Source organism: Synechococcus sp. MIT2312, assembly GCF_059772315.1.
Genome location: NZ_CM186281.1, coordinates 57672 through 109824, shown reverse-complemented (window position 1 = coordinate 109824; position 52153 = coordinate 57672). Strand labels below are relative to the sequence as shown.

The following is a 52153-nucleotide window of genomic DNA, read 5'->3' as shown; positions in this document are numbered from 1 at the left end:
TATCGGCAACAGTGTCTGCCACCAAGTCATCCACTGGCGAAGTTATCGATCTTGGCAGCACCACTCTCAACCTTGATAACAACAGCTTCTACGTGAACCTCAAGGATCAACTGGAAGCATCTGACAACTTATTTGACCGACGCAGCACATGGAATATTGACGTCGATATTGACGCAACCTACACCAACGGTCTCAACCTCAATCTTGAAGACTTCAATGAAACCATCACCATGATTGATGCTCTCGATTTTGGGAGTAGATACCAAGGCGACGTCACCGCAGATACATTTACCTATCAAAACTACACCAGCAGATTCTTAGGAGATTCCTTCGACTCGGGCAGAATTTATCGCGGCCGTGGCGGTACGGATACTCTTGTTCTGGATGGCATCAACAAAAACGACATCCTTGAATTCAACGGCAGTTCTGTCAACCAATTGGGTGAATCAGCAGCAGGCGGAGCAGCACTGGGCGAACAAGCCTTCTATGGCGGCACTGTCTTTGACGTTCTCAATCTCAATAATGGAGACGAGCTGTATCTGCAGGGCATTGAAACAATCTCCTGCGAAGACGGCGACATCCGGGTTCGCGCCAATATGAGTGATTCCACGAAAGAACAGTGGAATCTTCAAGCCATGGATGTCTCTGGCGCCTGGCGCTTCAACCGAGGCTCCAGTGATGTTGTCTTGGTTTCTTTAGACAATGGAATTGGCGATATTGCCGGCAATGCATCAGACATTCACGATGAAATCAGCCACGTCAATAATAAAACCACTAAAAACAACAGAAACCTAAGACACCATGGACACCAGGCCATGAGTGTGATGTCAGCCAAGCACGACAGCCAGAACTTGGCTGGAATTGCCCCGGGCAGTGAACTGTGGGCCTACAACGTCTACGACTCTGGAACACAGCTTTATGACGCAATTGAAGGAGCAAAAGCTGACCGGGAAAGCGATCAACGTCTGGTTTTTCAAGGCGGGATCCAGGGCAATTGGTGGACAAACGGATCTACCCAAGCAGAAATGCAAACTGCTATTGACGAGACAGAAGACTATGGATTCTTCGCAATGGCCGCTGGCAATTTTGGCAACAAAACAAGCGTCTCAGGGATTGCTCAAGCCGAAACGACGAATGGCAACGTCGCAAGCATTGGCGCTTTAAAGCACAGCGGAGCCATTAATGATGTCGATGGAATCACGAACTACGACAATCATGAGCTTGCTGATTATTCCAATGCCGGAGCCAATTTAACCCTGGTTGCCCCAACAGATAGTCCTTCCATTAATGGTGATGGTGACATTACCGACTTTGGCGGCACGTCTTGTGCAAACCCAAATGTGGCTGGTGTTGCTGCTCTGGTTTGGTCTGAGAACACTTCCCTCTCTGGCAGCGAAGTGCGCGATCTTTTGACCCATAGTGCAATGGATCTTGGAGCTTTTGGTCGCGACAATACCTTTGGCCATGGCTTGGTGAATGCAGAAGCCGCTGTTCGCCGTTCCCATGCTCTTGATGAGAACTATGAATTGGCAAGCTTCTACACCAATGACCAGTTCCTGGCCTGATTGATCCACAAGCGATCACACACAGCAGCAAGGATCATCCCAATGGGATGATCCTTGCTTTGCATGCATCAGATTGGAATGCATCAGAACTCTGAGTCACATGGGTTCTTCATGACATTCTCGGGGCATGACAACAACCTCACCGCCGCACGATTGAACCGTGGACATCGAACACAGCCATCTACTGAATCTCGAAAAGCAGGCTCGACGCACCGGTTCAGGACTGACCGCCGGCGCCATCGAGGGGTGCTGGCAGCTCAAGACCGTGTGGCCCAAGGGACAAACAGAAGCCAACGCCTTCAATGGCTGGCTGCTGCGCAGCATCGGTGCCTGCCTCGACATCAGCAGCGGATCCACCGACGGGCTTCAATTGCGCAACGCCGTCAACCTGTCAGGCCTCACCCTCCAGTTCACAGGCCCAGGAGAACTGAATGGCCGCCAACCACTGCTGAAGTTCCGTTTTGAGCAGGTAGAAGTGCTGCTCGGCCGCTTCACGCTGTTGAAAAAGAAGTTGCCGGCACCGGAAGGAGGTCGGGAGCCGTTTTTTGCCCTGATCAGCCGCAGCCCAGAGGGGTGGATGGCCGCACGGGGCAGAGGCGGCGGACTGGCGTTTTGGACGCTCAGGGGTTGAGACGTTGCTCGCACCATCCATCTCGGAGCTCCCAGCTGCGGCGAAGATGGGGATGGGGCTTGAGGTCGAGCTGCTCGACCCGTTCCAGAGCAACACGCATGATCAGCAGATGTGAAGAAATCGGCTCGTCATCAGCCACCTGCTGGGGCCACGGCCCTTGCGCATCAAAGGGGTCACCAGGAGACGGCCAGGCCCAGACCATGCGACCGGACGGCGACAGGAGTTGCCAGTGATCGAGCAAGGCCTCCGGTTCCTGCTCAGCGGTGACGAGAAGCGCCCTGCCCCGAAGTCGAAACTGCTCTTTGGCCTTGCGAAACAACCAGCACAGCTCGACCATCGGCTGCCTGAGCAGCTGAGAGGACTTTTCACTGCGCGCATCGGTCAGCAGCTCCAAGTCCCCACGAGAGCTCCAACCCCTGAACACCAGGGTTCTCACACGTGGTGTGCCGTCTTCTGCAGTCGTCGCCAACTGCAGCCAGGTGGCACCGGAAGATCGCCCCTCCCGTTGACGAGCACCGCGTAGAAGAGATCGCCAAGGGGGAAGATTCATCGTCGCTTCGTGATCACTCGACATCATTCAGCCAGGGATCGAGAAACGCGAGCGGCCGCTGCATGGTTGCCGAAAATCCAAGAATGCCACGATCGCGGTAGACGTAGAGGAGGGAGTCGTCGCGATCCAGCAGAAATGTGCCGCCACGCTGGGTGATGAAGCGATCATCAGGAACATAAGTGCTCCAGTTGCGGAGCACCTCGTTCATGTTGCGCAACCGCACGGTGGCCAGTTCAAAGGGGCGCTGAAACCCATCACCTCCGGCACGTCGGAACAGAGCGGCAGGGATCGGAGGCAGCACGCCGGTGGACACCGTTTCATCAGCATCAAAGCGTTGGGCCGCTGAACGGTCACCGGTGTAACCACGCAACACCTCGGCAAGGGTTCCTGGAGAACCGATGCCGGCACACATCAGCAACAGCGAAGGCCAGGGACCTCCCGGTGCCTGCAGACCGGGGGACAAGTCAAGAGCCTGGTGCAACTTGGAATCAGGCTCGACCTCAAGCAACTCCCGAGGCAACCCCGTAAACGAGCAGAAGCGCTCTGCCCCGGCCTGATCGCCAATCGCAATGGCCAGCGGGCGGATCCCTGCTTGTTCGAGCCTGGGCAGCACAGGCACCAGCGCCTGGGCATATTCCATCGAATCAAAGTCACCAAGCTGGGTCAGCAGCAGAACCAGACGTTTCAAACCCTGATCATGGCCTCGGCTCTCGCCAATCCGTTCCAGCAGTGCTTGTGGTGCGTTCATGACTGGGTTAACGACAGTGCCGACTTGGGGTCTGACCTGAACGACAGCATGGACTGTTTCGGCCACAAACGGTGATCGATGACGCCAAGGCTCTGACGAATGAAGCTTGCCGACGCGCCGTGGTCAGTGCAGCGTGGGGTCAGCACAGACAAATCTGACCATGGGACGGGTCCAGAGGTTGGCAGCTCAAAGGCAGGTCACGCCTTACGAGCTGTCGCGCAACATTCTTCAGGAAGCCGGCTACGGGATCACCCGTCGCGAGGCGAAGACTCCAGCTGGGCATCGCGGCTATGACGTGACCTTCCCCTGCACGATTGATGGACAGCCACATCAGAAAATGATGCGAAGAACATGGCTGATCGAAATGGCTGAATTGGTGCTGGAAGGATTCAAGCCAGAGGAGATTGCCACCAACTATTTCAAACGGGAATTCGACTCCTAGCGTGATGTTGAGTGAGAACCCACTCAAGAAATATTCCTGCTGGGCCAGCAAAAGGAAGAGTCACTCAATCATTCATTGACAGGTGATATGAACGGTCACAATCTGATGCAAAACTCCTCTCCCTTCTGTTCCAAAGCGAGAAAAAAGCGGTGAGAGGCATCATCACTCATCGAGGAAAACCTCTCAAAGCGAAGTCCCATTGCAGAGCCTCACTCCCAGAGCGCGCTTTTCTGCGAACGACATTTTCTCCACCTTGCTTTCACGAATCACCTCATCAACACAGTGATTGAAATACCGGGCTTGATTGGCCAATGGAGAGATCTGAATGGCTCCATAGATCACGGAAAAGACCAAAAGGACTGGGTAAAGGTGTGCATTGATCAGTTCACGCGCCTGAGACATTGATGCAGCCATCACTGACTGCGCAGTAGCAACGAAAAGACCATCGCGTCAAGCGAGAACGCGATCTTCCAGAGCCTGAACACTGAAATCAAACAACAAGGGAAGCCGCCGCATCGGCCCAACAACAATGATCAGTTCTCCACAAAAAAGGCATCAACGCGCAGAACAGCACCATCAGGCCACATCACCAACACACCGACCGCCGATCCACGCCCAAGCGGATCATCAAAGCGGAAGGGCTTCTTCCAATGCAGCAATGTGAGCAAACAGGAAAGCCTGGCTCAGGTCTCTTGTCTCTGGACGCAAAACTGGGTTTGATGGCGATGTGTCACCCGGGAGCCCCCGCCGTGATCGGTCAAACGAGGATTTACTGCCGTCAGGGAAAGGACTTCCTCCTTGTTGAGGTTCCATCCCAGGAAGCCCCGCTGGAGATCCAAGAACTCACGGATCAAGGCTGGGAGATTGAGGCTGAAATCCCTGTATGAGCAGCTGAAATCGGAAGCAAAGGCTGGCTGCAGAGCCGCAGGGATCACCCAGGCCGGCCTGAATCGTCGTCGTCAAATTTCTGTACAGCCGAATCAATCAGTCCCTGGGTGTCCGTGTTCAGGGAAGCCACAACAAAAAACACCAATGACAACACCCCTGCAGCCGCGATCACCACAACACTGAGATTGCTCATTTCAAGATTGCCGTAGCGGAAAGCCAGATAAATCATCGGTGTCGCAGCAGCTCGAGCCTGATGGACCGCAGTCCACTCCCAGAACCATCAATGTACGCACAGGCCGAAACGCGACAACACCAACAGCGGCAGCGGGCGAGGGGCAACCAAGGCCTGCGTTGACACATCTGTACTACAGCACTAGAACAGATGTATCAGCAGAGGATCCATGGCTCCGAGCTCCCCCTATGCACCGTTCAAGGCTGAGGAGTGGATGCGTGCGTCCCTGATCACCCCGCGGAAACGATGCCAAACCATGGTTGGATCCAGGATCCCAGCACCCAGGACACGAAACGGTTCCATGCCGACGAAAAAAGCTGGAACCGCGACCCGAGGGTGTTCGTGGATTCAGGGCGACCTTTTCCAGACCAGGCACCACTGTTGACCACACGCGTGCACCTCAGCCAGGACACAGCTGAACGCCTCTGGGGGGAACTCCTGCGTGTCGGCTGGATTCCATGCAGGCCCCAGTGGGCCACTGATGCTGAATTCTGAGCGGTCAACACTCGCCAGACGCAGCATCTGTCGTCAGCCGAACTGGTAATGCTTGCGAACGGGTTGATGAACCTGCCAGGTGCACGAAAGACCTGCCGGAAATTCAACGAGATCGCCAGCACCGAATCGAACCGGTTCACCGTCTTCCGGCGTCACCGTGACATCGCCCTCAAGCAGCAGACAGGTTTCCCGCTGGTCGTAATGCCAGGGGAAAGAGCTGATTTCACAGGCCCAGACCGGCCAGTCGCGAACACCCAGGGCCAGGATCACACTCTCCGGGCATTTGGAGGTCACACAGATCATCGCGGGGTTGGTCGCGGCATCAGAAAACCATGATTACGCGGCGCCGGCCCCACGCATCGAGCCTTGGCCCTTACCCCCTTTGATTGGCCGGCGATGATCACGGTTGTGATCAAGTCTCTGCAAGAGCAGCCCATGATCGAATCCGGCGACTATGGCTATCCACCAAGCACACGCAGACAGGACTACCTGCTTGTTTTGCTGCAGCTGCTCTGGCGCATGCGCTTCGACTTGCTGCTGCTGCTGTTGATCACCGTTCTCGTGCAGAACGACTGGATCCCCCGCAGCTGGACCGCCAACGAAAGCGTGGTGCGGATCATGGGCATCGCGGCATCGATTTTTCTCGGCTTCCGCAACACCCAGGCGATCGGGCGCTGGTGGGAAGCGCGCAAACTCTGGGGAACCGTTGTGAACGTGAGCCGAAACTGGGCAGACACACTGCGGGCCCATCTCGACAGCAGCAGGCCGCCCGGACGTCAGGAACGCAAGTTGCTGCGTCTGCAGGTTGCCATTGTCTGGCAACTGAACTTTCAGCTGCGCAACTTCTGGCAGCGAGACCTACGGGAGCTGCAGGATCAATTGCTCCAGGATCTGAAGCTGCCCAGCACCACCAACCTTCGCCAGCTGGGACAGCTACGCGGCGTGTGGATTGGAGATCTCCATCGCCAAGGCCTAACCGATGGATTTGGACGTCTGCAGCTGATGCAGGTGGGCAACGCCTGCACCGATGCCATTGGCGGCTTGGAACGAATCCGAAACACACCTCTTCCGGCCTCTTACGAAGTTTTCGTCAGACTTCTGAACTGGTTGTTCGTGCTGTTGCTGCTGCTGTACTTCCACGACCTGGGTCCCGATTCACACAGTCGTTTTGGAGGCGTGGTGATCGTGGTGCTGTTCCTGATGGCCGAACGAATCGGTGCCTATGTGGAAGGTCCGTTTGATGCAGATTGCAGCAGCTTTTCCCTACCGCTGAACAGCATCTGCCTCACAATCAGTCACGACCTGCTCGATCACGCGACCGAGCACGTGCAACACCTGAAATCGGATGATCCCGTGCGCTGGACCTGATCAGAACAGGGCCATCATGAACAACACAGTTAGCTGTCTCCGAGGTATTGATTCCTGAATTCCCAGGCCACAGAACAGCGATACTGATAATTCAGGCCAGCGATGCCAATTCTTTTGCACGATGCATCAGTCATCGCTGCACCTTCAGGAACCTTTGAAAGCAGCTTGTTCAGCGTGACCTCTCGGTTTCGCCCGCTGCCGGAGATCGATAAATCATTGGCAAAAGCTGCAGGCCCAAACCCCAACAGCAAGAAGCCGAGAAGAATTGCACTGAGGATTCTCATAACCAACGAGATCGCTTTCCCAGCAATAGCCACAGAGGGAAACCGTGGCCCAATCCCTCACTTGTTCTGATCCTCAAGGCATTGCGCTGGAGCCCAGGAGACGATTGAAGGAAACTGCTGCTGTGGTCATCAGTTCAGATGACTGAGGGCAAGGAATGATCGTTGATCAATCCTCATAGGATGACTTGATGCCTGGACTGTTGATCAGCATGCCTTCCTTTCTGGTTCAGATCACCATCCCGTTTGTTCTGGCTCTGTTCCATATCGTTGGACCCATGCCAACCGACCTGGCGACCGATGGCGGTCACCTGAGTCCCTGCCCAGGTCCTGAGCACTGCGCAAGCAGCCAATGGGTCGTTGCAAATTCCTCTGCTGCCCTGGAACAGCTGTCTGAACAAATCGCAGCCACTCCTCGCGCAGAGATTGTCGAGCAGAGCGCTGACTATCTGCATGCCACCTACAGCAGCAGGATCTTCGGTTTCGTCGATGACGTCGAACTCTCTGCAACTGATGCCGTGACTCTCGAGGCGCGTTCCATCTCGCGCCTTGGAGAGTCCGACCTCGGTGTGAATGCACAACGCCTAGAGAGCCTCGGCACGACGATCGAAACTGCGGAAACCTGAATCGAGGCCAGACAAACCTTTTCAACCAACACTGTTGTTACAGCTGGATGCCTGACGAGTCGCACAGGTGTTGACTGAACCCAACACCTGAGCAGCTCCGAAAAGAGCTGCTCAACAGAGACACCGCTTTGCCTTGAATCCAGCCAGCATTCGCAGATTTATCTTCACTCTGATCACCGGATACCTCGCGATCTTTGGGGTTCAGCAACTCCCCTACGAGTTTGAGAATCAGTGGCTTGTTCTGATTCCGGTTCTGATCGTTGTTTACATCGTCACCGTCTGGCTGGATGGAATCTTTTTCAAAGATTCGGCTTTAGAGAAGACAACTGAACCAAGAGCAAAGAAATCTCAGAAGCAATCATCAAGTAAGGGTTTTGGCCAATAAACATCCACAACTCAGAACGGATCACTCGGCTGATCAACTCCACTGCGTCATGCACGGAGCTGCTGATTTGGTGTCCACGCACACGACCGAATTTGGGCGATGACAAGAAGGTTTGCGTGCCTCTCAGCCACGGGTTCCACAACGAGAAAACTCAGCAGCAGAGTGCCGGCTCTGCCTGTGTTTCATGCGCGGCAGGCATACACGCTCAGCACCCTGCCTTCATCGGTACTGCGGGTTCCAATCCGATGACAATGAGCCTCAGCCGGTGGGGTCCTTGAACCCACGTGAATCGTGAAATCAGCCTTTGCTCCACTGGCCAATACAACGACCAGGGCTGTCAGGGAAAGCAGAGCCGTGATCAACTGTCGCATCGCCTGGCATCAGGGCAGTTGATTCTGACGAATGGATGTTCGTCCGGTGACAGCTTGCAGCCATCGAAGCTGATCACGGCTGTCCTGAAAAAGCCTCCGGTCTCCCCTGCGAGGACTGATCCAGCACCCTGAACGCACTCACCATGAAGCATCAGAACGAGGCTCACATCCCCCGAACAGGAGATGCTGCCCGGAGCTGATCGGAAGCTTTGCTGAAAGCGCTTGACCCCGAAACGCTGAATGCAGTAGTACATCAGTACTGCATTCAGCGGGCTATGGACGAGTGGGAGTACGTCGACCCAAGGGAGCTTCAGAACTGGAAAGGGGCTCGGATTTGCCTCACCTGCCAGCACTTCACCTACGGGGTGGATGCTTCCTGCCGAACGATGGTGGCCTGCAATCTCCGCCAGCAACAGCTCCAGCAGGGCGATCACCTGACCAAGCGCTGCCGACACTGGAGCCCCACCTGGCAGGACCAAGCCGGATGGTGCCCGGAGTACGGGTGACGCTGCTGCAGGCCATGGCTAAATCTTCTGTACAGGCCAACAACCCATGTCAGAAGAGCAACTCAAAGCCTTCCTCGAAAAGCTCAAAGCTGATACGAACCTTCAGGAGAAGCTCAAAACAGCTGCTGATGCCAATGCTGTCGTTGCGATTGCAAAAGAATCAGGATTCAGCATCTCTGCCGACGATCTGAAGAAGGCTGAAGCAGAGCTTTCTGAAGAGGAGCTGGAAGGAGTGGCTGGAGGTGAAAGCAAGATAAGTTGCTCAGTTACTTTTTGTGTTTTACCTCCTACTATTTGCTGTTAATTTAAACATACAGAAGCCCACAAGTCAGTCTCAAATTTCTGACACATTGAGAGCAGTGAGCATTAGCCAAAGCCGCTGTAGTTTTTCATTGCTATAACTGCTGAAGAAACCTCATAGCCATGACCGAAGATCAACTCAAAGCATTTATTGAGAAGGTCCAGGGAGACGACAGTCTGCAGAAAAAACTGAAAGCAGCAGCTAATCCTGATGCTGTTATTGCGGTTGCAAAAGACGCTGGCTTTAGCATCTCTGCTGATAACTTGAAGAACGCTCAATCAGAGATTTCCGAAGAAGAATTGGAAGGGGTGGCTGGAGGAGCTGGTCCAAAGGGTGCACTTTATGAGACTATTTTTTGCTCCCTCATATGCTAGGCTCGATAAAATTTTAACACCCTTGAGTATTAGCCTACTTATCAAAATTCTGCCAATGCAATGGCTTTGATTTCTTCAATAGCCCGACTAATCCCATCAATCAGCCTTTAATACCTGGCACGATTGAGCGCAGTTGACGGGTGATAGACAGGGTTTGACGAGCAATCAATCCTGCTATCAACCAGCAACTCCGACTCTCTTGATTCATGAGTACGAATGGACGCCCAGCGAATCAACTCAACAGGAAAAGTTTGATGATGCACAATCCTGCAAAGACCCCAGTCAAAGGCCCAACAACTGGAACCCATGAATAACTCCAATCGGATCCACCTTTGCCTGCGATGGGTAAAACTGCATGAGCAAACCTCGGACCCAGATCTCTTGCCGGATTGATCGCATAACCAGTTGGACCTCCCAGAGATAAGCCAATTCCCCAAACAACAAATCCGAAAATATATGGCAGAGAACCGTCTGAAAAATTGTAGGTGTTGCCGTATTCAGCCAGCGCGCCAGCGATAATCACTAGCGCAGTTGTCGCCAAAGCTTCTGAGAGATAATTTGCAAACTTATTTCTAATCGCAGGAGCTGTTGCAAAAACCGATAACTTGCCTGCTCTGCTTTCCGTTTGCTTCCAATGCGGCAAATAAGCAAGCCAAACAAATACTGCTCCCAGGAATGCTCCAATCAGCTGTGCAACAATTATTGCTGTCACCAACCAGCCAGATGAATACTTGCCAAGTCCATATTTCATCAAGGTAATGACCGGGTTGATATCACCACCCCTGGATCCAGATGCCATCGACGTAAAAATTCCAATCATGACGGCGAAACCCCAGCCTGCCGTAACAACTATCCACCCTGAATCATGCGCTTTCGAAGCCTTTAATGAAACACCAGCACAGACACCACACCCAAACAACACCAGAAAAAGTGTTCCCAGCAATTCACCAATAAAATAATTCTGGTACATAAATTTACTCCTTATGAAATAATTCTATTTCGGCTTTTTCCTGCATGCAACTAAAAAGCAAAGGTGGCTTTGATCAACGAGATCAGGGGCTTTGCGTGAACGATTCAATCATGATCTTTGCAAGCTTTTCTATGTGAATGTTTTCAGCATTGTTCCGACAAACAGATTCAATCAATGCTCTTGTGTCAGTCAGGGCCGCAGCGACATCAGCAGCGATGAACGTGCCGCTCAGGAAAAAACAATTCCTGGCCACCACGATGCGGCCCTTGGCTGAACGGATCCTGCGTACAGATCTTGCGTACGGAGCTTGCGCGCAGCATTCGTGGCGCCAAGCGCCTCCGTCGCTGCCAAAAGTTGCCGAAATCAGGCGAAACCACAAGACAGGCGTTCTGTTCAGCAGCTGGCTTCCCGCCTCACCGGCAGGCGTAGATGGGGCGATGCGGCCCAGGCAACGGCTTGGTCTGAGTGACCATCCCTGCTGCAGTCACAAAAATGGATCTGAGCGGCAGAGCGAAATCAGTTGCCGAATTGTTGCCGAGTTTCACCATCCCTAGTGCCGTTTCGGCTTTGGGGGTTGCGGTACGCGAAACGCTCAATAAAGTCCCATCCAGCGGACGGCGGCGGAACTGCCTGGTGAAACTCGGCGTGACCTCAAGGCCGGATCGAAACAAGGGCTAATGCCTGAAAACACTGAAGCGTTGCTGATCGCCAAGGTTGAGCAACTTTCTGCTGATGTGAAAACGCTGCTCGAGCGGATTCCTTCTCATCAGCGCAAATGGATCACGCCCACTGAGCTGGCAGGGCTCTACGCGACCGAACGATGCGAGGCGTTCTGGGCCACCGCTCCCCTGGCCCAGCACGACACCGCCAAGCAAGACGATCTGGTGCTCAACGCCGACCACTGCCTAGACGCTTGCCGTTATCTGCTGATGGCCACCGCAGACCAGCGCTTCTCCGGCAGCGCCGGCCAAACCAACTTCAAAGTCTGGTGATCACAAACAAGTGAACTATTGTTGCTTCCGGCCCATCTATTAATTGCCAAATTCATGCATCACCATTTCCTTCAGATTAATTACTGGAAAATCCTTCCACTCATGAGTGCATTGCTCATTTCAGCGGTTCCAACAAAAGCTCAGGAGCTGGATCTCGGCGAAGTTTGCGCCTCTAGTGTTGAGGCCGCGACAGTATGCGCAGCAAGTTATTATCATGGAAGCCTAGTTCTTGCGTGCAGCTTAGAGAATAATGGCAGTGTAAATGGTGAATTAAAAAAAGATATCATTCAGGCGGCTAGAAGATCAAATGAAGCATTCAAAAGAACAGCAATAGAAGCAGCCATTAACTTTGCTAGGTCTCAAGATCCTAGTTGTAATTTTTGATTTGGCATCAGCACTAAGAGGGAATGATTCAGACACCTCTAGACGATGGCTCTGGCGGCATACAAAACCTAAGCCCTTAATTGCGCTACAAGTTCACTAATTAGACTGGAGTTGATAACACCCAGGGCTGGTGCATTGGCTCAATTCAACGCTGAAATCGGCCTCAAGGTCAACAGCACACCAGCTGAGCGACAGATTCGCAAAGTTGAGAAAGCGGTCGAGAAAGTAGAGAGCACAAGCCGCAAGATCCTTAGCTTTGATAAGCGAATCGTTCAGGAGCGCCGCAAGGCTCATGATCCGCGACGCCAACGGCCATCGCCGCCTGAAAGTGGACCCCCGCTGCAAACGAGTGATCCGCTCACTGAGCAATCTCGAATATCGGGCAGGAGCGTCAGTGCCCGATCCCAAGTCCGATCACAGTCACATGGCTGATGCCCTCGGATACGCCTGCATCGCGCTCCAGAAAGGCCTACTTCCCTGGAGCCTCGGCGTCACCGGCTTCCGCGTGAGCTAATTCCCAATTGGGGGAGCCTGAAGCCGGCATGTTCACCCTTCCGGGTGATGTGAATCCGATTGATTCCAGAGATGGTGAAGAGGTCCAGGAGGGATGACCTCCACTCTCTAAATCAATCAAATGAAACTCTTCACTTCCATCGCTGCCGCTGCTGTTATCGGCGCTTCAATGATTGTTGCTCCACCTGCTGCTGAGGCTGGCAGAAACTGCCCTGCAGGCACTCGCTATCACAAAATCAAGTCCGGTGGTCTTCTCTTCAAGCGTACTGTTGCTGAAGGATGCTTCACCGACTACGAAGCAAGTAATTTGAGAATGAATGCCAATAATGCTCACAGGGCTCGCGTTCAACAAAACATTCAGAACGCCAATAGGCAGATGTGGGACAACATCAATCGCAACAACAACAGGACACGCAATTGCACAACAAACTTCGTTGGCAATACTGCATACAGCAACTGCTACTGATTTATTAGCTCTTTGTCGGGAAGCCTGAAGCCATGAAAGCGAGGCTGAGAGCTATACAAGACCCGAAAGGGAAAAGCAGGGGGCGTTGAGTAGTCGCTATCGATCTCCCGACAAAACTATTTTCTATTTTATTCTTGAGTTAGCAGCAGACTTCGATGAAACCAAAACATGTCATTGGCTATTCACTACTTGTCATGGCAATGGTGTTTAGTGGAGTAATGCCCAAGATATATGCAGGAAATAAAGACGCCTTGATTTCGCTGGCGAATGCGTCAGCACCCAATGGAACACAGGAAGATAGCTTTGGTGACTTAGCAGATGATCCAGTCTTCAAAGCAGTCATAAGGAATGGCGGCCAAATTGCCTTGGTCACTGAAATAGATCCTATTGCTGACCTACCAGACGCCTCAGGATTGTGGAACCCAAACAATGGCACGATAGAAATAAAGACTGGAGAATACCCCTATGAATATTTCACATCAGTCCTCAAGCATGAAGCTATTCATATGGCCCAGTCATGCAGTAACTTTGCTTATTCGCTTAGCACGCCCTCAGTACCTCTGGGATTGGACGTGACTGCTGAAGGGATGCAAGACTTAGCTACATATAAACACTCTCACCCTGCTTATTATCGGAATCCAGTAGAACGCGAAGCCTACTCTAATGATTCTAAAAGTTCAGAATATGTGGCGAATTTAGTAGATAAGCATTGTGGTTCAAAACCATGGATTGGCTGGCTTGGAAAGATTCGTGGCAGGCTTCAGCTGCTAAGCACTCACTGATTTACACAATCACGCCCCGCCAAGTGCGGGGCTTTTTTATTGCCCTGGAGCCCTTGGCAGGATGTGAGTCACCAGATCGGCGTTGACCCAGCGGATCACACCTGAATCCACATCAGCGATCTGGAACAGGTTGTGGATCTTCGGATCACGGGCAGCGCCGCCGCAATGGATCACCTGCCCCATCCACCAATCCTTCTCGGCCTTCTCTCCAGTCTGAAGGTCGTGCTTGACGATGACCGTCATCCCTGGAGCGACATCCAGAAACACCGGCCCCTCTGACTCGGGCGAGTTGTAGACCCCGCGATCAACCGACATGCCCACAAAACTAGGACACCAGTACTAGCCACGATTGTCCAGGGCTGCAGCGCGGTGGCACTGGAGCCCCACCTGGCAGGACCAAGCCGGATGGTGCCCTGAGTACGGGTGACGCTGCTGCTGGCAATCGCTATGACTTTTGTACTGGCCAATCACCCATGTCAGAAGAACAACTCGAAGCCTTTCTAGAAAAAGTCAAAGCAGACACCAGTCTTCAGAAAAAGCTAAAAGTAGAAGGAGCTGATGTTGTAGCTATTGCAAAGGCTGCTGGGTTCACGATTACCACAGAAGACCTAAAGACTCATCCCCAAAATCTGTCTGATAAGGAGCTGGAAGGTGTGGCTGGTGGTGGCAAGTGGGACACTTGGGCGTGGGCGGAAACCTGTTTTATGGATCCTGGTTGAAATTTGAGATTACAGTCTCAACGCTCAAAGTCCTCGCAACTGCAGAGGCTTTTATTTCTTCAATCACCCCAATAAGTCCATAAATGAGCCTTCAATGCCTGGTACGATTGAGCGCAGTAATTATTAGCCAAAAACGCTTCAAGATATCGTTGCTATAACCGCTATAAACTCCCAGTAGCCATGTCAGAAGAACAGCTCAAAGCGTTCCTAGAGAAAGTCAAAGGCGACAGCAGCCTTCAGGAGAAGCTCAAAGCTGCAGGTGATAATGATGCTGTTGTTGCGATTGCAAAAGAAGCTGGGTTTGCAATTACCGCAGAAGATATTCAATCATTGCAATCGGCAACGGTAGAATTGTCAGACGAGGAGGTGGAAGGTGCAGCTGGCGGCGGAAAAGTGTATTGTCACGATAGTGTATACATTTGGTACTGTAACTACCGACGCCCGACTGTCTCGTAGCCGCTGAGTGTCTATGGGCCTGGCTGGAGCAACAACCTTTTTCACTCAAGTGTGACAAGGCTGCTTGCAGGAGAGACAATGAAATGAACAAAGCCCTTACTCTCAGATGTCAGAAGAGCAGCTCAAAGCCTTCCTGGTGAAGCTCAAAGCAGACACCAACCTTCAGGAGAAGCTGAACGCAGCCGCTGATGCTGATGCTGTGGTTTCTATTGCCAAAGAGGAGGGATTTAGTATTTCTGCGAATGACTTGAAGAACGCTCAATCAGAACTTTCAGATGAGGAACTGGAAGGCGTGGCTGGTGGTTTCTGCACTGCTGATAATATCAGGAGCTGTGTGACGAATCCACGAATTTGCTGATAAAATATTTTTAGTATGGCATCATCAGGCAATTCACTGCTGACTGTGTGGCATCATCCTTCAATTTTTGGTGGATTCTGAGCCTACTCATCAAAGCCCCTGCAACGGCAGAGTTTTTTTATTTCTTCAATCACCCCATACCCACCATCAATCAGACCCAAATAGCATCCGATACCTGGCACGATTGAGCGTAGTTGAGCAGAGATAGTCAGGGCTTAATTAGCAATCAAGTCTGCAATCAACTAGCAACTCCGGCCAACACTCGTTCAGCGGCAGTAATCAACTCCGAATCCCTGGCGTCATCCAGCCAGGGCTGCAGCGACGGCGGCAATGTCGGCCTGATCCAACCAACGGTGATAGGTGTTGTGATGCACCGAGACGGTGTGGCCCATGCACTTTGCTGCCAATGAGGTGGACGGCACTTTGGCGATGGAGCGGATCGCCCAGGCATGGCGGATGTCGTAGAGCGTCATGGTTGCGTGTCTATTCCGCAGCCAGGCCTGCCAATACTCGGCCTCTTTCTTCGCTTTCAAAGAGTCGTACTCAGCCGGACTGCTGACATCACATGAAACGGATCGCTCAGCAGTGAGTCCCGAAACTGGCAGCGCCAGGGCGGTGCGCCATTCCGGCAGCTTGCCCGCTTTCTTCACGCTCAACACTCGCGCAGTTCCATCACCATTCGGCCTGAGGCTGAATGCCTCTGCAGGCCTGCATCCATAAGTGACCAGCGCCCAGGTGAGCCACCACCATTTCTGCCCCTCGTTATCGGCCAACAGGGCAGCGAGCATCTCATCACTCGGAATCTCACGCTCACGGGGTGAATAGGGAGTCCGCAGGGCGTCGAGTCGATCGGCTCCATCAATGCCGACGAGCTTGGCCAGCCGCTTCAGAACCTTGCAGCTCTCCAACCTTGTGCGGCTGCCTGGCTCGGTTGCATCAGTTGGCCCTGGTGAGCGTTCAACCCCAGGGCGATGCGCCGATCCTTTCGTGTTCCATCGGCAGCAGTGAACGTGCCGCGCAGAAAGAAACGATCCTTCGCCACCACGATGCGACCCTTCACCCCACGGGTCTTGAGTGCTGCATTGGTGGCATCGAGCGCTTCCATGGTTGCCGAATCGTTGCCGAATTTCTTGCCGGAATGGTGCCGAAATTACGCGAAACCGCAGGGACACCGCAACTCCCAGGACCTGCTCAAAGCCCTGCCTGCAACTGGACTTCTCTAGTCAGCGACTGAGTTCTTGCCTCACCGGCAGGCGTAGACGGGGCGATGAGGCCCAGGCAATGGCTTGGTCTGAGTGACCATCTGGGTCAAACGACGGCTTAGGGCCACACAGTCTTGGCACTGGCATGGCTCATCGTCATGAACACTGGCATGAACCCGGACAGGCTGAAATCGGCTGCGCATGGGAGACGACCTTTTCTACGTTGTGACGCGCTCCGCTGATTCCGGCCAGCAGTTATCACAATCCTGTGATTGTTTTGCATGAACCAGACGAGTGATGCTTCAGCGAAAAGGAGTCGCCATTTAGGAGGCCATTAACTCAGCCAGATCGAGACCACTCTGAAGAGCTCCCTCCGCCATGCCGAAGCCTGGTCCCGCGATCCAGTCGCCACAGAACCCAACACGGGATTTATTGCACCACTGCAGTGCTTTTGGCATTCCTTGTTTCAAGGGTTGAGCAGCTCCCCAGCGCATCACGCCAAGCGAATGCGCACTGGGCACCCTCCTCTGCAGTGATGGCCAAGGCCCGAGAAGCTCTGGCAAAACACTCAGCAATCGCTGTTCCTGAACGGCCAGAAGCTGTGGCTGCGTATCAGGTGTGATCAACGCACCATCATCAAGACCATGGATCACCAGACCGAGACTCCCCTGCTGCTGTCGCTGCAGCACAAGACGTTCCACACCGAATTGCTGCTGAGCTGGAGGCGTCAGCCAGATCTGCCGAGGCAAAGGATCAAGATCCATCGCTGGAAACTCCAGCATCAGATTCCAGCGAATGCTCGCGTTGAGGCCGGCAATCGAGGCGAGTGCCTGATCAAGCAGAAGATCGTGCTGCTCAGGAACGGCATCACGCAAGGGCACATCGCTCCTGCCAAGCATGGCCAGCGAACGGGGGTGAGCAAGCAGCGTCCCGCTGAGCACAAGATTGCTGGCACACCCCCCACCAGGGAGAACCCAGTTCTCACCATCCCTGGAAAGCGTCTCAATCCGCTCTCCAAAACAAACATCAACTTGATCAGAACCATCAGAAAGCAACGTCTCCGCAACCGAAGCCATCGTTGGGATGCCGCGCCAACGCGGACCCTTCAGCAGGGGGTGATCAGGAGCTGCAACAGCAGCACCGTGATGGTCCAGGCCGACAACAGAGTCATCATCAACGCGAATGACGCCACGCTGTTCCAGCGATTGCATCAGCTCCCGCAAATGCCCTTGAGGCTCGCTCTGAAAACTCAGGGTCGGAGATCCATGATCCAGACGCCAAAGAGGGGCATCGCGCCGCCGCCTGGTGGCACAGCGTCCACCGGGCCCTCGACCAGCTTCCAGAATTTGAATGGTCCCGCGCCAGCCCCTGTTGCTCAGAGCTGACACCAGAGCGCAACCGGACAGCCCAGCTCCGATCACAACAAGATCAACATTCTTGCCAGGCATGGAAACCGCTGGAGAAGGCTCAAGTCTGAAGGGGCCAACAAAAAAAGACGGGTGGCGGCCCGTCTTCACCCTCCCCTAGCGCTTGCCGAAGCAGAACTCCGTACACACTCCTTGCGGCGTGCATAGGTCTCAGGCGCCCTAGGAATCGATACTCAAATCACTGCACATGGAGGCTCAATTTCAACACCTTGAATCAAGCCCTGTGCAGGTCACCGTGATCGCCAAAGCAACCTGAAAAAGCAGCAGGCAAGACAGCACAAGCGCAAACGTCGGCACGATTTGCAACCATCAGTGAGGACGAAGTCAAGCGATCCTGGCTGCTGAGCGTTGACTGATGACATTCCACATCCAGGCCAATCCAACGCAGTGGAGGCTTGATACGTTGAACCAAGCCATCTCTAGCCTCGGTGAAAATCCTTCTCAATGAGAGCTTCAAGGGATGGCATAAAACAATCAAACAATTAGATTGGGAGCATAAAATATTAATCTGCTGCGGGCATAAACCCACGGCTATTTCCATGGCAACGCTGTTTGCCATTGACCCGGAATCCAAGACTGACCATCTGATCGGAATCTGCACCTCTCAAAGCGAGTGCCTCGAGTTAATTCAAGAATCCCTCGATCCATTATTGATCTTCATCAGCGGACGCCTTGATGACGGCTCAGGCATTGGCCTGATCCACGCCATTCACGATCAGGCTCCAACGACATCAGGGGAAGACCACATCACTGTGCTGACACTCAACACAGTCAATCCGTCATCACTCAAGGAAGCACTGGATTCAAGCGCAAACATCATTCTGACCCAACGCGGATTTGAAACATTGACAATTGACCACGTGATCCATTCGGTTAAAAAGAAAATTAATTACGTTGACCCCCTGATTCACCACATTCTCGACCCCAGCCACCTAAAAAAAAGCGACCTTCTCTCAAAGCGTGAGCTCAATGTTCTCGAGTTAGTTTGCAACGGCATGACCAATCATGAAATTGGAGATGAATTGCACATTGCAGACGTCACAGCACGACAACATGTTCAATCAGTGATCAGGAAGCTCCATACAAGGAACAGAACTGATAGCGCTGTCAAGGCCATCCGCGAGGAATTAGTCGAATAGCAGAGAATCAAACGCACATATATTCGCGAGCAATAAACGTGAGAGCAGACAATATTGACTACCTATGCCGCAAATCGCTTTTCTATTAAATCTTTTACACTATAACCAACGACTTTAAAAAATTGACAGTTTAATGTTTCTGGCATTCAGCCTCCCCGACCTGAAAGCAAGCAGGATGATAACTAACAGAAATCACCCAAAAGTCTGGAAAAGGTCCTGAACACTGCGAGAACGACAACTACGAACGCGCTTCAAGTGCCAGAGCTGAAGACATTCTTTTCTCTTCATTCACAAGGAAATCAGACCACATGCCAACAAGGAAACTGAGCGTGGATAAAGCACGAACCTGCTCTTTGGAGCCCGGCTGGGTGTACTTGAAGTCCATAAACATCTGATCAGCAATGGACTGCTGCTCCTTACAACGCGAATCAATCGACATCAATCAACCTCTTGCTTTAACGGAAGGCAGGTCGGTCGGCTGAGCCAGCACGTAGACCACACCTGCAGTGATCACAGCAGCGAAGGCAATGAGCCCGTAGATGGCAGCAGAGTAATCAGTCATCCCTGGGCATGTGAACTTTCATTAAGAACCCTAGTCTATTTGTAAAGCTGTGTAACTAGGTGATTGTGCTGGTCGCGCGCCAGCCAGCGCCACTGCCGTATCAGAGGGGAAGGCTCTGGCTAGGCTTTGTGGCTAGGTTTCGTGCCCGTCTCGATCGACTATGACGCGCACGATTGCCGTAAGCGGTGCCTCGGGCAAAACAGGCTTCCGTGTTGCTGAAGAAGTTCTGGCTTCAGGCGATCAGGCCAGGCTGCTTCTGCGTCCTGATTCTCAGATTCCATCATCACTGGAGAGCTGTGAGCAGCACCGACTCAGCCTGATGGATGCCAAGGCCTTGGACGACTCTCTGCGCGGCGTGGACGCGCTGGTGATCGCGACAGGAGCACGTCCATCCGTTGACCTGACGGGGCCCATGAAAGTGGATGCCTGGGGCGTCGAGCGCCAGATCGAAAGCTGCAAGCGCGTTGGTGTGAAACGCGTGGTGCTGGTCAGTTCGTTGTGCGCAGGGCGCTGGAAACACCCCCTCAACCTGTTTGGCTTGATCCTGGTTTGGAAGCGTGTTGGTGAACGCAATCTGGAAAACAGCGGACTCGACTGGACAGTGATCCGGCCTGGTGGACTCAACGAGCGCGAAGATGATCTGGACGAGGAAGGCGTGCTCTGGACTGGAGCTGACAAGCAGGAAAGCGATTCAATCCCTCGCCGCCTGGTTGCACGCTGCTGCGTCGAAGCCTTGAACACCTCCGATTCGATCGGAAAAATCCTTGAAGTCACCAGTTCAAGGCAGCAACCCGTGGTGAGCTTGCAGGACGCAATCGCCAGCTGTTGAGTCGTTAGGGGCAACCAGTCCTGACAACATCGACAGAGCAGAACGCGAGGCATGATCATGCTCTCCACCGTTGTTCTGCAGTTCTGTGCCCTGGAAGCCGGCCGAAGCCTGGACCAGCCTCACCCCCCGGTCAGGACGGCGTCATTTCCGCATTGTTCTGCAGGGTGGACGCGGCTCTGAGCGCTGGGTTGAGCTGGCTTCACTGCTGGAGCCTCAGGTGCGACTCAGGGAAAGCTGGACGCAGCTTCAAGACAATGCGCAATGGCAGAGCGGCTGGCAGCCGATCCCCCCAGACGACTCAGAGGGAATCTGAAGCCAAGGGCTTGGTGGCGATCACAGCAAAAAAGGGATCTCCCTTCGCGCCGACCCAACCGAGAGGGCCGGATTGCTGCGTCTGTTCAGCAACCAATTCAGGCTTAGGCCATCCCTGAGCCATCATCACCTCCGCCACGTAGCGAAGGTGGTCACCGTCACCCCCATCGGTCCAGATCTGAGGCGCCTTCGTGAAAAACATGCGATTGCTGAAGGCACAGATCACCTGCCCCTTGGGGCGCGTGATGCGCAGCAGCTCGGCGGCCACAGACTCCGGCTGCTGCAGATACTGCCAGCCGGCCACGATCAAGGTGCAATCGACACTGGCATCGTCGAGAGGAAGTGTCTGATCGCGATTCAGGTTCTGCACCCAGTGACGATCGAGACGCGGATTGGCCTGCAACTCCTGAGCATTCAACCCATGGCCGATCACCTGCTCGTAGCGCTGGTCTTCGGGCAGATGACTCACCCAGCTGCTCATCAGATCGAGCACAACCGCACAACTGGGGATGCGCTCGCGATAGAGCTGCGTCAAGCGCAGACGAAATGCTGCATCGAGATGCTGAACAAAACGGGGGTCGCTGTAGAACAGCGCGTCATCGCTGTCATCGAGCTTGAAGCGCTCGTTGTCGTTCAAGACCTGCACGACCACGGGGAATTCCTGCTGTCCAATCAACCCGGAAGCTAAAGAAACCAGCGACGAAGCGCGTCCCTTAGCGCGTTGCAGTACACAGCTGGTGCTGGTTGCTGGTTGATCAAAGAGACAAGATCTCCAGCAATTGCTTCTGAGCCCGCTGTCCAGTGATCGCATGGGCAGCCATCGCTCCGCTGGCGGCCACAGGCGGAATGCCGATACCGGGGAAGGTGCTGGCTCCACATTGAAGAAAACCTTGCACAGGCGTCTGCACACCTGGAAACAACCCGTTGGCCGCCGACAGAGCCGGTCCATAACTGCCCTGATGAACGGACAGGAAATGACGATGGGTGAGAGGCGTGCCTTCCATCACGATCCGACAGCGACTGCGCAGATCCGGGATGCGCTGCTCAAGCACCTTCCAGAACACCGAACAGCGCTGCTCACGCTGCTTGTAGTAGGCAGCCGTTGAACGCTCCAAACCACTCCAGAGTGACCACGGTTCATTGGCCGGTGTGTAGGCATGCAGAACGTGCTGGCCGGCAGGAGCCATCGAGGCATCAAGCACGGACGGGATCGAAACCACCACGGCATTGCGTTCGGCCTCGATTCCCCGGTCCCAGTCTCCAACCCACACCGTATGAATGGGCAGATCCTCGAGGCCACTGGCATCAAAGCCCAGATGCAGATGGAGAAAGGAAGCACAGGCTGGAGTTTCTAGGCGTTGATGGCGCCAGGAGGGCGATGTCGCTTCAGGCAACAGCTTCGCCGTACTCCAGGCATCAGCGTTACTGACCACATGATCCGCAGCGAACTGTTCACCGTTGACCAGCTCGACGCCGACGGCCCGATCTCCATCCAGCAGGACACGCTTCACACGGGCGCCAAGCCGCAGGCTGCCGCCATGTTTCTCAAGACCACGGACGAGGGCCTGCACCACGGAAGCACTGCCGCCCTTGGGAAAATCGAGGCAGGCCTCGGGTTCGAACCATTCACCAAACAGTGTTGCCATGGCCGCCGCATTGGTGTCGGCCATTGGCATTCCACTGATCAGGAAACACAGCAGATCAACCCAATGGCGAAGGAAGGGATCCTGAAGGTGGCGATCCACCAAAGGACCGAAGGCACCGCTGAGATGGCGCAGAGCCGGCAGGTGGGGAAGCAAGCGACCGCTGCGTCGCAGAAGTGGTCCAAGACTGTCGAGTCCACCCGGCGGTAATGCCAGTAACGGCAGTGCGTCCGCCGCTGCTGCAATGGGCTGCAAAACCTCAGCGAAACGACGCCACTCCTCGACCGCCGCCGTGCCTCGCAGATCAGCGACAACCTGTTCGAAGCCGTCAGCACCCACCCCGACACGCAGATGCCCCTCGGGGAACAACACATCCCAGTCTCGATAGGGAATGACCTCCAGAGGTTCATCCAAGGCCCTGAGAATCTGGGCCAGTGGGTTGCTGCTTGGCCATCGGCCAAGTCCGCTCCAGAGAGAAGGGCCAGATTCGAACTGATAGCCCTGCCGCTCAAATCCATGAGCGGCTCCACCCGGATGGCCATGAGCTTCGAGAACCATCACCTCGTGGCCGGCTCTGGCACAGAGCGCAGCACAACAGAGACCACCGATTCCGCTGCCGATCACGATCACCTCACACTTGGTGGTCATGGTGTGATCCGCACGGTGACTGGTCAGTTCATAGCGGGTCGGAGCTCAATTCCGACACATGAACATCGGCTGTCACCAATATGGCGATCCGAGATCAACCGAAAACTGCTTCAGTGAACAGAGAGAACAGGTGGATGGATTGATCGCTCTGCCTCTGATTTTGCTGGGCTTGGCCTGGCTTCAGGAGCTGGTGGATCAACTGCTCCTCGGCGGACGCTGGAACCTGGCGATGGGTCCTGGAACACCCTGGTGGACGTTGTTGACAGCACCATTCAGCCACCAAGGCTTCGGCCATCTGCTCACGAACAGCCTGGTGTTCCTACCGCTGAGCTACCTCGTACTGGCCAGAAGCCGAAGGGCCTACCTGAGCATCTGGATTGCCGTGATCGCCCTGGAGATTCCGGTCTGGCTGTTTTGGCCGGTTGGTTCACACGGCATATCCGGAGTGGTCTACGGGTTGCTGGGCTATCTGGTGCTGATCGGATTTCTGGAACGACGTCCTCTGCCAATCCTGCTGAGCACCATCGCGCTGCTGCTCTACGGAAGCGCCCTGCCTGGCCTGCTTCCCTGGGCATCTCCCACTGGCGTGAGCTGGATCGGACATACATCCGGATTTCTCGCCGGAATGCTGGCAGCGCTGGCGGTGCATCGATCGCCGAATCAGCTGACTGACTGATCGCTGTCAGCACTCTCCTCGGCAACCTCGGTTTTGAACAGGAAGCGACTGGAAAGACGCACCGCGAGAACGGAGGCAGCCGCTCCATAGCCGATGAAAGTGGCGGCCTGACCGAAACTCCCTTCCTGATAGAGATCAGCGTGGAGGAGAAACCAATCCACGAGAGAGGAAGCAGTGCCCCAGACCACCACCCAGACCGAAACGTAAATCACTCCTCGTGAGGTGTTGTTCAAGACGAGACAGCAGGCGCTGAATCAACGCTAAGCGAACCTCAGTCGCGTCTCAGCCAGGAATCGGCCCCCGCAAACCAATCACCGAGGTCATCAGCCTCGGGACTCTGCTGCTGGTCGGGTTCTGCACTGCCCAGATCAAGACCATCGAGAAGCCTGTCAAGACCTTCGAGACGGCGCCCGGAAAGTTGTTGCCGCCGAGCACGACGCAGCCAGGACGAGACCGTGCGGTCTCGGTCGGCGAATTTCTGGAGATAAACACGATCCGACAGGCTGACACTGGACCCCTCAGCCACTCGCCGAAGGATTGACTGCAGTTTCAGACGGGTGCTGGTGGTGAGCATGGCCCGAACACTCCGAACTGGTGACGTTATGGCTTGTCATAGCGACATCAATGCCAGCGATCAAATCGATCGGCGCAGACGGACAAGACAACAATCGCTGGCTACAACCATGTCAGTGATAAACAGTGCGAGGAGCATCGATGAGTGATCAGGAACAGCAAAGGCCTGTCGTGATTCAACAGGGGGGCAACGGAATTGGCCTTGTTCTTGCCGCATTGATTGTGGGTGGCGCCATCGTCTATGCCGTCAACATCTGGTCCAATACTCAGCAACAGAAGCTCAGAGTGCCCGCAGAAGCGATCCAGAAAGGCGTGGAATCAGTGAAAGAAGCGATCAAGCCTGGGTCTTGAATGAGCCCCGTTGCTTGAGGCTTGAACATAAAGAGCAGGCAATTCAGCAAGCCGGAAAAATAGAACATCCTGAAAGAATCAAGACTCCTATATAAAACATCGAACCATGAAATCATTGATCGACACATGAAGAGCTTTATTGCCATCGTGCTATCAATTTCAACCCTGCTGGCGGGATGTACTGCGTCAGATCGATATGAAGAAACAACATTTCTGAGCAACGGACCCTACCAACAAGGAACCATCGGGATTGACAGGTCAAAACTGCAGACAGTCGTGACATGGTGCAGCCCAACTCTTCTGCAAATGGCGGTGTACGACAAGGTTGAAGAGACCTACCCAGTGCAGTACGAGCGACTGGAAGGGCAAGACCATCCACTCCAGGTCTCCGTGACGGTGTTCCCTCAGGACCTGCCATTCAGCTATGCAGCGGACTACAGCACACCAACAGATGTCACCAGTATCTGCAGCCCTGCAAGCATTCAAACAACACTGAGCACTGGGACGGGCAAGTCAGTGGACCTCAATAAGAGCCTGGGAGAAACCTTTGAGGTCAGAAGTGACAAACTGATTGCCGTAACGATGGATTGCAATGCAGGCAAAGCTGGTTATTCAGCAATCAGTCAATATCGCGGGCCGAACTATGGGCAGAAAGGAGGAGTCGTCCTGATCCCAGCAGGCGAAGCATCGGATGTTACTACGCAATGCAAAGACAATAATTTCTCAATTGAGATCAGTCCAACCAAGCGATCAAATTAGAGCGGAATCATGTTTAAAACACAAGTTCACTTAAAAGCTAAGCAGAGAATCATTGAGACCTAAGCAGTCAACGCTCATCAAACGCTTTCAAAACCTTATCCAGAACGATGATGTTTCTCATGTGTTGAACCTCTGTCAGCCCATTGGCGCTCATAAACTCAGCGAGACGATCCGGATAGTCAATGATTTCACGGCCGGTGTCAACAAACTGGTTAAAAGCTTTCAGCAGCTCGTCCCTGTTATCGGCACGTTGAATAGCACAGCAGCACCAGTTGATTGCTGCATGTTCCTGAAGCTGATGATCACGGAGCCGCAACTTTAAATTTTTAATTGCTGCCTTTGTTCGTCTTGCATAAAAAGCCCACGCCAGGCCAAGACACACCAAAATAATTGTCTGAAGCACACACGCACGGCAACTAGAGCCAGACTAATCAAGCCCGAACATCATGTCATTTCTCAACAGACTTTGACTCAGAAGCAGACTCATCAATCACCAGCGACTTTTGATTCGGTTCTTGCTCTTCCGCTGACTCTTGAAAGACAAGATCAATTTCAGCGACCCAGGCAACGATCGCAATTAAACCGACAATGGTTCCAATCACCAAAGCGATGCGTCGATTCGACATGCAGCTCACTGAATCATGAGTCGAGACTACGACGAAAGGACATGTTGTGGTGTTCACGAAAGGCCTTGTGGCAACCTGCACAGGCACCCAAGGCCGAGAGGCACGTTGATCTAGGGAAGTAAGTCAAACCACATAATCAAGACAAATCCAACAGAAGCAGAGGAAAAACGAGTCAGCAACAATGACAGCAGCAACGTGTCACTCAACCCATACTGCGCTTCGAAATCAATCGCCGTTGACATGGAAACATACTCAAGCTGCTACTTAAATAACTCCTTCGGGGGAACGAACCTGAGTTCAAGCTGAGAAATTGATGAATCCTTTAATTCACACAATCCAGCATTCCACAATCGCAATCAATTCATGGTCCCAAAAGCGGCAACCAGATTAAAAAAATTGGCTGAATTTTTTCCAAAAGTCGCTGCACGAAGCCATCAACGCTCTAATTTGATGCAAAAGTGTTGCGACCATCATTAGACACTGATTGCAATTATTTAGTCAGCCATTTTGTAGAGGTCGGGGAAAAGTCTCTTGGCGCGTTGTGGACAATGATCAATGGCATAAGACATCATGCCCTCGATCATTGGCAGTGCATAGCGATCATCTTCAAAGTCCATTTGACTAATCACTGACATCGGTATGCTTGTTTGACCCATGGCGATAGCAGTTCCTTTTTCCATGGCTTCTTGAGCTGCCTTATTAGCGCAATACTGCTTTCCGGCTTGCGTGCCGATATTGTATGAAAACTGAACCTTTTCTTGCAGAGTTGCGGCCAGGAGAGAGCTGGGAGTTGAAAGCGACAGGGCGATCGAAGTACAAACGATCAATCGATTTCGGAGGTTCATGCTGTTTTCCTCAAGCCTCAAATTCAGCATAGCCACTGCATGCATGCCGTAAATGCCAAAGAACTTGATTGACTCACGGAATTGCAGAAGGTAAAACTGATTGCCCCCAACAAAAGTGTCTATCTAACCTAAAAACCAGGTCTTCGATGAGCTGACTCTGGATATTGCTACTATTCAGGAATCAGACATCTGTCTATGCATATCGATGAGTCGTGAGTGCCCTGCTTCTCAGCACAACACCTGCTGTCGCAGATCACTCTGTTGGCCTGAAATGTAAATGCAAAACTATCCTCTTAAACGATGGCCTTGAGGCAGACGAGATCAGAAAAGAAAAAGAGGATCTTTCTCTAGCACCCATAAACGTTGATTTGGCAAAAACCTAATCATGCAGGCAGAAGAGCCTGGATCGAACATGGGAGCATGAAGATGGCACAGAAGCAGGATTCAAGTCATACGCTTCAGCCATTAAAACTCCTGCAGTGCCTCTGAAATCACCAACAAGGAGCCACGCATGTCAATAGTGAGTTGAACACAATCAATCATCAACCACCCAGAAAAGCCTAGCTAGACGTTTTGGAGCAGGCTTTATGAGTCTTCTGTCTTCTGATCAGACTTGGCTCTGTTCAACGCCACATAAGCAGCTAAAGCGACAAACAAAGCAATCACAAATAGAGGAACCGCTACAAACAGCCCTAGCGTGATGATGTAATCAGACAGTGTTACAGGTTGTAGAGCAATAACACCATCACGAGTCCATCTCAAAAGAAGCTGAACCCACAGCAAGAGAGCACCAACTAAACCAACCCAGAAGGAGACTGCCTGGGTTGTTGTCAATAGCTGGTGGTCCTGCTTCCTAGACATCAGCCGTCAGAGGAGTTCAAGTGATTACCACTTTATATCCATCAGTGATTGCCCCTTTGCATGAAGGGCTGGCAATATCTCAGCAATGGCTGAGTGAAGAGGTTTATTGAAATGAAAGCTCTTTGACTCCTGAGTGTCTTATTACTATCAGAGGCAACTGGCAAAGCTGAAGAGAAGAGCGTCAAAGCTGCTTATTACTATGACCCTATCTATGGAGCAGGAAGTACTTTATGCTGCTTAGTAAATGACGGCAAAATTGAAAAAGACTTCTCACGAAAGCACCTCGATGGATGAGCTGAATTGCTTTCAAATGATCCAGAGAGTAGCGATGTTTTCTTATCCACCAAAGCGTCATGTCAAGAACTGAAAAGACAGCCTGATTGCAGGGTAACATTTTAGTTAGGCTAGATACTATCACATGGAAATAACAGCCAATATGCAATCTTTATGTCGGCAATTTCTCCAACCACCCCTTAAAATTCTTAAAACTGAACCCAACTTCCTTTGCAATCTCAAAACAACATCTGAATCAGCAGCGGCTTTGAGCTTCTCCTGATGACTGGTGTCGCTTTTGACCTTTTTGAGGAATGCCTTGAGTTGCTCTTCTGACATGGGTGTTGGCATGTTCAGCAGTTATGGCAACGGCTTCAATCACCAGCTGAGCGGGCAACGCTTCCACCCGCCTGACTGCTGCATGATTTCCTAGGTTTCAATGGCGTTATGCCTGAACATGCGCCTGAACACAGGCTGACAACCACCGATGACTGGCGAGAAAGTCATTCACCACTTTTATTTGTCACGTTATAGATGCCGAATCCAAATACGAGGCTGAAAGCCAAGACAACAGCCCCTTTCTCAAGATGAATTGGTAGACCAGCTTTGCAACCTTGTTCTCTCTCCATGTGACTGCCAAAGCTAAAGCCAGCTGCAAACAACATCAACATTCCTGCACCAGCTGCGCAGGCTTTGAGGATGATTTGTTCGGTGAGCTTCATTGCTGGATCTTTTGTCGCTTGGCCATATATCCAATAAACGATACCAAGGAAAATGGAAGTGCGACTAAAAAACTTGTTAAATAAAAACCACCGAACACAAAACCAACCACAAAACCAGGAACTAATGAGATTTTTTTGCTAGAACATGAATACCCGGAAGCAAAAGTAAATCCAATCACCAGAAGAAAAAGTATTGCATATCCCGCCCAAGAAATTACATAAATAAATCGCACAATTGTGTTGGCTTTCGCTTCATTTTACATTATTTGAATTGCAAGAACAAGTATCAAGTACAAATGTTCAAACCAAGGTCCATCAGGCAAGCACGTCGGTCTGAAGCAGCAAGAATTCACTCTTTAGGCATCCACCAGCCAACCCACACCATTCTTTGGTACATGGCCATCAACAAGCGGGCGGTCCTTGTTTGGCGTACCCCTGAACTGACTTACAAGCTTGATGCTTGGCCTATTTCGTAGCGCCCGCTGGGTTGGCACATCAAATAAATAAACCAGATGCCACCAATAAATGGAATCAGGCTAATAAAAATCCACGTCCATTCTTTGCCTATATCACGAAGCCGCCGAATGACAATCGAGAGAGAAGGGAATACCTGCGCGAAAGGGTAGATAAATACAAACTGAAAAGAAAAACCTTGAGGTCCAACATCTTGATTGGCAGCAAGAAATGCAACAGCCAGCACCATACCAATAACAGAGTTAATGAGATAGAACCACCAATATTCGGCTCTTGTTGCTCTACCACCGTAGGTAAAAGACTTTTTCCAAGCAGTGGTGAATGCTTCTATTGGTGTCATGCTTAGCGTTGCTGTTTCCTGATTCGAATTACTCTATCGCTTATTTGTTGCCTTGCATCCGCAGCTTGTCAGCAAAACGAATGAGCCTGATGCTTTCAGTTGATCCAGTTCCTGTAGTTGCTGGGTGTATTGAGCAACAATGCCCCTTACAGAAGAGAACTGCAGTTCGAAATCGTGCGATTTAGATCTTGCTGTTTTTCAAGAACTCGCAAAGAGTCTTCAGGATCTTCGACAGCACCAACAAGGCATTCAATCGTTTTTCTCTGCATTTAAGAGTGCTCTATGTTTCTCCTCCAATAAAATCAGGAGAGAGAAACTCAACCTCCCTCCATCGATTGTTGGTGACTGTGCTGTCGAAACAGATCACTGGCCTCGTCAATCTCGGTGAGTTCAGCACTGTTCTCAGATTGATCGTCTTGACGACGCTGCTGCTGCTGCTGTTCACGCTCCTGAAGCTGCTCTTCCCTGCGCACAGCCCGTGCATAGGCGTCGCTTGAATCAGAACTGTTTCGGCGCTGTTCAGAGCTCATGAACCCACAGTTCGAACATCCGCCAATCTCTCATCCCAGCAACGGCGCTGCAATCATGGCTGTCGATCTCAAGGCGCGATGAACAAGGGCGAACGGGCAAGAGTGATCCTCGCTCGGCTGAACGAGCAGTACCCGGAGACGCCGATTCCCCTGGATCACAGCGATGCCTTCACGCTGCTGATCGCCGTTCTGCTCAGCGCTCAGTGCACCGACAAGAAGGTGAATGAAGTGACTCCAGCACTGTTCTCCGCCGGTCCGACGCCCGCTGCCATGGCATCACTCGACGAACCGGAGATCCACCGCCACATCCGTCAGCTGGGGCTGGCCAAAACCAAAGCGCGCAATGTTCACAAACTGGCTCACATCCTTGTGAATGCCCACGACGGAGTTGTTCCACAGAGTTTTGAAGAGCTTGAAGCGCTGCCAGGAGTCGGTCACAAGACCGCAAGCGTGGTGATGGCACAGGCTTTCGGTGTCCCTGCGTTCCCCGTGGATACTCACATTCATCGCCTGGCCCAGCGCTGGGGATTGAGCAAAGGTGACAGCGTTGTGAAAACAGAAGCAGATCTCAAGGCTCTTTTCCCGAAGGAGCACTGGAACCGACTGCATCTGCAGATCATTTTCTACGGCCGAGAGCACTGCACCGCACGCGGCTGTGATGGCACCGTCTGCAAGCTGTGCCGAGAGCTTTACCCGAAACGCCGCAAGCCGGTGATCTGGCGCAAACCCTGATGCAGGCCCAACACATCACTCCACCGATTGCCCTCACCATCGCGGGAAGCGATTCAGGAGGTGGGGCCGGGATCCAGGCCGACCTTCGCGCCTTCATGGCCTTCAGGGTTCATGGCTGCAGTGCCCTGAGCTGCGTCACCGCGCAAAACACCTGCGGAGTGACCCGAGTGGATCCCCTGCCAGCCGCAGGCCTGGAGGCACAGCTGCAAGCCGTCAGGAACGACCTAGCGGTCGATGCACTGAAAACCGGCATGCTGCTGAATCGCGAGCTGATCCAAACCACCGCTGAACTCTTACGGCACTGGACCATCCCCAAGGTGATCGACCCGGTGATGGTGAGCCGCACAGGTGCCGTGCTGCTTGAAGATGACGCGATCGCCGCGCTCCGCGACGACCTGCTGCCGCTGGCAACCCTGCTGACCCCGAACCGCCATGAAGCGCGACTGCTCAGCGGCCATGAACTGAGCGACGACAGTGACATCGAGTCAGCAGCAGCCGTGATCCATGCCCAGGGACCTGCGGCAGTTCTGATCAAAAGCGGCGGCGAACGATCCCTGGGGGGTCGGGATTTGCTCTTCAACGGCCAACCCCACTGGCTTGAAGGGCCTTGGGTGGACACTCCCCATAGCCACGGCACAGGTTGCACGCTGTCAGCCGCCATCACTGCAGGACTGGCTCTCGGGCAGGATCTCGACGTGGCGATTGCAGCGGCGCGCGTATACGTCAAGCAAGGCCTGAAGCAGGCTCTGGCCATCGGTCAGGGGCAAGGTCCGATCTGCCACTGGGCACCAATGAGATCCATTAGAGATAGTGATTAAGAGCAAATGTCAACGTGCTGTTACATTGCTAAACATCCGCAACGGCACCATGAATCAACAGCAAGCAAGCGACAAGTGGTTCCAGGATTCAGCCGCCCGTGCCATCCATGAGCAGCAGCTCGAGACGGTGGAACGTTTCAATGGCCGTGCCGCCATGCTGGGCATCGTGATCGGCGTTCTCACTGAAGCCATCACAGGTCAGGGCATTGTCCATCAGATCGGACTCGGCCCCCTGGTTGATGGTTATGTCGCCTGCAGCGCCAAATATCTTCCGTTCTGTTTCTGACTCGGCCGAAGACCTGCAGGTCTCACTCCTAGGTTGAGGCCAGTCGAACCAGAGGGATGGCTCGCAAGCGACGCAAACTGAGCAAGGAGATGGAGGCTGAGATCAAAGCAGCCGAGAAGAAAGTGGAATTCGTCTCAGCGATGATCAGAGACATCCGAGAGGAAGACGTTCAGAACGAGTACGCGGAAGCTTTTGCCCAGGTTCATGCCGCTTGCAGCCATCTGGCCGCGCTTTACGTCACCGAAGGGGTGACCGAGGAGAGCGAGGGGACCCTGGCTCTCTACAAAGGTTTACTGACGCGATTCGAAGAGGAATACGAGCTCTGAACTTGAGCTGCAGGTTCTGGCGCCACCCATGGCCGAGCGGCAGGAAGCAGGTACAACCGGTGCATCAAGTTCATTCAAGCCATGGCAGACCAGGGCCCGTCGACCTCAGCAAGCTCGAATCCCCGTTGGTTCGTTCTGATGATGGCCAGCCGCTGGCCGCTGGCTGTGGTGATTGCCGCATGGGCCGTTGCCGTGGCTGCCATTCAGATCCTTCGCCAACCCATTCCAATCGCCTTGCCACTCAATCAGCCACTGCCTGTTCGGCTCGTGGGAGGCATCACCGTTGATCAGCTCTCTGCGCCGGTCAGGGTGAAGGGCGAGGAGCCTCTATCAATCGAAGCTGTCAAGGCGCTGCCCGTGAGTGGCGATGTGGGCGTTCCCAAGGGTGTGGCCGTGACCGAACCCGTCAAGGTTGAGGGCGGCGTCTCCGTTGAAGGTGCGGTCACGGTGGGAGAAGTCACCGCGCCGGTGACCGTGAACGGCAGCGACGGAGGCCCTGTGCTGGTTGGCACTCCCGACGGGGAACGGCTGAATGTGACCGGAGAAGTGAAAGTGGATTCTGTTGGAGGCAAGATCAACGTGCAGCTGCGCGATGCCGCCAAATCCGTCCTGCCCCTTCCCTGACGCAATGCCCACGCCTTTGGACAGCGAGCTGAAATCTCTGAATCTGGCGGTGGTAGGGCACCAGGAGTGGGTCACCTTTTTGGAGGTCGACGCACTGCCCAGACCAGGCAGGATCGGCAGAGCTTCTCGAGACCTCGAAGAACCTGCCGGTGCCGGAGCTGTGATCGCAGTCCAGCTGGCACGCCTCACCGGTCAAAGAGTGCTGTTTTTCACAGCGCTCGGTCGGGATGCAATCGGCCACCGCAGCGAACAACGCCTCAGAGAATTGGGAGTTGAACCAGTGGTGGCCTGGCGCGACCAACCCAGCCGTCGCGGAATCAGCCTGATGGATCCCAGCGGTGACCGTGCGATCACAGTGATTGGTGAGCGATTGATGCCCACAGCTGAAGACAACCTCAAGTGGGAACGACTTGCTGACTGCGACGGCGTGTTCGTTTCGGCCACTGACTGCGATGGCCTGCGTCAGGCTCGCCAGGCCAGGGTCCTGAGTGCAACACCACGACTCGGACTCCCGGTGTTGCAGCAGGCTTCAGTCCCTCTTGACGCCCTGATCGGCAGCGCACTGGACCCCGGCGAACAGGTGCCCGAAAACTGTCTCAATCCGGCACCGGCCGTTCGAATCGCCACGGAGGGTGAGGCCGGGGGCGTGCTGATTCCAGGCGGCCGTTTTGATGCTGTCGAGCTGCCAGGCCCGATGGTGGAGACCTATGGATGTGGCGACAGCTTTGCCGCAGGCGTCACCGCTGGACTGAGCGCAGGTTGGAGCACCCATCAGGCGGTCGCGCTGGGAGCGCGCTGTGGTGCTGCCTGTGCGACACGCTTCGGGCCCTATGGCTAAAACTCTGAAGTGCGAGATGCGCAAGCAGCATCTTCAAGCCAACCGGTCTTGGTGTCATTCGTTTGAACTGATTCCCTCGTTGCCTCCACAAGCTTTCATTCAGCCAGGAAACAACAGGATCATTCAAATTTGATCCGGCATCGGTAGCGATAGCCCCTGCCAGTTCCAATTCTGACGCAGGATGACTCAGTGACAGTTGCACCCCGCGGCACTTTCGATCGGAGATTGTTCAATGTCACTTCTTCGCTGGTGTGACCCAACCTGATCAGGGTCTTGGGTTCTGCCTGAACCATGAGAGCAGAAGGGATCAGTCCCATGCACAGGTTGATCGAAAGCAACTTCAGAAGGAATTGAGGCATCAGCAGAAACCCCCTGACAAAACTCATGATGAACCAGATCAATGTCTTCAAAAGATGAAATTTGAATTTTCAGAAGAAGAGTTCCGGGAATTAATCGCTGCTGCGAAGGAAGCACAGGTTCGCTGGAAAAAAGCCAGAACCTTATGGAAAGTGGGGCATCACGCCTATCTCAAACACAACGAGCAGGAACTGACGGACAACATCGACCGGTTCAAGCAAACGGAGCAAATGCTGCTTGATCGCTACAACAGCGTGACTGGCGACAACTGGCATCGGTGAGCCTCACAACCACAATGACCTGAATCAATTAAGAACTGCTGGAGCCAGAACTCTGGCGCGCAACACCCAGTCATTCACACATTCAGTGGACGCTGCCGGAACCTTTCCTGCTTCGACCTCGCGATACAGATCAGCAATCCTCCACGCGCTGGTGCGTGGATCATCAGCCCAACGTGGGATCAGATGCAGATGCAGATGTCGGGCTCCCTCACCGAAGGCAATGGCGTAGACCCTGTCGCAACCTGTGACCGCACGCACAAGCTCGGAGGCGCGTTGGACGACAACGCCCCAATCCTGCGCTTCCTCAGAGGCAAAGTTGATTGGACCACCACAGTGTCGACGCGAATCAAGCAGGCACCAACCGGCCAACGGGGCCGGGCGCGGATGGTGTCGCAGCAGCCAGAGATCATTGCTCCAGACTTCGTGAGTCGTCAGCTCAGCCTGATCGCCATGCAGAGCACAGATGGGGCAGGAGGCTTCAGCTGGCGGAGAAACCATGGGCATGGGGAACGACCTGAGCTCACTCTGTCTGCGTCCCAGAAAAGGAGGGGGTTTTCGATTGCAATGGGCTCTATAAGTCAGGGAAGCAGAAGGGCTCGCCTTCATGTCCATCCGTATTGGCATCAATGGCTTCGGACGCATTGGGCGTCTCGCCTTCCGACAGGCCATGGCCTGCCCCGACGTCGAGGTGGTTGCCATCAACGACCTGATCGAACTCGACTACCTCGCCTACCTGCTGCGTTACGACTCAACGCATCGCCGGTTCCCAGGTGAAATCAAGGTCGTGGATGGGCACTTGATGGTGAATGGCAGCCACATTCGCGTCACGGCCGAACGTGACCCCCGCCAGCTGCGCTGGGGTGAAGTGGGAGCCGACTATGTGCTGGAAAGCACTGGCTTCTTCCTGACCAACGACACCGCCCGCCAACATTTGGAGGCCGGCGCCAAACGCGTGGTGATGAGCGCTCCCTCCAAGGACGACACTCCGATGTTCGTCATGGGAGTGAATCACAACTCCTATGCAGGAGAAGACATCGTGTCGAATGCCAGCTGCACAACGAACTGCCTGGCACCACTCGCCAAGGTGGTGAACGACCACTACGGAATCGTCAGCGGCCTTATGACCACCGTGCATGCCACCACGGCAACCCAGAAGCCTGTGGACAGCCCTTCACTGAAAGACTGGCGGGGTGGACGAGGAGCTGGACAGAGCATCATTCCCAGCTCGACGGGTGCAGCCAAAGCGGTGGGTCGTGTGATTCCGGAACTGAATGGAAAACTCACAGGCATGGCCTTCCGGGTACCGACGCCTGATGTCTCCGTCGTCGACCTGACCGTGAATTTGGCCAAACCAGCCAGTTACGAAGACATCAAGAAAACCATGAAAGACGCCTCACAGAATGGTCTGTCCGGAATCCTCGGTTACACCGAAGATCCGATCGTGTCCAATGATCTTCTGGGAGAAAGCTGCACCTCAGTGTTTGATGCTGGAGCAGGCATGGCACTGAATGATCAGTTCATGAAACTGGTGGCTTGGTATGACAATGAATGGGCCTACAGCTGCAAGTGCATTGACCTGATGCAGCACATGGCAAAGCATTCTGCCTGAGCCAACCAGAGCAAAAGAGTCAGTCCAGAGAACTCAGAACGTGCTTCCGAATTATTGCTTCTTAGTCAAGCGTTCCAGTGCTTGCTGACAAGTCCAGCGAAGTGGAACCCACGCAGCAGTCCTGGACAACTCCTCCAATAAATCCAGCTGATCGAAGAGCTGTAAATCAACGCAAGCCCAGGCAGCTGCAATTCTCGACTTCGTATATTGAGGCGTGGTTTCGGCAAGAGCAGACCTCACAAGATCACTCTTTTCGCTGAATTTGCGCAAACCGACAAGACAACTCAGATAATAGTGAGTGACATAATCAGACCAGAGTCGTTCCTGCATACTCTCAATCACCGCCAGGCATTCACTGCGATCAATTCGCATCAAACTTGCTGCAGCACCATACTGTCGAGCCTCATCACGATGGCTGAGATTTTGCTCGATCTCGGCAGGATCTGATCCACACTGCCACTCGGGTCGAATATCCAGCAACACAGGATCATCCCGGAGCAGCTGTTCAAACAAAGACTGATTTTCAGGTTTCGAGAGCGACTGGTTGGTCTCAACAATCTGCAAGAAACTCTTGGCTCTAAGCGACATTGATACCGGCGCACGAACCAGGACAGGGAGCAGGCTTTCAACCCCGGAATCACCAAGATCAATCACCGCTGACCTCCGCTTACCAGCAACAAGGTCAGTGAGACATGCCACCAATGGCTTCATCAGATCGACTTCCTGATAAAGCAGTGCCATATAGGCCCTTGAAGCACCAGAAACCAACAGACTTTCGTGATCGCATAAACCACCAATCCGATTCTTTGACTGCGCACTTTGAAGACGAAGTCTCGTGAAAAGCTGAATCACCGCACGTACTTGCGTGACTTCACCATCCAACAGACTCAGCAGATGACTTTCCTCTTCCTCATTTGGCGACCAGCCGATTCTGATCAATGCTGACAAGGAATTAATCACTGCTTCAGTATCACTGCATCTCAGGACTTCAACCAATGCAGGAATGGCCTTGGCATCCTTCCTTCTACCCAATGCCTCAACAGCCTTACGTCGAGTGATTCGATCAAATAATTCGTCAACCTTGAGATCGGTTGTCGCCCTGATCAAGGCATCAAGAGTTTCATCACAATCACACAGACCTAATCTCGTTGCCGCGAAATAACGGTCAGACGGTCTCTCAACAGAGTCTGTTTTAGCAAACAATAAATGAAGCGCATCAGATTTGGATATCCCCTGAACCAAAACATCAAAACGCTCTGCCATACCCCTGCATTAACCACTAAGAACTTTAAACTATCGCCCAACGAAGGACAATCAGAACACTCCGCGCAATGCGTTACAGTTTTTAATTACATCCTCCTTCCAGGCAATAATCGTCAAAACAATGCTGCCTCCAGAGCAATCAAAAGCTCACTCATATCCAACATCGTTGCGCCGGCAAATAACGCCATATTTCCAGAAAAGCAAATCATTCAAAGATAAAAAATATTTTTCAAATCAGACCGTTCAAATGATTACCTAGAGCGACGATCAGTTAATTCAACAAGTTGCTGAACATGCTGATTACAGAAATCAGAAACACACTCGCGCAGAAGGCCCGATAAAAACGCCTTGGGCATCACAGAGAAGTCTTGATTTCCCATGGAGCTCGTCGCCGAGCTCAAACGCAACTCATTTCACCTGAAGACAGCCGACTGGATGAGAGCGTAAAACGAAAGACCAAATCATTCAGCATCAATCGTTCAATGACAGGTTATGAAAAGCTGATCGGTTTACAAAGCTCAACAGCAACGATGAATGGTGCAAGCAAATATTGCAATCACAAGCTTGATGGCAATAAGAGAATCTCAGAGCAGTACATTGATGAAAACATCCAGGAGCCCAATGTCTAAGGCTGCGCTGCATGCTTTTATTGACAGAGCAAGAGAGGATCAGGCGTTCCGAGAGCAATTAGCAGACCTCGGACCCCAGCAAATCATTGACTACGCGGCTCGCAATGGTTTCATGTTTTCCGACGAAATCAAAGGCCGATTCATCAATCGCTGGGCTGGCGTTTATTTCTGCCCTCAGGCAATCGAAGTCGGCATTCTTTGCCCTGGATTAGTGCCAAAAGGATATAAAAATCTTATTCACTATGCACAATCAACCTGCAGTTCGTCCGAGTTAAAAGAAGAAGAGCACGATTTTAGGTCTGGGCAAAAATACTAATCAGCCATCACTGCAAGGTGAAGGCTGAGCCATACGAATTGAACAATTCATATCCTCAGGGAGCATGGATCAGGCACGGTTGCAGAACCTGCTTCAAGATCATTGAAATCCAAACATACGTTGAGTGCCTGCACTTTGATTTTTAGATCAAACTGATGCCAGCAACGCACCAAAACGTGCAAGGACAAGGGCAGAGCAACAGTCAGTTCGCTGGCATCTCATGACGCTGACTCCTGTCTGAATCGATCACCATCAAAATTTGCACCGAAGCCTTCACCAAAACCACCATATCTGTCGCTCAATCACTCAATCTCAGATTCAGCGAAAGGTTTTCTGCGCGACTACAAGGATCTGTGTTGAACCAGTAAAAAGCCCCCTCGTGAGAGGGGGCTTTCCGATTCAGCTAAAGCTGAATCTCTTGGAGACTTCAGCCTCAGGCTGTCTCGATCAACCGATGGCGGGAGCTTGCAGAGCCACAGGAGTGGACTCAACAGCAGCCAGGTCGAGGGGGAAGTTGTGAGCGTTGCGCTCGTGCATGACTTCCATGCCGAGGTTGGCGCGGTTCAGCACATCAGCCCAGGTGTTCAGGACACGGCCCTGACTATCAAGGATGGACTGGTTGAAGTTGAAACCGTTCAGGTTGAAGGCCATGGTGCTGATGCCCATGGAGGTGAACCAGATGCCGACAACAGGCCAGGCAGCCAGGAAGAAGTGCAGGCTACGGCTGTTGTTGAACGACGCGTATTGGAAGATCAGGCGACCGAAGTAACCGTGGGCAGCCACGATGTTGTAGGTCTCTTCCTCTTGGCCGAACTTGTAGCCGTAGTTCAGCGAATCGTTCTCGGTTGTTTCACGAACCAAGGAGGAGGTCACCAGTGAACCGTGCATGGCGGAGAACAGTGAACCACCGAAGACGCCAGCCACACCAAGCATGTGGAAGGGGTGCATCAGGATGTTGTGCTCGGCCTGGAACACCAACATGAAGTTGAAGGTGCCGGAGATGCCCAGGGGCATGCCGTCAGAGAAGGAACCCTGACCGAAGGGGTAAACCAGGAACACAGCCATGGCTGCAGACAGCGGTGCGCTGTAAGCAACACAGATCCAGGGGCGCATGCCGAGGCGGTAGGAGAGTTCCCACTGACGCCCCATGTAGGCGGAGATGCCGATCAGGAAGTGGAAGACCACAAGCTGATAAGGACCGCCGTTGTACAGCCACTCATCGAGAGAGGCCGCTTCCCAGATGGGATAGAAGTGAAGGCCGATGGCGTTCGAGGAGGGCACAACAGCACCGGAGATGATGTTGTTGCCGTAGATCAGGGAGCCAGCAACGGGCTCACGGATGCCGTCAATATCCACCGCGGGAGCGGCGATGAAGGCGATGATGAAGCAGACGGTGGCTGCAAGCAGGGTGGGAATCATCAGCACACCGAACCAACCCACATAAATGCGGTTATTGGTGTCGGTGACCCACTGACAGAAATTTTCCCAGCTGCCGCGGCGTCCGCTGCGGATTGCAGTAGCCATGAAAGGAAAGAGAACGGAGATGAATCAGCCTTCCTATCGGTCGGCAAAGATTCGTATCAAGGCTATGGAAATGTCGACTTTTGACCCGCCATTCACATCATTCGAGTCAACTCGCAGCATTCATTCATGACGGCTTCATGAAGGCTTCATGAAGAAACCTGAAGCTATTCAGGCTGAGCCGATTGAAGTCGCCCGAATCATGCGGGTGTAAAGCTGTCGCGGTCCTGAATCCATTCACGGGCCTGCTGGGCAAACCCAGCGAGGTTGAGGCGCTCCTGCTCTGCAGCACGTGCCACCAGCAGCGGGGCCTGTCGCTTCAGCTCCTCCAGATCAGGCTCAGCGACGCCGGCATTCAGCGCCATCCAGTCGGCCATGGAAACGCCGACCACGCGGGTGAGGTATGCAGCACTCAATCCCTGCATGGCACCTGCGGCGATCCAGCTGGCCCCATCAAGCTTCGCCAGCCCCAGCAGCGCCTGGCCGCTCAGCTCCACCACACCCTGAGCCAGGGCGGCGCTGCCCAGCTGCCGGGCGACCACCTGCAACACCTCGGCGCTCCAGGAACAGCTCCAGATCGTGGCCATCTCCTTCACCATCAGGCCGTTGCCCACGGCAACAGCCAACAGATCAACGGAGGGAACCGGTGAAGCGATCACAACGCCAGCGACAATCCACTGACTGCGCTGCAGCAGCAGGCGGAATCTCTCTCTTCGCAGCGTTTCAAGATCAGCTTGCCAGCGCTGATGCAGGTTGCTGAGCAAGCGTTGACGCGTGCCCTGTCGAACCCGTTCCGTGTGCATCAGCTGTTGACGAACCGGCTGGAGCACACCGCGCAGTTCGATGGCTTCACCGGACCAGGGAAGCAGGCACTGATGCCATCGCTCCGGCAATTGACAGCGCAAAGCCTCCAGATGATCCTCGGCAGATCTGCCGACTGGGGATCGCAGCAGCAGCCAAACCGGACGATCCGCAGGCAGCTGGTCCAACCAGAGCAGGTCTGCAGCACGCAGCGGCAGGGGCAGCACATGCAGCAGCACATCCAGCTCCTGCAGATCGTCAGGCCAGCTCCAGGAGGTGGATGACACCGGCAGGGGATTCGCCAGGCAGAGATCGAGCGAGGTCACGCCCGCCAACGCTTGCTGCAACTGAATCGTGGCGGGCACACCGGATCCCTCCGTTGCCACAACACCCAGACTGAGCGGCGCATCAAAGTCTTCGATGCGCCGCAGCTCCGCTTCCCGTGGAGAACGCAATCCCTGCAGTCCCAGCGCCAGCTCAAGCTCTTCGAACTGATTCAGCACCAGCTCGCAGCGCTGGATCCAACCTTTGAGGGATGCCGGCTCACGAAAACGGGGTTGCTTGGGAGGCCTGGACAACCACCACAGGCCGGCAACAGCAGCCACACCCAGCCCTCCGCCAGGCACATGCACCACATCCGACAGCAGCCACTGACCGGTTGCGATCACACCAACAGACAACAGGACAGGCCTGATCACACCGGACGTCATGGTTCCATCACCCAGTGACAGGGAGCGGATCAATTGGACCGGGAACTGCACTGGGATCCTCCAGATCTGGCCTTCTTAGCTCACCTCCATTGATACAGCCCGGAGAATCCGCAGCCTGCAATCGATCAACAAGTCGGCCTGCCTCGCTCACACGAAGCCTGAAAAGGGGGTGAGCAGCTGGTGTCGACCGCAGGCGATCAGGTCAAAGCTGTTGGAATCGATTCAGGTCACTGTCAGAGGAGCGGTGATGCGTCACACTTGCGCCTGACTCCAGGCCCCAGGCCATGACTGATTCCTACAGCGATTCCCGCCATCAGGGCGGACAGGGTGACAACGGCCGCGATGGCGGTCGTGGAGGCCGCGGAGGACGCGGCCAGGGCAACCGTGAGGGCGGTGGCTTCAGAATCAGACTGAGCGACAACGAAATGCGCTCAGCACGTGCTCTCCAGGAGGCCTTGAATCTCCGCTCAACCGTTGCTGTGCTCGGCTTTGCAGTGCGCACACTCGGCCAGATGCTGGAAGAGGGGAAGCTGGAGGAACTGGTGGCAGCGCAACGCGCCCAAGGCAACCAGGGCAACCGAGGAGGTGGCCGGCGTGATGATGACCGTGGCGGACGCCGCGACAACCGTGGAGAGGGTGGTCGCGGATCAAGGCCAGATCCCTTCGCACGTCCTGCCAAGCCTCAGCCCCCCGCTGCGGAGCCCGAGCCTGAAGGCACTGCCGAAACAGCAGAGGCTGCTGCGGATGCGGACTCAACTCCTGAACAACCAACTGGAGATGACAGCGCAAACCAGGACAGCACAACAGAGGCCTGATTGATGGGGCTGCCGCGTGTTCTTTCGGGCGTCCAGCCAACGGGCGCCCTCCATCTGGGCAACTGGCTGGGAGCGATCCGCAACTGGGTTGATCTGCAGAAGGATCACGACACCTATTTCTGTGTCGTTGACCTGCATGCCATCACGGTGCCCCACGATCCGGATCGCCTGGCCCAGGACACCCTCAGCACTGCAGCGCTTTATCTGGCCTGCGGACTGGATCCCGAACGCTCCACTGTGTTTGTTCAGAGTCAGGTGGCTGCCCACAGCGAGCTCTGCTGGCTGCTGAACTGCGTCACGCCTCTGAATTGGCTGGAACGGATGATCCAGTTCAAGGAGAAGGCCGTCAAGCAAGGCGACAACGTGTCGGTGGGCCTGCTCGATTACCCCGTGCTGATGGCCGCCGACATCCTTTTATATGACGCAGATCTGGTTCCGGTCGGTGAAGACCAGAAGCAACACCTGGAACTGGCCCGTGACATCGCTCAACAACGCATCAATGCCCGCTTCGGCAAAACTGAGTCCCCCGTGCTCAAGGTTCCCAGACCTCTGATCCTCAAGGAGGGTGCCAGGGTCATGAGCCTGACGGATGGCCGCAGCAAAATGAGCAAGAGCGATCCCAATGAAGGAAGTCGCATCACCCTGCTGGATCCACCGGAGCTGATTGCCAAGAAAGTCAAACGGGCCAAAACAGACCCTGAGCGTGGCCTCGAATTTGACAATCCCGATCGCCCCGAAACCGACAACCTGCTGGGGCTCTACGCCATCCTCAGCGGCAAGGGACGTGACATCGTCGCCAGGGAGTGCGCTGAGATGGGCTGGGGTCAGTTCAAACCCCTGCTGGCGGAAGCCACCATTGCCGCTCTCGAACCGATTCAGCAGCGCTACCGCCTGCTGATGGACGACCGCACTCAGCTGGAAATGGTCCTGCAGAAGGGACGCGAACGGGCGAGCGCCGTGGCTGACTCGACGGTCAGACGGACCAGGGAGGCGATGGGATTCCTCAGCGCCAGCTGATCAATCCCGGAGCAATTAAAAAGGTTCGCTAATACTTAAAGCTCGATGAGAGCATCCGACGCATCAAAGAGCACTCAGGCGAAGGGTTGCAAGCCACCAGACCGGTCTCGCGAGTCCAGTGCCGAGATCTGGCTGAGTTTTTCTGCCTAGGCATATCAGCGGCAACGCGTCAAGAGAGCGCCTGGCCCCCTCGCCATCAAGCCATGCCATTGACGAGGGTGGCGACTCCTTTGTTTGGAGTTTTCTCGGTTGCTGCATCGATTCACCCAACGGATCCAGCCCATTGCGCAGGCCGCGCCAAAAGTCCTCGGTCTTAGCGCCATCAGCATGGGGCTGGCACTTTCCGTGGGACAGAGCCTGCAGGCCGAGCGCTCCAGCGAACGCCATCAGCACAACCGGATGATGGCTGAGGCTCTGAAGCCCCAGCGATCCGCGAACACCACGGCCGACAACATCAGCGCGGCGACCCTCTCCGGTCAACCCGCATCGCATTACGCAATCACGCCTGAACGTCGCGCACTGCTCAATACCATCCGCTTTGCAGAAGGAACCTGGAAGGACGGCAAGGATCTGGGCTACCGCATCCTTTATGGGGGAGGCCAGTTTCAGGACCTCTCACGCCACCCCGAACGTGTGGTCGTGAAGCGATACACCAGTGCAGCTGCAGGGGCCTACCAGTTTTTGCCAACCACCTGGCAGGAAGTGGCCAACAGGCTCGACCTGCCCAGCTTCGCTCCTGAGCACCAGGACCAGGCAGCCCTGCATCTCGTCAAGAAGCGTGGCGCCTTGCAGGAGATCGATCGCAATGGCCTCACCAAAGCTGCAATGAATCGGCTCGCCCCGGAATGGGCCTCCTTTCCAACCCATGCCGGGCAAAGCGCCTACGGGCAACCCGTGAAAAGCCATGCCGAACTGGTGGCCTTCTACGTGAGCAATCTGAGTCAGCTGCGCCAGGGCGCCTGATGGCGCACCATCGATGATTCCGTCCGGGCTGTTCCGAAAGCAGCCCAGACAGCTCATGCCCTCAGGCTCATCCCGAAGACCGCGAGACACGCGCCGAGAGGGCCCAAACCTCCATGACGAGTTGATGCCAGGGAGCCATCGCTTGCATCGAGACGGCGACCGGCTCAGAAGAAGCCTGCAACAGTGAACGGGTGGCGGCAATTGAACGCTTTGCGTCAAAAAGACGTTCAGCTAGCTCAACACGATCGCCCTGCGAAAGCACACCATCGGGACACTGCTCAAGCAACGACTGCCCACGGGTAAACCAATGGTCGAAGTCAGCAAGCAATGAAGCCAGAAGTGACTCCAGCAAGTCACCACCTTCAACATCGGGGGGCAAGCGAAACCAGTTGTGATCTATTGGGAGCGTACATCCACTAATAGGATGGCCGTGGCCTGCAAGCCATTGCGGCAGCTAGCCGTACAGATTTCAGAACCCACGCCTCCATGCCCGTCGTCACCCTTCCAAACGGAACCACCAAAAGTTTTGACGGGCCCATCACCATTGCAGATGTGGCAACAGCCATTGGTCCTGGATTAGCAAAAGCCGCTGTTGCAGGCGTGGTCGATGGAGAGTCACTCGACTTGGCAATGCCGATTCAAAAGGATTGTCAACTCCAGCTCCTGACATCGAAAGACGAAGAAGGTGTCGACACGATCAGACATTCATTCGCACACTTACTCGGGCATGCAGTCAAACAGCTTTACCCGGAAGCGAAGATGGCCATCGGCCCTGTGATCAAAGGAGGATTTTATTACGACATTTCATATAAAAAACCCTTCACTCCGGAGGATCTGGAGGCGATTGAAAACAGAATGAAAGAGCTGGTTTCAAAAGATTATTCCGTCGGCGTAGAAATCGTCTCCAGAGACGAAGCCATTAAAACCTTTCAGGATCGAGATGAGCCTTTCAAACTTGAAATCATCAATGAGATTCCCGAAGGAGAAACAATCAAACTCTACCATCATGAGGAGTACACGGACATGTGCCGAGGCCCTCATGTGCCTAACACAAAGCACCTACGTCATTTCAAACTTACAAAAGTTTCTGGCGCTTATTGGAGAGGAAATTCAGATAATGAAATGCTGCAACGTATTTACGGAACGGCCTGGGGCTCATCAAACGAACTTAAATCACACCTGAAACAGCTTGAGGAAGCAGACAAGAGAGATCACAGAAAGCTCGGACGCAAACTTTCTCTCTTTCATCTTCAGGACAATGCGCCAGGCATGGTCTTCTGGCATCCACTGGGATGGTCTCTATATCTCAAGCTGCAGAATTTCATTCGTGAAGAGCTTGGACAGTCTGGATATCAGGAGATCAGGACCCCACAGATCGTTGACAGAACTCTTTGGGAGCAATCTGGTCACTGGGAAAAATTCAAAGAAGGGATGTTCACAACATCATCCGAAAACAGAGACTATGCAGTGAAGCCAATGAACTGCCCATGCCATGTACAGATTTTTAATCAAGGGTTACGCAGCTATAAAGATCTACCTATCAGACTGGCAGAATTTGGATCCTGCCATCGGAATGAACCTTCAGGAACACTCCACGGACTTATGCGAGTCAGAAACTTTATTCAAGACGACGCGCATATTTTCTGCACTGAAGATCAGATCCAAGAAGAAGTTCTGTCGTTCATCGATCTCGTCTTCAAGATTTACAAAACATTTGGATTCGAGAACATCTCAATCAAGCTTTCAACAAGACCAGAGAAAAGGGTAGGCAGCGAGGAAATTTGGGACAAATCTGAACAATCTCTTGCCGAAGCACTCGACGCCAAGAAACTTGACTGGCAGCTTCTTCCTGGGGAGGGAGCATTTTATGGGCCGAAGATTGAATTTTCACTCGAAGATTGCCTTGGAAGGATTTGGCAGTGTGGAACCATCCAGGTTGATTTTTCAATGCCTGACCGCCTAGGAGCAACTTATATCGGAGAAGATGGCTATCGGCACACTCCTGTCATGCTGCACAGAGCAATTCTGGGAAGCTTTGAGAGATTCATCGGAATCCTCATCGAAAACTATGCGGGCGAATTTCCCTTCTGGCTGGCACCTGAGCAAATCAGGATCCTTCCTGTAAGCGATGAAGTCAGAACATTTGCAAACGACCTACAAAAAAGATTGAACGATTGCGAGACATCGTCGACCGTTGATGCATCCGGAGAACGACTTGGAAAACTGATTCGCAATGGTGAAAAGTCAAAAATTCCTGTTCTTGCAGTCATCGGAGCCAAAGAGTCTGAGAACAACACAGTCAGCCTTAGAAGCAGACGAAGCGGAGATATTGGTGAGGTGTCAATTGACAAACTAATCAGCTATTGCAAAGAGGCTAATCAGAACAAACAAGATGATATCCTACCAAAAGATTCAACACAATGAACTTAAAAGATCTAAGTCGTTTACGAACTGCCCCATTCCTAAGTATTGACGAAAGAGAATTCATAATCCCAGAACTGAATCAAGAAATGGATCAATTTAGATGGTTTACGGTTGGCATCATGGCGTCAACTGCTGAACAGGCAATCGAGTCACTTCGCACTCTTGAACTACACCAGAATTGGTCAAGGCACGACCTGATTGCCGAGCGCGACCTTGAAGGACCTGTTTATCTCAAGGCCAATCAGCAGACCTTGACGGCGAGGTTGCGCATCGAGCACGGGCTGGGGGAAGGAATCCTGATCAGTGGACACGGAATTGACAACACTCAGCCGAGCGCGACGTGGGGACCTCTGCCACTTGATCTCTTCGCGACGACTCCCTGAGCCTCACCATCCTTCGTCTTGATGAATCCAATTGGTTGCCGAGTTGCGACGCGAGCTCCAGCCTGAAGACAGCAGCCCTGATCCGCATCCATGGCAGCCAAGACCTACCTGGCAGGAGATCTTGGAGGCACGAAGACACTTCTGAGCATCTATCGGGAGATTGATGGGCAGCTGAAGAAAGAGCACAGCCACCGTTACTTATCAGCGGATTGGCAAGACCTCGAGTCGATGCTCAGGCATTTTCTGGCAGAAGCCCCCGCCGAGATGTCAAAACCATCGACCAGTTGCATTGCCGTTGCCGGGCCTGTGCATCAGGGCAGCGCAAGGCTCACCAATCTGCCCTGGCAGATGAGTCAAACATCGCTATCCGCAGCAACGGGCTTGGAACGACTTGAGCTGGTCAACGACTTCGCTGTCTTGATCCATGGGCTGTCCCATTTCAGTGATGAGCAACAGGTGGTGCTGCAGACGGGACGCAATCGATCGGCACCTGCACCTGCCGGTGCCGAAAACGGACCCGTCGCCATCCTCGGTGCGGGAACCGGCCTCGGCATGGCGCGCGGACTGCCCACCGCTGACGGATGGCTGGCCCTACCGAGCGAAGGCGGCCATCGGGAATTTGCACCGCGCACCGAGAAGGAGTGGGAACTGGCTCAGTGGCTGAAGCAGGACCTTGGACTGCAACGGTTATCCATCGAGCGGATTGTCAGCGGCACTGGGCTCGGACATGTGATGAATTGGCTGCTTCACCGCCAGAACGGGCTCCAGCATTGCCTGAGAGCTCAAGCCCAGGCCTGGCGGACAATGTCTGCCGATCAACCCTGTTATCCGGATCTCCCGTCCTTCACCAGCAAAGCTGCCGCAGAGGGTGACCCTCTTGCCGGCGAAGCAGTGAAACTCTGGCTGGGAGCCTATGGATCCGCTGCTGGAGACCTGGCCCTGCAGGAGCTCTGCATCGGAGGCCTCTGGATTGGAGGAGGAACGGCTGGGAAAAACCTGAATGGTCTTCGCTCAACGCAGTTTCTGGAGCCCTTGCGGTCCAAAGGACGGTTTCGTTCCCTGATCGAAGGATTGACCATCCGCGCGGTCATCGATCCGGAGGCCGGTTTGTTTAGTGCGGCTTGCCGCGCACGTGATCTCGTGGAGTCGGGTGGGACACTGGCCTGAGTAGAGCAGCAGGGATGGCGCAGCCGCGTATAGGCCAGACCGTCGTGGTGGATGTACCGGCCACCACCGCCAACATCGGGCCGGGCTTTGACTGCCTCGGCGCCGCCCTCGATCTCAACAACCGCTTCACGATGCGACGCATCGAAGGCCATGGAGAGCGTTTTGAGCTGATCATCGAAGGACAGGAGGGTTCTCACCTTCGAGGCGGTGCTGAAAATCTTGTCTACAGAGCTGCTCAGCGCGTCTGGAAAGCTGCCGGCGAAGAACCGGTCGCTCTTGAGGCAAGAGTGCGTCTTGCCGTGCCTCCGGCCAGAGGGCTAGGCAGCAGTGCCACGGCAATCGTGGCAGGGCTTGTGGGAGCCAACGCGCTGGTGGGAGAACCCCTGAGTCGGGAGAAACTGCTGGAGCTCGCCATTGACATTGAAGGGCATCCAGACAACGTCGTGCCCTCACTGCTGGGTGGCCTCTGCATGACAGCCAAGGCCGCCTCTCAACGCTGGCGGGTCGTGCGCTGTGAATGGATGGGCAGCGTCAAGGCCGTTGTGGCGATTCCGGCAATACGGCTGAGCACCAGTGAAGCGCGTCGCGCCATGCCCAAGGCTGTGCCTGTGAGCGATGCGGTGGTCAACCTGGGTGCACTCACACTTCTGCTCCAGGGATTACGCACCGGTAACGGTGACCTGATCTCGGATGGGATGCACGACAGGCTGCATGAGCCCTATCGCTGGCGATTGATCAAAGGCGGTCAGGAGGTCAAGGAAGCTGCGCTGGCTGCAGGAGCCTGGGGATGCGCCATCAGTGGTGCCGGCCCAAGCATCCTTGCCCTCTGTTGCGAAGAGCATGGTGCCGCCGTCAGCCAGGCAATGGTGAAGGCATGGGAGTCTGTGGGTGTTGCCAGTCGTGCACCACTTCTCAGCCTTCAAACAGCAGGCAGTCACTGGCAACCCAAGGATTCGGGCTGAGCTCAGAGCTGGGTAGAAGTACTCAGGACAGGCCTCGGAGCTGATAAGTTCAATCACAATCTTGGGAGTTCCATGGACGCCAACCTGCCGCTGATGGCTGCGTCCGACGCAGGGTTCCCCTGGCTCTCGCTGATCGTGCTGCTTCCAGCAGCTGCAGCGCTGTTGATGCCGCTTCTCCCCGGAGAAGACCAGAAAACCTCCCCGATTCCACGCAATCTCACGATTGCCGTGCTGCTGGCGGATCTCGGCCTGATGATCGTTGCGTTCAGCCGTCACTACGACCCGCTAGAAAGTCAGCTTCAGCTGGTGGAACGCGTCAGCTGGGTGCCTGCGATCGGCCTGGAATGGTCCCTTGGAGCGGACGGGCTGTCAGCTCCACTCGTTGTGCTCAGCGGTCTCGTCACGCTGCTGACCGTGGCCGCCAGCTGGAACATCACCCACAAATCCAGGCTGTATTTCGCACTGCTGTTGGTGCAGGCCTCAGCCCAGGCCCTGGTGTTTCTGTCCCAGGACTTTCTGCTGTTCTTCCTGGCCTGGGAGCTGGAACTGGTGCCGGTGTACCTGCTGATTGCCATCTGGGGCGGTCAGAACCGTCAGTACGCAGCGACCAAATTCATTCTCTACACAGCGCTGGCATCCCTGCTGATCCTGATCAGCGGCCTTGCCATCGCCAACTCCGGCGACAGCTTCACCCTCAACATGACGGAGATGGCTCAGCGCTCCCCGGGTGGAAGCTTCGGCCTGCTCTGCTATCTGGGCTTCCTCGTGGGGTTCGGCGTGAAATTGCCGATTTTCCCTCTGCATACCTGGCTTCCGGATGCCCACGGTGAAGCCAATGCTCCGGTCTCCATGTTGCTGGCCGGCGTTCTGCTCAAGATGGGCGGTTACGCGCTGCTGCGCTTCAACGTGCAGATGCTCCCGGAAGCCCATCTGGTGCTTGCACCGGCTCTGATCATCCTCGGGATCGTCAACATCGTGTACGGCGCTCTCAACGCCTTCGCCCAGGACAACGTCAAGCGCAGGATCGCTTGCAGTTCGGTCAGTCACATGGGCTTCGTGCTGGTGGGGATCGGCGCCGTCGATGCTCTCGGCCTCAGCGGAGCCATGCTCCAGATGATTAGCCATGGTCTAATCGCAGCAGCGATGTTCTTCGTCACGGGCTGCTTTTACGAACGCACCAAGACTCTTTCGATCCCCAACATGGGAGGCCTGGCCAAAGCACTGCCGATCACATTCGCCTTTTTCCTTGCCAGCTCCCTAGCCTCGCTTGCCTTACCTGGCATGAGCGGCTTCATCAGCGAGATCACAGTGTTCCTCGGCATCACCAGCCAGGAGAGCTTCACCACTTTCTTCAGAGTCACCACCATCGTTTTGGCGGCGATTGGGCTTGTTCTCACTCCCATCTATCTGCTGTCGATGTGCCGCAGGGTGTTTTTCGGACCACGAATTCCTGCCCTCGCCTTCGTGAAGGACATGCGCCCTCGGGAAGCGGCGATTGGGCTCACCTTGCTGGTTCCAACACTGGTGATTGGCATCTGGCCTCGGATCGCCATGGATCTCTACGAGGCATCCACCGATGCCCTTGCGTCTGATCTGGCAAGTCACACCGTTGTTGCTGCCCGTGCCCTTCTCCCCACCGGCTGACCATCCATGAGCACTCCAGAACTGCTGCGCGGCGAAGGCCTTCCTCACTTCGAGGCCATTGACGCTGAGCAGGTCAACAATGAGATCCCTGCACTGCTGACCAGCCTGAACGATCAGCTGAAGTCACTGGAGACATCACTGCAGCAGCGCCTCGACTCGGCCTCACCACTGGGCTGGGATGAACTGATGCCGAGCCTGCATCAGCTCGGGGAACGTCTTCGCTGGAGCTGGGGCGTGGTGAGTCATCTCACAGGTGTTCGCAACACACCCGAGCTGCGTGAGGCTCATGCCAAACAGCAGCCCGAGGTGGTTCGCTTCAGCAATCGCCTTGGTCAGAGCCAGGTTCTGCACGAAGCTCTCAGCAGACTGAAAACAGACCCGGCTCAACCGCTCGACGGCACGCAGACACGCATTCTCGACGCTGAACTCCTCTCGATGCAGCATCGCGGTGTGGGGCTGAAGGGAGCTGAGCAGGCTGCTTTCAACACCACCAGTGAGCGACTTGCCGCTCTCTCCACCGGTTTCAGCAACCACGTGCTGGATGCCACGCAGTCCTGGAGCCTCGTGATCCAGGAGCGTGCTCAGCTGAACGGTGTTCCCGAAAGAGCCCTGGAAATCCTTGCTGCCGCTGCCAAGGAAGCCGGGGATCAGGCCGCTGACGGTTCCGAACCAAGCGCAGCCGAAGGACCCTGGCGTCTGGGGCTGGACATGCCGCGATACATCCCGGTCATCACCCACGCCAAGGACCGAAACCTGCGCGAGACCGTTTACAAAGCCCACGTGAGTCGCGCCAGCAGTGGAGATCTGGATAACGCACCGCTGATCGAGGAGATCCTTGAGCTGCGGCGTCAGCAGGCGAACCGGCTCGGCTACGCGAACTGGGCAGAGCTCAGCCTCGCGTCCAAGATGGCTGATGATGTGTCCGCGGTTGAGTCGCTGCTGGAAGAGCTGAGAGCTTCAGCGATGCCAGTGGCTCAGAAGGAGCTCCAGGAATTGCGGGAATGCGCCCAAAGCCACGGTGCGGCCGAAGCCGATGCACTGGCCCCCTGGGATGTGAGCCACTGGGCGGAGCAGCTCAGACGTGAACGTTTCGATCTCGATCAGGAGGCCCTTAGGCCCTGGTTCCCTCTTCCCCAGGTACTCGAGGGACTGTTCAGCCTCTGCGAACGCCTGTTCAGCATCCGCATCAAAGCCGCAGACGGTGAAGCTCCCATCTGGAATGAGGACGTGCGCTTCTTCCGTGTGATGGACTACAGCGGCGAAGACCTGGCGGCTTTTTATCTGGACCCTTTCAGCCGTCCCGCCAGCAAGCGCGGCGGTGCATGGATGGATGAGTGCCTGAGCCGTCAACGCAATGCCGACGGCGATCTCACCCTGCCGGTGGCCTATCTGATCTGCAATCAGACACCTCCCGCAGGCGACACGCCGAGCCTGATGAGCTTCGAAGAGGTGGAAACCCTCTTCCATGAGTT

At 54.3% G+C, this 52153-nt stretch carries 76 protein-coding genes (2 of these 76 only partly in view); 44 read left to right on the top strand and 32 right to left on the bottom strand.

Annotated features, from left to right (window positions below; genetic code table 11):
- Together AC6EI9_RS00695 and AC6EI9_RS00690 are read left to right on the top strand one after the other, a co-directional pair.
- Positions 1-1565: the 3' portion of a S8 family serine peptidase gene (locus AC6EI9_RS00695; RefSeq protein WP_498468574.1), read on the top strand. Its footprint begins 805 nt before the window's first position; the window shows 1565 of its 2370 coding nt (coding positions 806-2370); the start codon falls outside the window, past its left edge; it ends in the stop codon at positions 1563-1565.
- A 160-nt stretch (positions 1566-1725) separates the two neighbouring features.
- A complete protein-coding gene (locus tag AC6EI9_RS00690) occupies positions 1726-2196 on the top strand; it encodes a hypothetical protein (protein WP_498468573.1) in 471 nt (156 codons plus the stop codon).
- Here the strand turns inward: AC6EI9_RS00690 and AC6EI9_RS00685 are convergent.
- On the bottom strand, positions 2186-2746 hold the full coding sequence (locus AC6EI9_RS00685) for a pyridoxamine 5'-phosphate oxidase family protein (protein ID WP_498468572.1): 561 nt from the start codon (positions 2744-2746) through the stop codon (positions 2186-2188). The genes AC6EI9_RS00690 and AC6EI9_RS00685 overlap by 11 nt on opposite strands.
- Positions 2747-2759: 13 nt before the next feature.
- On the bottom strand, positions 2760-3494 hold the full coding sequence (locus tag AC6EI9_RS00680) for a peroxiredoxin-like family protein (RefSeq protein WP_498468571.1): 735 nt from the start codon (positions 3492-3494) through the stop codon (positions 2760-2762).
- Positions 3495-3654: 160 nt separating this feature from the next.
- Between AC6EI9_RS00680 and AC6EI9_RS00675 the strand changes: the two genes are divergently transcribed.
- On the top strand, positions 3655-3936 hold the full coding sequence (locus AC6EI9_RS00675; RefSeq protein ID WP_498468569.1) for a hypothetical protein: 282 nt from the start codon (positions 3655-3657) through the stop codon (positions 3934-3936).
- A gap of 183 nt (positions 3937-4119) precedes the next feature.
- On the opposite strand, the gene AC6EI9_RS00670 is transcribed toward AC6EI9_RS00675, so the two are convergent.
- Both AC6EI9_RS00670 and AC6EI9_RS00665 read right to left on the bottom strand, forming a co-directional pair.
- Positions 4120-4338, bottom strand: coding sequence for a hypothetical protein (locus tag AC6EI9_RS00670; protein ID WP_498468568.1), 219 nt, complete (start codon positions 4336-4338; stop codon positions 4120-4122).
- Positions 4339-4469: 131 nt separating this feature from the next.
- A complete protein-coding gene (locus tag AC6EI9_RS00665) occupies positions 4470-4604 on the bottom strand; it encodes a hypothetical protein (RefSeq protein ID WP_498468567.1) in 135 nt (44 codons plus the stop codon).
- A 51-nt stretch (positions 4605-4655) separates the two neighbouring features.
- Here AC6EI9_RS00665 and AC6EI9_RS00660 point away from each other — a divergent pair, with 51 nt between their 5' ends.
- Positions 4656-4823: a hypothetical protein gene (locus AC6EI9_RS00660; protein WP_498468566.1), complete on the top strand. Its 168-nt coding sequence runs from the start codon at positions 4656-4658 to the stop codon at positions 4821-4823.
- A gap of 44 nt (positions 4824-4867) precedes the next feature.
- Here the strand turns inward: AC6EI9_RS00660 and AC6EI9_RS00655 are convergent, their stop codons facing one another.
- Positions 4868-5053 carry a hypothetical protein gene (locus AC6EI9_RS00655; protein WP_498468565.1) on the bottom strand — a complete coding sequence of 62 codons (186 nt, stop codon included), beginning with the start codon at positions 5051-5053 and terminating at the stop codon, positions 4868-4870.
- A gap of 249 nt (positions 5054-5302) precedes the next feature.
- Between AC6EI9_RS00655 and AC6EI9_RS00650 the strand changes: the two genes are divergently transcribed.
- Entirely contained in the window at positions 5303-5551 is a 249-nt protein-coding gene (locus tag AC6EI9_RS00650; protein ID WP_498468564.1) for a DUF1651 domain-containing protein, read from the top strand.
- Between the two features lie 33 nt (positions 5552-5584).
- Here the strand turns inward: AC6EI9_RS00650 and AC6EI9_RS00645 are convergent, their stop codons facing one another.
- A complete protein-coding gene (locus AC6EI9_RS00645; RefSeq protein WP_498468563.1) occupies positions 5585-5854 on the bottom strand; it encodes a cupin domain-containing protein in 270 nt (89 codons plus the stop codon).
- Between the two features lie 63 nt (positions 5855-5917).
- Between AC6EI9_RS00645 and AC6EI9_RS00640 the strand changes: the two genes are divergently transcribed.
- From AC6EI9_RS00640 to AC6EI9_RS00630, 3 genes are all read left to right on the top strand, one after another.
- Positions 5918-6919: a bestrophin family protein gene (locus AC6EI9_RS00640; protein WP_498468562.1), complete on the top strand. Its 1002-nt coding sequence runs from the start codon at positions 5918-5920 to the stop codon at positions 6917-6919.
- A gap of 493 nt (positions 6920-7412) precedes the next feature.
- Positions 7413-7826, top strand: coding sequence for a DUF1499 domain-containing protein (locus tag AC6EI9_RS00635; protein ID WP_498468561.1), 414 nt, complete (start codon positions 7413-7415; stop codon positions 7824-7826).
- Positions 7827-7959: 133 nt separating this feature from the next.
- Positions 7960-8211 (top strand): hypothetical protein, encoded by a 252-nt coding sequence (locus tag AC6EI9_RS00630; protein ID WP_498468560.1) that lies wholly within the window; start codon positions 7960-7962, stop codon positions 8209-8211.
- Positions 8212-8393: 182 nt separating this feature from the next.
- On the opposite strand, the gene AC6EI9_RS00625 is transcribed toward AC6EI9_RS00630, so the two are convergent.
- Positions 8394-8582 carry a hypothetical protein gene (locus tag AC6EI9_RS00625; protein ID WP_498468559.1) on the bottom strand — a complete coding sequence of 63 codons (189 nt, stop codon included), beginning with the start codon at positions 8580-8582 and terminating at the stop codon, positions 8394-8396.
- A 209-nt stretch (positions 8583-8791) separates the two neighbouring features.
- Here AC6EI9_RS00625 and AC6EI9_RS00620 point away from each other — a divergent pair, with 209 nt between their 5' ends.
- From AC6EI9_RS00620 to AC6EI9_RS00610, 3 genes are all read left to right on the top strand, one after another.
- Positions 8792-9088, top strand: coding sequence for a hypothetical protein (locus AC6EI9_RS00620; RefSeq protein ID WP_498468558.1), 297 nt, complete (start codon positions 8792-8794; stop codon positions 9086-9088).
- 46 nt (positions 9089-9134) lie between these two features.
- Positions 9135-9392, top strand: a complete 258-nt coding sequence (locus tag AC6EI9_RS00615) for a Nif11-like leader peptide family natural product precursor (RefSeq protein WP_498468557.1) — start codon at positions 9135-9137, stop codon at positions 9390-9392.
- 119 nt (positions 9393-9511) lie between these two features.
- Positions 9512-9763, top strand: coding sequence for a Nif11-like leader peptide family natural product precursor (locus AC6EI9_RS00610; RefSeq protein ID WP_498468556.1), 252 nt, complete (start codon positions 9512-9514; stop codon positions 9761-9763).
- Between the two features lie 232 nt (positions 9764-9995).
- Here the strand turns inward: AC6EI9_RS00610 and AC6EI9_RS00605 are convergent, their stop codons facing one another.
- The 3 genes from AC6EI9_RS00605 to AC6EI9_RS00595 form a co-directional block, all read right to left on the bottom strand.
- Entirely contained in the window at positions 9996-10733 is a 738-nt protein-coding gene (locus tag AC6EI9_RS00605) for an MIP/aquaporin family protein (protein ID WP_498468554.1), read from the bottom strand.
- A gap of 82 nt (positions 10734-10815) precedes the next feature.
- Positions 10816-11112 carry a hypothetical protein gene (locus AC6EI9_RS00600; protein WP_498468553.1) on the bottom strand — a complete coding sequence of 99 codons (297 nt, stop codon included), beginning with the start codon at positions 11110-11112 and terminating at the stop codon, positions 10816-10818.
- 34 nt (positions 11113-11146) lie between these two features.
- Positions 11147-11404 carry a hypothetical protein gene (locus AC6EI9_RS00595; RefSeq protein WP_498468551.1) on the bottom strand — a complete coding sequence of 86 codons (258 nt, stop codon included), beginning with the start codon at positions 11402-11404 and terminating at the stop codon, positions 11147-11149.
- Positions 11405-11410: 6 nt separating this feature from the next.
- On the opposite strand from AC6EI9_RS00595, the gene AC6EI9_RS00590 reads away from it, so the two are divergent.
- The 5 genes from AC6EI9_RS00590 to AC6EI9_RS00570 all read left to right on the top strand — a co-directional run bounded on the left by AC6EI9_RS00590 (position 11411) and on the right by AC6EI9_RS00570 (position 13870).
- The gene (locus AC6EI9_RS00590; protein ID WP_498468550.1) at positions 11411-11725 is read left to right on the top strand and encodes a hypothetical protein; all 315 of its coding nucleotides are present in this window, start codon (positions 11411-11413) and stop codon (positions 11723-11725) included.
- A gap of 102 nt (positions 11726-11827) precedes the next feature.
- Positions 11828-12109 carry a hypothetical protein gene (locus AC6EI9_RS00585; RefSeq protein WP_498468549.1) on the top strand — a complete coding sequence of 94 codons (282 nt, stop codon included), beginning with the start codon at positions 11828-11830 and terminating at the stop codon, positions 12107-12109.
- Positions 12110-12401: 292 nt separating this feature from the next.
- A complete protein-coding gene (locus AC6EI9_RS00580) occupies positions 12402-12623 on the top strand; it encodes a hypothetical protein (protein WP_498468548.1) in 222 nt (73 codons plus the stop codon).
- A 120-nt stretch (positions 12624-12743) separates the two neighbouring features.
- Positions 12744-13088 (top strand): hypothetical protein, encoded by a 345-nt coding sequence (locus tag AC6EI9_RS00575; RefSeq protein ID WP_498468547.1) that lies wholly within the window; start codon positions 12744-12746, stop codon positions 13086-13088.
- Between the two features lie 155 nt (positions 13089-13243).
- On the top strand, positions 13244-13870 hold the full coding sequence (locus AC6EI9_RS00570; RefSeq protein ID WP_498468546.1) for a hypothetical protein: 627 nt from the start codon (positions 13244-13246) through the stop codon (positions 13868-13870).
- 36 nt (positions 13871-13906) lie between these two features.
- Here the strand turns inward: AC6EI9_RS00570 and AC6EI9_RS00565 are convergent, their stop codons facing one another.
- Complete coding sequence (locus AC6EI9_RS00565; RefSeq protein WP_498468545.1) at positions 13907-14185, bottom strand: DUF3104 domain-containing protein; 279 nt, start codon at positions 14183-14185, stop codon at positions 13907-13909.
- A gap of 158 nt (positions 14186-14343) precedes the next feature.
- On the opposite strand from AC6EI9_RS00565, the gene AC6EI9_RS00560 reads away from it, so the two are divergent.
- The 3 genes from AC6EI9_RS00560 (at position 14344) to AC6EI9_RS00550 (ending at position 15403) form a co-directional block, all read left to right on the top strand.
- Positions 14344-14589: a Nif11-like leader peptide family natural product precursor gene (locus AC6EI9_RS00560; protein ID WP_498468544.1), complete on the top strand. Its 246-nt coding sequence runs from the start codon at positions 14344-14346 to the stop codon at positions 14587-14589.
- Between the two features lie 180 nt (positions 14590-14769).
- On the top strand, positions 14770-15045 hold the full coding sequence (locus AC6EI9_RS00555; RefSeq protein ID WP_498468543.1) for a Nif11-like leader peptide family natural product precursor: 276 nt from the start codon (positions 14770-14772) through the stop codon (positions 15043-15045).
- Between the two features lie 106 nt (positions 15046-15151).
- On the top strand, positions 15152-15403 hold the full coding sequence (locus tag AC6EI9_RS00550; RefSeq protein ID WP_498468542.1) for a Nif11-like leader peptide family natural product precursor: 252 nt from the start codon (positions 15152-15154) through the stop codon (positions 15401-15403).
- Positions 15404-15702: 299 nt separating this feature from the next.
- On the opposite strand, the gene AC6EI9_RS00545 is transcribed toward AC6EI9_RS00550, so the two are convergent.
- The 3 genes from AC6EI9_RS00545 to AC6EI9_RS00535 form a co-directional block, all read right to left on the bottom strand.
- Positions 15703-16311 (bottom strand): site-specific integrase, encoded by a 609-nt coding sequence (locus AC6EI9_RS00545; RefSeq protein WP_498468541.1) that lies wholly within the window; start codon positions 16309-16311, stop codon positions 15703-15705.
- Positions 16290-16508: a hypothetical protein gene (locus tag AC6EI9_RS00540; RefSeq protein ID WP_498468540.1), complete on the bottom strand. Its 219-nt coding sequence runs from the start codon at positions 16506-16508 to the stop codon at positions 16290-16292. The genes AC6EI9_RS00545 and AC6EI9_RS00540 overlap by 22 nt, the downstream gene beginning before the upstream one ends.
- A gap of 420 nt (positions 16509-16928) precedes the next feature.
- A complete protein-coding gene (locus AC6EI9_RS00535; RefSeq protein WP_498468539.1) occupies positions 16929-18053 on the bottom strand; it encodes an NAD(P)-binding protein in 1125 nt (374 codons plus the stop codon).
- Positions 18054-18460: 407 nt separating this feature from the next.
- On the opposite strand from AC6EI9_RS00535, the gene AC6EI9_RS00530 reads away from it, so the two are divergent.
- Positions 18461-19171 carry a LuxR C-terminal-related transcriptional regulator gene (locus AC6EI9_RS00530; protein ID WP_498468538.1) on the top strand — a complete coding sequence of 237 codons (711 nt, stop codon included), beginning with the start codon at positions 18461-18463 and terminating at the stop codon, positions 19169-19171.
- A 238-nt stretch (positions 19172-19409) separates the two neighbouring features.
- On the opposite strand, the gene AC6EI9_RS00525 is transcribed toward AC6EI9_RS00530, so the two are convergent.
- Entirely contained in the window at positions 19410-19610 is a 201-nt protein-coding gene (locus AC6EI9_RS00525) for a hypothetical protein (RefSeq protein ID WP_498468537.1), read from the bottom strand.
- A 283-nt stretch (positions 19611-19893) separates the two neighbouring features.
- Between AC6EI9_RS00525 and AC6EI9_RS00520 the strand changes: the two genes are divergently transcribed.
- Both AC6EI9_RS00520 and AC6EI9_RS00515 read left to right on the top strand, forming a co-directional pair.
- On the top strand, positions 19894-20562 hold the full coding sequence (locus AC6EI9_RS00520) for an SDR family oxidoreductase (RefSeq protein WP_498468536.1): 669 nt from the start codon (positions 19894-19896) through the stop codon (positions 20560-20562).
- Positions 20563-20647: 85 nt separating this feature from the next.
- Complete coding sequence (locus tag AC6EI9_RS00515; RefSeq protein WP_498468534.1) at positions 20648-20875, top strand: TIGR02450 family Trp-rich protein; 228 nt, start codon at positions 20648-20650, stop codon at positions 20873-20875.
- Here AC6EI9_RS00515 and AC6EI9_RS00510 read toward each other — a convergent pair.
- Positions 20861-21526 (bottom strand): methyltransferase domain-containing protein, encoded by a 666-nt coding sequence (locus AC6EI9_RS00510; RefSeq protein ID WP_498468533.1) that lies wholly within the window; start codon positions 21524-21526, stop codon positions 20861-20863. The two genes, AC6EI9_RS00515 and AC6EI9_RS00510, sit on opposite strands and share 15 nt — an antisense overlap.
- A gap of 103 nt (positions 21527-21629) precedes the next feature.
- On the bottom strand, positions 21630-23165 hold the full coding sequence (locus AC6EI9_RS00505; protein WP_498468532.1) for a phytoene desaturase family protein: 1536 nt from the start codon (positions 23163-23165) through the stop codon (positions 21630-21632).
- Positions 23166-23304: 139 nt separating this feature from the next.
- Between AC6EI9_RS00505 and AC6EI9_RS00500 the strand changes: the two genes are divergently transcribed.
- Positions 23305-23841: a rhomboid family intramembrane serine protease gene (locus AC6EI9_RS00500; RefSeq protein WP_498470111.1), complete on the top strand. Its 537-nt coding sequence runs from the start codon at positions 23305-23307 to the stop codon at positions 23839-23841.
- Here the strand turns inward: AC6EI9_RS00500 and AC6EI9_RS00495 are convergent.
- Both AC6EI9_RS00495 and AC6EI9_RS00490 read right to left on the bottom strand, forming a co-directional pair.
- Entirely contained in the window at positions 23826-24074 is a 249-nt protein-coding gene (locus AC6EI9_RS00495; protein ID WP_498468531.1) for a hypothetical protein, read from the bottom strand. The two genes, AC6EI9_RS00500 and AC6EI9_RS00495, sit on opposite strands and share 16 nt — an antisense overlap.
- 38 nt (positions 24075-24112) lie before the next feature.
- Positions 24113-24415 carry a DUF8638 family protein gene (locus AC6EI9_RS00490; RefSeq protein WP_498468530.1) on the bottom strand — a complete coding sequence of 101 codons (303 nt, stop codon included), beginning with the start codon at positions 24413-24415 and terminating at the stop codon, positions 24113-24115.
- Between the two features lie 140 nt (positions 24416-24555).
- On the opposite strand from AC6EI9_RS00490, the gene AC6EI9_RS00485 reads away from it, so the two are divergent.
- Positions 24556-24765: a hypothetical protein gene (locus AC6EI9_RS00485; protein ID WP_114992175.1), complete on the top strand. Its 210-nt coding sequence runs from the start codon at positions 24556-24558 to the stop codon at positions 24763-24765.
- 306 nt (positions 24766-25071) lie between these two features.
- Positions 25072-25524, top strand: a complete 453-nt coding sequence (locus AC6EI9_RS00480; protein ID WP_498468529.1) for a hypothetical protein — start codon at positions 25072-25074, stop codon at positions 25522-25524.
- A gap of 67 nt (positions 25525-25591) precedes the next feature.
- Here AC6EI9_RS00480 and AC6EI9_RS00475 read toward each other — a convergent pair whose 3' ends face one another.
- The 8 genes from AC6EI9_RS00475 to AC6EI9_RS00440 all read right to left on the bottom strand — a co-directional run bounded on the left by AC6EI9_RS00475 (position 25592) and on the right by AC6EI9_RS00440 (position 30195).
- Entirely contained in the window at positions 25592-25927 is a 336-nt protein-coding gene (locus tag AC6EI9_RS00475) for a hypothetical protein (protein WP_498468528.1), read from the bottom strand.
- Positions 25928-25973: 46 nt separating this feature from the next.
- Complete coding sequence (locus tag AC6EI9_RS00470) at positions 25974-26150, bottom strand: hypothetical protein (protein WP_498468527.1); 177 nt, start codon at positions 26148-26150, stop codon at positions 25974-25976.
- A 494-nt stretch (positions 26151-26644) separates the two neighbouring features.
- Positions 26645-27031 (bottom strand): hypothetical protein, encoded by a 387-nt coding sequence (locus AC6EI9_RS00465; RefSeq protein ID WP_498468526.1) that lies wholly within the window; start codon positions 27029-27031, stop codon positions 26645-26647.
- Positions 27032-27580: 549 nt separating this feature from the next.
- Complete coding sequence (locus AC6EI9_RS00460) at positions 27581-27856, bottom strand: hypothetical protein (protein ID WP_498468525.1); 276 nt, start codon at positions 27854-27856, stop codon at positions 27581-27583.
- 414 nt (positions 27857-28270) lie between these two features.
- Positions 28271-28468, bottom strand: a complete 198-nt coding sequence (locus tag AC6EI9_RS00455) for a Nif11-like leader peptide family RiPP precursor (RefSeq protein ID WP_498468524.1) — start codon at positions 28466-28468, stop codon at positions 28271-28273.
- 164 nt (positions 28469-28632) lie between these two features.
- On the bottom strand, positions 28633-28851 hold the full coding sequence (locus AC6EI9_RS00450; RefSeq protein ID WP_498468522.1) for a hypothetical protein: 219 nt from the start codon (positions 28849-28851) through the stop codon (positions 28633-28635).
- A gap of 445 nt (positions 28852-29296) precedes the next feature.
- The gene (locus AC6EI9_RS00445; protein WP_498468521.1) at positions 29297-29665 is read right to left on the bottom strand and encodes a DUF805 domain-containing protein; all 369 of its coding nucleotides are present in this window, start codon (positions 29663-29665) and stop codon (positions 29297-29299) included.
- A 317-nt stretch (positions 29666-29982) separates the two neighbouring features.
- The gene (locus tag AC6EI9_RS00440; protein WP_498468520.1) at positions 29983-30195 is read right to left on the bottom strand and encodes a hypothetical protein; all 213 of its coding nucleotides are present in this window, start codon (positions 30193-30195) and stop codon (positions 29983-29985) included.
- A gap of 78 nt (positions 30196-30273) precedes the next feature.
- On the opposite strand from AC6EI9_RS00440, the gene nth reads away from it, so the two are divergent.
- The 7 genes from nth to AC6EI9_RS00405 all read left to right on the top strand — a co-directional run bounded on the left by nth (position 30274) and on the right by AC6EI9_RS00405 (position 34457).
- Positions 30274-30927, top strand: coding sequence for an endonuclease III (gene nth / locus AC6EI9_RS00435; RefSeq protein ID WP_498468519.1), 654 nt, complete (start codon positions 30274-30276; stop codon positions 30925-30927).
- Positions 30927-31745, top strand: coding sequence for a bifunctional hydroxymethylpyrimidine kinase/phosphomethylpyrimidine kinase (gene thiD / locus AC6EI9_RS00430; protein WP_498468518.1), 819 nt, complete (start codon positions 30927-30929; stop codon positions 31743-31745). Before nth ends, thiD begins: the two co-directional genes overlap by 1 nt.
- 49 nt (positions 31746-31794) lie before the next feature.
- A complete protein-coding gene (locus tag AC6EI9_RS00425; RefSeq protein WP_498468517.1) occupies positions 31795-32031 on the top strand; it encodes a high light inducible protein in 237 nt (78 codons plus the stop codon).
- 56 nt (positions 32032-32087) lie between these two features.
- Positions 32088-32357 carry a hypothetical protein gene (locus tag AC6EI9_RS00420; RefSeq protein ID WP_115126834.1) on the top strand — a complete coding sequence of 90 codons (270 nt, stop codon included), beginning with the start codon at positions 32088-32090 and terminating at the stop codon, positions 32355-32357.
- A gap of 81 nt (positions 32358-32438) precedes the next feature.
- Positions 32439-32981 carry a DUF4097 family beta strand repeat-containing protein gene (locus AC6EI9_RS00415; RefSeq protein ID WP_498468515.1) on the top strand — a complete coding sequence of 181 codons (543 nt, stop codon included), beginning with the start codon at positions 32439-32441 and terminating at the stop codon, positions 32979-32981.
- 4 nt (positions 32982-32985) lie between these two features.
- Positions 32986-33819: a PfkB family carbohydrate kinase gene (locus AC6EI9_RS00410; protein ID WP_498468514.1), complete on the top strand. Its 834-nt coding sequence runs from the start codon at positions 32986-32988 to the stop codon at positions 33817-33819.
- A 413-nt stretch (positions 33820-34232) separates the two neighbouring features.
- Positions 34233-34457, top strand: a complete 225-nt coding sequence (locus AC6EI9_RS00405; protein ID WP_498468513.1) for a hypothetical protein — start codon at positions 34233-34235, stop codon at positions 34455-34457.
- Between the two features lie 24 nt (positions 34458-34481).
- Here the strand turns inward: AC6EI9_RS00405 and AC6EI9_RS00400 are convergent, their stop codons facing one another.
- On the bottom strand, positions 34482-34955 hold the full coding sequence (locus tag AC6EI9_RS00400; protein ID WP_498468511.1) for an HIT family protein: 474 nt from the start codon (positions 34953-34955) through the stop codon (positions 34482-34484).
- 106 nt (positions 34956-35061) lie between these two features.
- Between AC6EI9_RS00400 and gap the strand changes: the two genes are divergently transcribed.
- On the top strand, positions 35062-36066 hold the full coding sequence (gene gap / locus AC6EI9_RS00395; protein WP_498468510.1) for a type I glyceraldehyde-3-phosphate dehydrogenase: 1005 nt from the start codon (positions 35062-35064) through the stop codon (positions 36064-36066).
- 51 nt (positions 36067-36117) lie between these two features.
- On the opposite strand, the gene AC6EI9_RS00390 is transcribed toward gap, so the two are convergent.
- Positions 36118-37329, bottom strand: a complete 1212-nt coding sequence (locus AC6EI9_RS00390) for a HEAT repeat domain-containing protein (RefSeq protein ID WP_498468509.1) — start codon at positions 37327-37329, stop codon at positions 36118-36120.
- Positions 37330-37697: 368 nt separating this feature from the next.
- Here AC6EI9_RS00390 and AC6EI9_RS00385 point away from each other — a divergent pair, with 368 nt between their 5' ends.
- Both AC6EI9_RS00385 and AC6EI9_RS00380 read left to right on the top strand, forming a co-directional pair.
- Positions 37698-37958, top strand: coding sequence for a hypothetical protein (locus AC6EI9_RS00385; protein WP_498468508.1), 261 nt, complete (start codon positions 37698-37700; stop codon positions 37956-37958).
- Positions 37951-38274, top strand: a complete 324-nt coding sequence (locus AC6EI9_RS00380; protein WP_498468507.1) for a Nif11-like leader peptide family natural product precursor — start codon at positions 37951-37953, stop codon at positions 38272-38274. The genes AC6EI9_RS00385 and AC6EI9_RS00380 overlap by 8 nt, the downstream gene beginning before the upstream one ends.
- Before the next feature lie 447 nt (positions 38275-38721).
- Here the strand turns inward: AC6EI9_RS00380 and psbA are convergent, their stop codons facing one another.
- Complete coding sequence (gene psbA / locus AC6EI9_RS00375; RefSeq protein WP_498468506.1) at positions 38722-39798, bottom strand: photosystem II q(b) protein; 1077 nt, start codon at positions 39796-39798, stop codon at positions 38722-38724.
- A gap of 197 nt (positions 39799-39995) precedes the next feature.
- Positions 39996-41357 carry a YcjF family protein gene (locus AC6EI9_RS00370; protein WP_498468505.1) on the bottom strand — a complete coding sequence of 454 codons (1362 nt, stop codon included), beginning with the start codon at positions 41355-41357 and terminating at the stop codon, positions 39996-39998.
- Between the two features lie 233 nt (positions 41358-41590).
- Here AC6EI9_RS00370 and AC6EI9_RS00365 point away from each other — a divergent pair, with 233 nt between their 5' ends.
- The 3 genes from AC6EI9_RS00365 (at position 41591) to AC6EI9_RS00355 (ending at position 44101) form a co-directional block, all read left to right on the top strand.
- A complete protein-coding gene (locus AC6EI9_RS00365) occupies positions 41591-42121 on the top strand; it encodes a DUF8668 family protein (RefSeq protein WP_498468504.1) in 531 nt (176 codons plus the stop codon).
- A 3-nt stretch (positions 42122-42124) separates the two neighbouring features.
- Positions 42125-43138 carry a tryptophan--tRNA ligase gene (gene trpS / locus AC6EI9_RS00360; protein ID WP_498468503.1) on the top strand — a complete coding sequence of 338 codons (1014 nt, stop codon included), beginning with the start codon at positions 42125-42127 and terminating at the stop codon, positions 43136-43138.
- 327 nt (positions 43139-43465) lie between these two features.
- Positions 43466-44101, top strand: coding sequence for a glycoside hydrolase family 24 protein (locus AC6EI9_RS00355; RefSeq protein ID WP_498468502.1), 636 nt, complete (start codon positions 43466-43468; stop codon positions 44099-44101).
- Positions 44102-44168: 67 nt separating this feature from the next.
- Here the strand turns inward: AC6EI9_RS00355 and AC6EI9_RS00350 are convergent, their stop codons facing one another.
- Complete coding sequence (locus tag AC6EI9_RS00350; protein WP_498468501.1) at positions 44169-44480, bottom strand: DUF2605 domain-containing protein; 312 nt, start codon at positions 44478-44480, stop codon at positions 44169-44171.
- A gap of 107 nt (positions 44481-44587) precedes the next feature.
- Here AC6EI9_RS00350 and thrS point away from each other — a divergent pair, with 107 nt between their 5' ends.
- The 6 genes from thrS to AC6EI9_RS00320 all read left to right on the top strand — a co-directional run.
- Positions 44588-46525, top strand: coding sequence for a threonine--tRNA ligase (thrS, locus tag AC6EI9_RS00345; RefSeq protein ID WP_498468500.1), 1938 nt, complete (start codon positions 44588-44590; stop codon positions 46523-46525).
- Positions 46522-46908 (top strand): DUF1824 family protein, encoded by a 387-nt coding sequence (locus AC6EI9_RS00340; protein WP_498468499.1) that lies wholly within the window; start codon positions 46522-46524, stop codon positions 46906-46908. The genes thrS and AC6EI9_RS00340 overlap by 4 nt, the downstream gene beginning before the upstream one ends.
- 90 nt (positions 46909-46998) lie before the next feature.
- On the top strand, positions 46999-48075 hold the full coding sequence (locus tag AC6EI9_RS00335) for a glucokinase (protein WP_498468498.1): 1077 nt from the start codon (positions 46999-47001) through the stop codon (positions 48073-48075).
- 14 nt (positions 48076-48089) lie between these two features.
- The gene (gene thrB, locus AC6EI9_RS00330) at positions 48090-49037 is read left to right on the top strand and encodes a homoserine kinase (RefSeq protein WP_498468497.1); all 948 of its coding nucleotides are present in this window, start codon (positions 48090-48092) and stop codon (positions 49035-49037) included.
- Between the two features lie 72 nt (positions 49038-49109).
- A complete protein-coding gene (locus AC6EI9_RS00325) occupies positions 49110-50681 on the top strand; it encodes an NAD(P)H-quinone oxidoreductase subunit 4 (protein WP_498468496.1) in 1572 nt (523 codons plus the stop codon).
- Between the two features lie 6 nt (positions 50682-50687).
- Positions 50688-52153, top strand: the 5' portion of a protein-coding gene (locus AC6EI9_RS00320) for a M3 family metallopeptidase (RefSeq protein ID WP_498468495.1). It continues 652 nt past the right edge of the window; the window shows 1466 of its 2118 coding nt (coding positions 1-1466); it begins with the start codon at positions 50688-50690; the stop codon falls past the right edge of the window.

Coding starts and splice junctions, on each gene's coding strand:
- AC6EI9_RS00460 (WP_498468525.1), bottom strand. CDS start 27,856: ATGTCTAGGAAGCAGGACCACCAGCTATTGACAACAACCCAGGCAGTC.
- AC6EI9_RS00590 (WP_498468550.1), top strand. CDS start 11,411: ATGCCTGAAAACACTGAAGCGTTGCTGATCGCCAAGGTTGAGCAACTT.
- AC6EI9_RS00480 (WP_498468529.1), top strand. CDS start 25,072: ATGGCGGTGTACGACAAGGTTGAAGAGACCTACCCAGTGCAGTACGAG.
- AC6EI9_RS00520 (WP_498468536.1), top strand. CDS start 19,894: ATGACGCGCACGATTGCCGTAAGCGGTGCCTCGGGCAAAACAGGCTTC.
- AC6EI9_RS00365 (WP_498468504.1), top strand. CDS start 41,591: ATGACTGATTCCTACAGCGATTCCCGCCATCAGGGCGGACAGGGTGAC.
- AC6EI9_RS00560 (WP_498468544.1), top strand. CDS start 14,344: ATGTCAGAAGAACAACTCGAAGCCTTTCTAGAAAAAGTCAAAGCAGAC.
- AC6EI9_RS00445 (WP_498468521.1), bottom strand. CDS start 29,665: ATGACACCAATAGAAGCATTCACCACTGCTTGGAAAAAGTCTTTTACC.
- AC6EI9_RS00625 (WP_498468559.1), bottom strand. CDS start 8,582: ATGCGACAGTTGATCACGGCTCTGCTTTCCCTGACAGCCCTGGTCGTT.
- AC6EI9_RS00450 (WP_498468522.1), bottom strand. CDS start 28,851: ATGAAGCTCACCGAACAAATCATCCTCAAAGCCTGCGCAGCTGGTGCA.
- AC6EI9_RS00340 (WP_498468499.1), top strand. CDS start 46,522: ATGAACTTAAAAGATCTAAGTCGTTTACGAACTGCCCCATTCCTAAGT.
- AC6EI9_RS00420 (WP_115126834.1), top strand. CDS start 32,088: ATGGCTCGCAAGCGACGCAAACTGAGCAAGGAGATGGAGGCTGAGATC.
- AC6EI9_RS00525 (WP_498468537.1), bottom strand. CDS start 19,610: ATGTCGATTGATTCGCGTTGTAAGGAGCAGCAGTCCATTGCTGATCAG.
- nth (WP_498468519.1), top strand. CDS start 30,274: ATGAACAAGGGCGAACGGGCAAGAGTGATCCTCGCTCGGCTGAACGAG.
- thrB (WP_498468497.1), top strand. CDS start 48,090: ATGGCGCAGCCGCGTATAGGCCAGACCGTCGTGGTGGATGTACCGGCC.
- AC6EI9_RS00335 (WP_498468498.1), top strand. CDS start 46,999: ATGGCAGCCAAGACCTACCTGGCAGGAGATCTTGGAGGCACGAAGACA.
- AC6EI9_RS00535 (WP_498468539.1), bottom strand. CDS start 18,053: ATGCCTGGCAAGAATGTTGATCTTGTTGTGATCGGAGCTGGGCTGTCC.
- AC6EI9_RS00570 (WP_498468546.1), top strand. CDS start 13,244: ATGAAACCAAAACATGTCATTGGCTATTCACTACTTGTCATGGCAATG.
- AC6EI9_RS00650 (WP_498468564.1), top strand. CDS start 5,303: ATGCCAAACCATGGTTGGATCCAGGATCCCAGCACCCAGGACACGAAA.
- AC6EI9_RS00580 (WP_498468548.1), top strand. CDS start 12,402: ATGATCCGCGACGCCAACGGCCATCGCCGCCTGAAAGTGGACCCCCGC.
- AC6EI9_RS00615 (WP_498468557.1), top strand. CDS start 9,135: ATGTCAGAAGAGCAACTCAAAGCCTTCCTCGAAAAGCTCAAAGCTGAT.
- AC6EI9_RS00605 (WP_498468554.1), bottom strand. CDS start 10,733: ATGTACCAGAATTATTTTATTGGTGAATTGCTGGGAACACTTTTTCTG.
- AC6EI9_RS00680 (WP_498468571.1), bottom strand. CDS start 3,494: ATGAACGCACCACAAGCACTGCTGGAACGGATTGGCGAGAGCCGAGGC.
- AC6EI9_RS00670 (WP_498468568.1), bottom strand. CDS start 4,338: ATGTCTCAGGCGCGTGAACTGATCAATGCACACCTTTACCCAGTCCTT.
- AC6EI9_RS00415 (WP_498468515.1), top strand. CDS start 32,439: ATGGCAGACCAGGGCCCGTCGACCTCAGCAAGCTCGAATCCCCGTTGG.
- AC6EI9_RS00635 (WP_498468561.1), top strand. CDS start 7,413: ATGCCTTCCTTTCTGGTTCAGATCACCATCCCGTTTGTTCTGGCTCTG.
- AC6EI9_RS00585 (WP_498468549.1), top strand. CDS start 11,828: ATGAGTGCATTGCTCATTTCAGCGGTTCCAACAAAAGCTCAGGAGCTG.
- AC6EI9_RS00540 (WP_498468540.1), bottom strand. CDS start 16,508: ATGGAAGCGCTCGATGCCACCAATGCAGCACTCAAGACCCGTGGGGTG.
- AC6EI9_RS00565 (WP_498468545.1), bottom strand. CDS start 14,185: ATGTCGGTTGATCGCGGGGTCTACAACTCGCCCGAGTCAGAGGGGCCG.
- gap (WP_498468510.1), top strand. CDS start 35,062: ATGTCCATCCGTATTGGCATCAATGGCTTCGGACGCATTGGGCGTCTC.
- thiD (WP_498468518.1), top strand. CDS start 30,927: ATGCAGGCCCAACACATCACTCCACCGATTGCCCTCACCATCGCGGGA.
- AC6EI9_RS00645 (WP_498468563.1), bottom strand. CDS start 5,854: ATGATCTGTGTGACCTCCAAATGCCCGGAGAGTGTGATCCTGGCCCTG.
- AC6EI9_RS00390 (WP_498468509.1), bottom strand. CDS start 37,329: ATGGCAGAGCGTTTTGATGTTTTGGTTCAGGGGATATCCAAATCTGAT.
- AC6EI9_RS00655 (WP_498468565.1), bottom strand. CDS start 5,053: ATGATTTATCTGGCTTTCCGCTACGGCAATCTTGAAATGAGCAATCTC.
- thrS (WP_498468500.1), top strand. CDS start 44,588: ATGCCCGTCGTCACCCTTCCAAACGGAACCACCAAAAGTTTTGACGGG.
- AC6EI9_RS00675 (WP_498468569.1), top strand. CDS start 3,655: ATGGGACGGGTCCAGAGGTTGGCAGCTCAAAGGCAGGTCACGCCTTAC.
- AC6EI9_RS00555 (WP_498468543.1), top strand. CDS start 14,770: ATGTCAGAAGAACAGCTCAAAGCGTTCCTAGAGAAAGTCAAAGGCGAC.
- AC6EI9_RS00355 (WP_498468502.1), top strand. CDS start 43,466: ATGGGGCTGGCACTTTCCGTGGGACAGAGCCTGCAGGCCGAGCGCTCC.
- AC6EI9_RS00410 (WP_498468514.1), top strand. CDS start 32,986: ATGCCCACGCCTTTGGACAGCGAGCTGAAATCTCTGAATCTGGCGGTG.
- AC6EI9_RS00575 (WP_498468547.1), top strand. CDS start 12,744: ATGAAACTCTTCACTTCCATCGCTGCCGCTGCTGTTATCGGCGCTTCA.
- AC6EI9_RS00685 (WP_498468572.1), bottom strand. CDS start 2,746: ATGAATCTTCCCCCTTGGCGATCTCTTCTACGCGGTGCTCGTCAACGG.
- AC6EI9_RS00400 (WP_498468511.1), bottom strand. CDS start 34,955: ATGGTTTCTCCGCCAGCTGAAGCCTCCTGCCCCATCTGTGCTCTGCAT.
- AC6EI9_RS00455 (WP_498468524.1), bottom strand. CDS start 28,468: ATGTCAGAAGAGCAACTCAAGGCATTCCTCAAAAAGGTCAAAAGCGAC.
- AC6EI9_RS00405 (WP_498468513.1), top strand. CDS start 34,233: ATGAAATTTGAATTTTCAGAAGAAGAGTTCCGGGAATTAATCGCTGCT.
- AC6EI9_RS00470 (WP_498468527.1), bottom strand. CDS start 26,150: ATGTCGAATCGACGCATCGCTTTGGTGATTGGAACCATTGTCGGTTTA.
- AC6EI9_RS00490 (WP_498468530.1), bottom strand. CDS start 24,415: ATGCTCACCACCAGCACCCGTCTGAAACTGCAGTCAATCCTTCGGCGA.
- AC6EI9_RS00425 (WP_498468517.1), top strand. CDS start 31,795: ATGAATCAACAGCAAGCAAGCGACAAGTGGTTCCAGGATTCAGCCGCC.
- psbA (WP_498468506.1), bottom strand. CDS start 39,798: ATGGCTACTGCAATCCGCAGCGGACGCCGCGGCAGCTGGGAAAATTTC.
- AC6EI9_RS00505 (WP_498468532.1), bottom strand. CDS start 23,165: ATGACCACCAAGTGTGAGGTGATCGTGATCGGCAGCGGAATCGGTGGT.
- AC6EI9_RS00610 (WP_498468556.1), top strand. CDS start 9,512: ATGACCGAAGATCAACTCAAAGCATTTATTGAGAAGGTCCAGGGAGAC.
- AC6EI9_RS00550 (WP_498468542.1), top strand. CDS start 15,152: ATGTCAGAAGAGCAGCTCAAAGCCTTCCTGGTGAAGCTCAAAGCAGAC.
- AC6EI9_RS00325 (WP_498468496.1), top strand. CDS start 49,110: ATGGACGCCAACCTGCCGCTGATGGCTGCGTCCGACGCAGGGTTCCCC.
- AC6EI9_RS00485 (WP_114992175.1), top strand. CDS start 24,556: ATGAGTGATCAGGAACAGCAAAGGCCTGTCGTGATTCAACAGGGGGGC.
- trpS (WP_498468503.1), top strand. CDS start 42,125: ATGGGGCTGCCGCGTGTTCTTTCGGGCGTCCAGCCAACGGGCGCCCTC.
- AC6EI9_RS00380 (WP_498468507.1), top strand. CDS start 37,951: ATGTCTAAGGCTGCGCTGCATGCTTTTATTGACAGAGCAAGAGAGGAT.
- AC6EI9_RS00440 (WP_498468520.1), bottom strand. CDS start 30,195: ATGAGCTCTGAACAGCGCCGAAACAGTTCTGATTCAAGCGACGCCTAT.
- AC6EI9_RS00660 (WP_498468566.1), top strand. CDS start 4,656: ATGGCGATGTGTCACCCGGGAGCCCCCGCCGTGATCGGTCAAACGAGG.